Source organism: Paenibacillus cisolokensis (assembly GCF_018403665.1).
GTDB classification, from domain to species: Bacteria; Bacillota; Bacilli; order Paenibacillales; family Paenibacillaceae; genus Paenibacillus_AH; species Paenibacillus_AH cisolokensis.
The window spans coordinates 1-53476 of the sequence record NZ_BOVJ01000024.1; the positions used below are offsets into that span (position 1 = coordinate 1).

Sequence of the window (53476 nt, forward strand, 5' to 3'; positions counted from 1 at the left end):
TTGCAGATCAAAGTGTCCGGTAAGCGGCATACGGCCTGCAGTTGCAGATCAAAGTGTCTGGAAAGCGGCATACAGTCTGCAGTTGCAGATTGGTGTTTCTGGAAAGCAGTATACAGCCTACAGTTACATATCGCCGATTCATTCTTGAGAAAGCCGACATTCTTTCTGCAGTAACATATAGGTGTTTCCGGTAGGTAGATTCTTTTTAGCTAGCGGAACGTCCCTCGAATCGAATTGCCGCAAGGCTGTTCGTCTCCGAATGGCGGCCCCAACGATTACGCTCCCTCGATCTTGTTGGCGGAAACGCCTGGGCTGAACGATACGGCTTGACTAATCCTGCAAAAGTGCAGGAATTTGGCCCAGAATTCGTTCATTTTCGGTAAAATCCTGCGATTCTACAGTATTTCAAAGCTTCCGCACACTCGAATGCGGGATTTGGCCATGAAAAGATGTATTTTGCAGGAATTTTACTCCAATGGTTGAAAATGGTTCGAAAAAACTGCACAATTGCAGTTTTGCCTACTCCCCCTGCTATTCTAGGTACGCCGTTTCTGCTAGCAGCGGGTCGTTTTGCCTGCTGTGGAACCTCCCCCATATATGTTAAATGATTAACCTGAAAATGAACAGAAGCATCTCCCAGACGGCCATCGGGCATGAAACGTTCCGCTTGGCATAACCGGACCGCTTTCTACAAATAATGAAACGGAAAATATTTGTACTTGAGGAGGTTGTTGGTTTGTCAAGCAAAAGCGCTGAACGCGGCCGTTTCTTGAAAATGCGGATGTCGCCGAAGGAATACCAGTCATTCGCCAAAATGAGGGAGCCCTCGCGCTCGATATTCGGCAACTGCCTCCGGGCTTTTCTTGTCGGCGGCGCGATCTGCGTCGTTGGCCAGGCTTTGACGGAAATGTTCGTACATCTGATGCATATGAAGCGCGAAGACGCGTCCAATCCGACAGTCGCCGTGCTCATTCTGCTGTCGGTCGTATTAACGAGTATGGGCGTCTATGACAAATTGGCGCAGTGGGCGGGAGCCGGATCGGCCGTTCCGGTTACCGGCTTCGCCAACTCGATGTGCTCCGCGGCTTTGGAGCACCGCAGCGAGGGGCTGGTGCTCGGCGTCGGCGGCAATATGTTCAAGCTGGCCGGTTCGGTCATCGTATTCGGCACGGTGGCCGCTTTCTTCGTCGGCATAGCGCATTGGCTGCTCGGGACGGGGGGACAGTCCTGATGCTGCGCGGCAAGCAAACGTGGTGGTTCGCCAACCGCCCCGTCATAATCGGCACGGCCACGGTTGTCGGACCGGACGAAGGAGACGGGCCGCTGGCGGCCGATTACGATTTGATCCATCCGGAGCTCGATATGCAGCAGAAAAGCTGGGAGAAAGCGGAGCGGCTGCTGCTGGAGCAGGCGTCCGATCTGGCGATGCAGCATGCGGGCATTGACAAAACAAGCTGCAGGTCTTTGTCGGCGGCGATCTGATGAATCAGCTTATGAGCAGCAGTTTCTCCGCCCGTTCCATCGGCGTTCCGTATCTCGGCGTTTTCGGCGCTTGTTCGACGTCGATGGAATCGCTCGCGGTCGCCGCGCTCATCGTCAATTCCCGTTCGGCGCAATACGCGCTTGCCGGAACCTGCAGCCACAATTGCACGGCCGAGAAGCAGTTTCGCTATCCGACCGAATACGGGGCGCAGAAACCGCCGACGGCGCAGTATACGGTTACCGGGGCCGGGGCTGCGGTCATTGCCGAGACCGGCGACGGCGTGGCCGTCGTCGAATGCGCGACGATCGGCAAGATCGTCGATCTCGGAATTAAGGACCCGTTCAACATGGGGGCGGCGATGGCGCCAGCGGCCGTCGATACGATCCAGACCCATCTGAACGACACCGGCCGTACGCCTGGCGACTACGATATGATCGTGACGGGCGATCTCGCCTCCGTCGGCCATCGGATCGCGTCCGATCTGCTGCGGCGCGACGGCGTGCCGATTGAGGAAACGGTTTTTACGGATTGCGGGCTACTGGTTTACGATGTCGAGAAGCAGAAAGTGCAGGCAGGGGGCAGCGGCTGCGCCTGTTCCGCCGTCGTGACGTACGGCCACCTGCTGAAGCGGATGGCCAAAGGCGAATTGTCGCGCATCCTCGTCGTGGCGACCGGGGCGCTGCTGTCGCCGCTCTCTTATCAGCAGGGTGAAAGCATTCCGTGCATCGCGCACGCGGTATCCATCGAACGAAAGGAGCGAGGCCGTTGATCTTTTTGTGGGCTTTCATCGTCGGGGGCGCGATATGCGTCGTCGGCCAGCTGCTGTTCGACGTGGCCAAGCTGACGCCTGCCCATACGATGGCGCTGTTTGTCGTCGCGGGCGCCGTGCTGGACGGCTTCGGCCTGTACGAGCCGCTGATCGATTTCGCGGGCGCCGGGGCTACCGTGCCGATTACCAGTTTCGGCAACGCGCTGGTGCACGGGGCGTTGACGGAGCTGCACCGGGTCGGATGGATCGGCGTGCTGACCGGCATATTCAAAGTAACGAGCGCCGGCGTATCGGCGGCGATCATTTTCTCGTTTCTCGCGTCGCTTGTGGTGCGCCCGAAGGGCTAAACGGGGGGCGCGACGGCAGTACCGATGGAGAACCTGCACGCTGCTCCAGCTGTGGGATTCTCCAATTTTTTTGACGGAACGGTGTATACGCGAATGTCTGTTTCTTGTAGAATAGAACTAGAATTGGCGTCATCCAGCTATCATCTTCGTCCCGGGAGGTTAGTCTATGGAATTATCTCGTTCCGACCTGCAGTTGTGCTCCGACATTAGACGCAACTTGGCGTCCTGTATTTTAGGAAAGGAAATGGAGATCGAACGGTTGCTGACGGTTGTGCTCGCGGCCGGCCACGTGCTGCTTGAAGATGTGCCCGGCACCGGCAAAACCCAACTGGTCAAAGCGCTGGCCCGCTCGATCGGCGGCCAGTTCCGCCGCATTCAATGCAACCCCGACCTTCTCCCAACCGATATCACCGGCGTTTCGATTTATCATCCGAAAGAAGAAACTTTTATATTTCGTCCCGGCCCGATCATGACAAACCTGCTGCTCGCCGACGAAATCAACCGGGCGACGACGAAGACGCAATCCGCCCTGCTCGAAGCGATGGAGGAAGGACGCGTCACCGTCGACGGCGAGACGTATGAACTGCCTCAGCCGTTCGTGCTGCTTGCGACCCAGAATCCGATTGAATTTGAAGGGACTTATGTCCTGCCCGAGGCGCAGCTCGACCGTTTCATGATGAAGCTGTCACTCGGTTACCCGGACGAAGCGGACGAATATCGGATGGTTCTGAACCGGGAAATCGACCAGCCGTCCGAACGCCTTCCCCAAATTGCCGATATCGAAGATGTGCTCCGCCTGCAGCAGATAGCGTTCGCGGTACATATGGACGATGCGGTCGGCGAATATCTGGTTCGCATCGTGCGCGGCACGCGCGAGCATCCGAGCGTGCTGCTCGGCGCAAGTCCCCGCGCGGCCGTCGCACTGATGCGCGCCGCCAAGGCGGCCGCACTGCTGGAGGAGCGGGACTATGTGATTCCCGACGACGTGAAAAAGCTCGCCCAGCCGGTCCTCGCCCACCGCTTGCTGCTGCAGCCCGAAGCGCGCATGAACGGCGTGCGTCCCGAAGATATCGTCGAAGAGACGGTCCGCCAGACGCGGGTGCCGGTCCGGCTTGAACGATGAGAGGTTCTCCCATGTTCAGAACCAGATGGAAACGATGGCAAACGGTAGCCGCTCTGTATGCCGTTTGCACGTTGTATCTGCTGTTTCAGGGGGGCAAGACGGCCTTCATGTTGTTCTGCATCCTCAACGTGCTGCTCGTTTATTTGATTCTGGGCCGCTTCAGCGGGATCGGCCGCGTGGAAGGCTCGCGCAAGCTTATCCATCCCGGCAAGCACGCCCATGACTACCGCTTCTCGGCCGGCACGCCGCTGGAGGTCAGGCTGACGGTCCGCATACCCGGCTTCTACCCGATTCCCTATGTACTGGTCCGCGACCGTCTTATTCGCCATGACGGACAGATGATCCCTTTCGAATCGTCATTCGTCCCGAATTGGAGAAGAATCGGCGAAGCGTCGTATCTCACTCCGCCGCTCCGCCGCGGGCTTTACCGCTTCGAAGAAACGGAATGCTCGACGCGCGACATTTTCGGCCTCTTCGAGCATAAGGGGCGCATCGATACAAGCCTGTCGTTCTCGGTATTGCCGCAGACGATTCCGCTGCGCGGCTGGCAGCAGCTGCAGCGGGGGATGCGCGGACCGTATTCGCACGCTTCCGCCCCCCGTTCGGCGAAGGAGACGACGCAAATCAACGGCGTGCGGGAATATTTGTACGGCGACCGTCTGTCGCGGATACATTGGAACGCGACCGCGAAGACGGGAGAATGGAAATCGAAGGCGTTCGAGCGGGAAGCGTTGCCGCGCACGGTCATCGTGCTCGACCGCGACGAGTCGCTGTACGCCGGAGGCAACGCCGAGCGGTTCGAGCTTGCCGTATCGGTAGCGGCCTCGCTCGTCGAGTTCGGCCTGCGCAGCGAGACTGCGATGGGACTGCTGTCCGTCGGCAAGCGGACGGTGTCGTTTCCTCCGCGGTCGGGAGCGGACAACCGGAATTTGATGATGAAGCATTTGACATCGGTCGATCCGGACTGTCCGGTCGCGCTGTCCGAAGCGCTGAAGCTCGGCGACGCAAGGCTTGAGCCTGGTTCGCTTGCGGTGCTCGTTACGGCGAAAGAAGGGGAGGAGGCGCTGCTCGCCATGCAGCTGCTCTCCCGTCAAGGGCTGTCGCCGTGCCTGATCGCGCTGCGTTCCGACAGCCGCGGCGCGGGACAATCGGAATGGCTGCGCGTCATTCGGGGCAAAGGCTGGCCCGTATTTTCCGTCCGCCAGCTGCAGGATCTGCCTTCTTCCCTGGAAGGGGGCGTCGCCTGATGATCCGGTTATCGGAATGGCTGCGCGGCTGGCGCAAAGATTGGTTCGGCAAGCTGAGCCTGCTGCTCGTTGCCGTGCTGATCTGGAAGTATGTCAGCGTAATGGAAGGCTACTGGTGGCCCGAGACGTTTCAAGCCGTGTACTTCACGATCGTATTCGCCGCGGCGACGGAACTGCTTCTCCCGCTTTCCCGGCTGTTCCGTTTGCCGCTGCAGCTGGCGGGAACGATTTTTATCGCTTGGCGCATTTCCGGGTATGAAGGTGCGGGATTTCGGCCGACATCGGCGGACGAACTGGTCCTTTGGGGCCAATCGGTGCTGTCTGGCCTTTACCCGTTTATCTGGATCGGACTGGCGATATGGCTGCTTCTGCTGTTGTTCGGAAGCTGGGCCGTTACCCGGATACGCATTTTCGGTACGGTCGGCGTTTGCTTGCTGTCGCTGACCATCGCCGATTCGTTTACGCCGATCTATCTGTGGGACGAGGTCGCCTGGACGGTGTTTGTCGGCTTGTGCTGGCTGGTGGCCGAGCATTTTGCCCGATTCGAACGGGAGCATCCCCGAAGCTGGAAGGAGCTTCTCGAATATCCGGCCGCTTTCTTCCTGCCGATCGTGCTCGTGCTGACGATCGTTATGACCTCGGGCGTGTTCGTGCCCGAAGTGGCGCCGGTCATCAAAGATCCGTACACGATATGGGTCGAATCGCGGGGCCAGACGGTGAACGGTTTTCTCGGCGACAAAGGAATCCCGCTCGAAGGCGGCCGAAACGCCGATACCCGTTCCGGTTATAGCCGCAACGATACGAAGCTGGGGGAAGGATTCCAGTTCGATTATTCGCCGGTCATGACGGTCGAGACGTCCCACAGAAGTTATTGGCGGGGGGAGACGAAATCGCTGTACACCGGGGAAGGCTGGCTTGACAGCCGCAACGAGCGGAACGAGCAATTGCTTCGCGATATCGGTCCGGGCGAATCGCTGCCGCTCGCGGACGACAGGGGCAGGGCGAAGACGGTGAAAGTGACGCAGACGGTCACGATGGACCGCGAGGATCGTTATCCGGTCCTGTTCGCGGCCGGCCCGATATCGTCCGTCCAGTGGATCGGTTCGGAGGACGAGCCGATTCCGGAGCGTCTCGGATGGGGAGCGGAATCGTGGGAACTGCAATGGCCGGCGCGCAATGCCGGCCGCTTCCCGAAGTCGTATGCGGTCGTCTCCGAGCTGATCGAACTGGATGAAACCGAACTGCGCAAAGCGAAGGCGGAGATGTCGGACGAGGCGGGCAGACGCCAATACTTGCAATTGCCGGATTCGCTTCCGGACCGGGTGCGCGACCTGGCGGCGCAACTGACGGAAAAGGCGGCCAGCGACTATGACAAGGCCAAGGCGATCGAAACTTATTTGCGGATGAATTATTCGTACACCAATACACCCGACCTGTCCAAAAACGGAGCGACGATTTCGTCGATTCGTTCCTGTTCGAGATCCGGGAAGGGTATTGCGATTACTATTCGTCCGCGATGGTGGTGCTGGCCCGTGCGGCGGACTTGCCGGCCAGATGGGTCAAAGGCTACGCCCCCGGCGTAACGACGGACAATCTGGATATGTTGCAGTATTGGGGATCGGGAGTGCCGGGGATGCCGGAGATCGACCCGAACGGCGCAGGCACTTACACGGTGCGGAATGCGGACGCCCACTCGTGGGTGGAAATCTATTTCGAAGGCTTCGGATGGATTCCGTTCGAGCCGACGGCAGGCTTCGCCTTCCCTTATGCGGTCGGGGAAGAAGAAGCCGCATCGCTTCCGGAAACGGAAGCGGAACCCGAGCCGGCGCAAGATCCGGCCGAGCCGGTACGGGAGCCGGCGCGCTTCCCGGTAGCGCCGGTTGCATACGGCCTGCTGGCCGCTGCCGCCGGGTTCGCGTTTATCCGCCGCAAGGCGATTGCCGAGGCGTGGCGGAGCTTCAGGCTGCGGTCGTATACGCCCGCCGAGCGGATCGTTTATGAGACGGAGAAACTGCTCAGATTTTGCCGCAAGCGCGGCCTGGAACGGGGCGAGCATGAAACGCTGCGGGAGGCGGTCGTTCGCTGGTCGGATCAGCGGCGCACGCTCAGCAAAGATTTTCGCGAAATTCTCGATCATTTCGAACGAGTCAAATACGGCGGCGGCGAACCGACATCCGAGGAAGCGGAACGCTTCGCGCTGAAGGCCAAGGCGATCGCCGAGCGGCTGTAAACTGGTTGCCATAAATGAGGTTGAAAAGAGGTTATAAGCGGCTGCGGCGGGACAATCGGGCAGGTGTTTGCCGCTTTGGCCGGCGCCGAAGGACGATCGGCCGTCCGCTTTTTAGCGAACGGCCTTCGTCGATTTTGCAACAAATTCCTCTTCTATGGTATAGTTTCGTAAGATAGCAGGTGAGAAGAGGAGTCAAAATGATGTTTGAACGACTGCTGCCCAATATGCGCGTCAATACGATATATGACATCGATCTTGAGGAGCTCTGGGCGAGGGGCATTCGCGGCATAATTACCGATCTGGACAATACGCTGGTCGGCGCGAAGGTGGCGCTCGCCACGCCGGATCTGATCCGGTGGCTCGAATGCGTCAGGGACCGCGGCTTCAAGGTCGTTATCGTCTCCAACAATAACGAGACCCGTGTTGCGAAATTCGCGGAGCCGCTCGGCATTCCGTTTATTCATGCGGCCCGCAAACCGGCCGTCCGCTCGTTTCGGAAAGCGCTCCAGGTGCTGGAGCTGCCGTGCGACCGCGCGGTCGTAATCGGCGACCAAATGCTGACCGACGTTTTCGGCGGCAAGCGCGCCGGGCTTTACACGATACTGGTTACCCCGATCGCCCCGCTCGAAGAGGGCTTTATGACGCGTTTCAACCGGAAGGTGGAGCGGTACGCCTTGTCTCGCTTGCGCAAGAAAGGGTTATGGCATGAGGAGGATGCGAAGTGACGGAACGACCTAACCGGCATGCGGACATTTGTACCGGTTGCGGCGCCAGGCTGCAGACGGAGAGTGCGGACAAGCCCGGCTATGTTCCGGCTGCGGCGCTTGACCGCGAGCCGGTCATATGCCAGCGCTGCTTCCGCATCCGGCACTACAACGAGGCGGCTTCGGTCGCCGTCGATCAGGACGACTTTTTGCGGCTGCTCGCGGGGATCGCCCAGACGGACAGCCTGGTCGTCCATATTGTCGACCTGTTCGATTTTGAAGGAAGCCTTATATCGGGCTTGCAGCGTTTTGTCGGTGCGAATCCGGTGCTGCTCGTCGTCAACAAAGTCGATCTCCTGCCGAAAGGGACGAATCTGAACCGGCTCCGGAACTGGGTGCAGCAGCAGGCGAAGCAGCAGGGGCTGCGCATCGTCGACGTCATCATGTGCAGCGCGATGCGGGGCATCGGCTTCGAGCGGGTAGTCCAGGCGCTGGAGCAGCATCGCCGGCATCGGGACGTATATGTGGTCGGCGCGACGAATGTCGGCAAGTCGACGCTTATTAACCGCTTGATCCGGGATTACAGCGATCTCGACAGCGAGCTGACGGTGTCCCGTTACCCCGGCACGACGCTGGATGCGATCCGGATTCCGCTCGATGACGGAAAAGCGGTGATCGATACGCCGGGCATCGTCTATCCGAACCGGCTCACCGAGCTCGTGCCGCGCCGCGTGCTGCAGGCGCTGCTGCCGGAGAAGCCGATCAAACCGCTTGTCTATCAGTTGAACGAGCGGCAGACGCTGTTTATCGGCGCGCTGGCGAGGTTCGATTTCGTCCAGGGAGAGCGTCAGTCGTTTACGCTGTACTTGTCGAACGCGCTCAAGGTCCACCGAACGAAGCTGGAGCGTGCGGACGAGCTTTATGCGGAGCATGCCGGCGAGATGCTTGCGCCGCCGTCAAAGGCGGAGCTGGAGGAGATGCCTGCCTGGACGCGGCACTCGCTGCAGGCGCCGAAAGGGAAGAAGAGCGACGTCTTCATTTCGGGACTCGGCTGGATTCAGGTGAACGGCACAAGCGGCGCGAAGCTGGACGTATATGCGCCCAAAGGCGTCAAAGTGCTCATTCGGGACGCGTTGATCTGAATGGCCGAGGCAGGCCGGGCCGCGCGGGAGCGGGTAAGGCCCTGCAAGTACGCAAAGCAGTGGGGGCCGGCCCGCGCGGGCAACTTGGAACGTTAAGCAAAGGAGTAGAACGGATGGCAACGAAACGGGATGACGTTAAAATGGGGGAAGAGCGCGAACCGGCCGGCATCGACAGCCATACGTCGCTGTACGGGGTAATCGGCGATCCGGTGCGCCATTCCAAATCGCCGGTCATGCTGAACCGCGCATTCCGCGAAGCCGGCGTCAACGGCGTTTACGTCGCCTGGCACATCCGCCAGGAGTCGCTGGGCGATTTCGTGGCCGGCGTCCGGGCGATGGGCATTCGCGGCGTCAACGTGACAATTCCGCACAAGCTGAACATTATGCGCCATCTGGACCGGATCGACGACGGCGCGCTCGCCATCGGTGCGGTCAATACGATCGTGAACGAGGAAGGCGCGCTGACCGGCTACAATACGGACGGGATCGGCTATGTCCGTTCGCTCAAGGAAGAGGCCGAACCTGAGCTCGAAGGCAAGCGGATTGTCGTATTAGGCGCCGGCGGCGCGGCGCGCGGCATCGTGTACGCGTTGTCCGGCGAAGGTCCCGACTCGCTCGTGATCGTGAACCGAACCGCCGAGAAGGCGGAAGAGCTCGCCGATCTGTTCCGGAGCCGGGCGGACGTTCGTGCGGCCGGCATCGACCGGCTGCGCGAGCTGTGCGGCGAGGCGGATATCGTGATCAATACGACCTCGATCGGCATGTACCCGAACGTCGAGGAGGTACCGCTGGACGCCGGGTGGCTGAAGGAAGGAGCGGTAGCGAGCGATCTGATCTACAATCCGCTCAAGACGCGGTTCCTTCGCGAGGCGGAGGAACGCGGCTGCCGGATTCACGGCGGCCTCGGCATGTTCGTCTACCAAGGGGCCTATGCGTTCGAATACTGGACGGGCCTACCCGCGCCGATCGAGGCGATGCGGGAAGCCGTCCTGCAGACGATGGAGCCGGAAACGGGCGGCGCATCCGGCAAGCAGTAGGCATCCGGCAAGCGGTAGAGACGGGCTCGCGGCGGAAACCGGCAGTCGGATAACCGGAAAGCCGCAGCCGCGGCTTCGCGATTATTTTCCAAAGAAAGAAGGCTCAAGCATTCCTATGCTGACAGGCAAGCAAAAACGTTATCTGCGATCGCAGGCGCATCATTTGCAGCCGATCTTTCAGATCGGCAAGGGCGGAATCAACGATCATCTGGTCCGCCATATCGAGGAAGCGCTGGAGGCGCGGGAACTTATTAAAGTATCCGTTTTGAACAATTGCGACGTCGAGCCGAAGGAGCTTGCCCCGGAACTGGCGGACAGAGCCGGCGCGGAGCTTGTGCAAGTGATCGGCAAGACGATCGTGCTGTACAAAGAATCGCGGGAGCACAAGACGATCGTGCTTCCTTGATCCGGGCGAAAGCCCGTTTGTGAATGCGAAGGAGGTAGCCGATGTTCAAGGTCGGCATTATGGGCGGCACGTTCGATCCGATCCATTACGGCCATCTGCTGGCGGCCGAATCGGCGCGCGACGCATGCGAACTGGACGAAGTCTGGTTTATCCCTTCGAACTGTCCGCCGCTCAAAGGCGGCAAGCCGGGTGCGGACGGCGCCGTCCGGCTGGAGATGGTTCGCCTCGCGATTGGCGGCAATCCCTGCTTCCGCGCGATGGATACCGAGCTTCGGCGAGGCGGCGTCAGCTATTCCGTCGATACGGCGGCGACACTGCAGCAGGAATACCCGGATCGCGAGTTTTATTACATCGTCGGCTCCGACCGGATCAACGATTTGCCGTCGTGGCATCGGATTGAAGAACTGGCTGCGATCGTGCGGTTTATCGGTCTGGAGAGACCGGGCGCCAAGCCGGAGCCGGACGGACTGCCCGAATATTTGCGTCAGCGGATTTCCTTCGTGGAAATGCCGCAGATCGACATCTCGTCGACAGACATCCGGAGAAGACGTTCGGAAGGACGCTCGATTCGTTATTTGGTTCCGGATGCGGTTTATCATTTTATGATAAGGAACGGTTTATATGAAGCGTGAAGATCTGATCGCGTCAGTGCGCGCGGCGATGCCGGAGAAACGTTGGAAACATACGGAGGGCGTAATGGAGACGGCCGTGCTGCTGGCGAACCGGTTCGGCGGCGACCCTGAACGGGCGGAGCTTGCCGCAATCCTTCACGATGTCGCCAAGTATTGGCCGACCGAGCGGATGGCCGAGACGATCCGGGAAGACGGCCGCTCGACCGACGTGCTGGATTACGACAAGGAATTGTGGCATGCCCCGGCGGGAGCCGTTGCGGCGGAACGCGACTACGGGGTGACGGATGCCGAAGTGCTGGATGCGATTCGGTATCATACGTCCGGCCGGGAAGGGATGACGCTGCTCGAGAAAATCGTCTGGCTGGCCGACTACATCGAGCCGGGCCGCGATTTTCCAGGCGTGCATAAAATAAGGGAATTAGCTGAGCATAGTCTTGAACGGGCGCTGATCGCCGCCATGAGCGGGACGATTGCTTTTCTGCTGGAAAAAGGGAAACGCGTTTATCCGCTTACGGTGATGGCGCGCAACGATTTAATTACTCGGGAGGTTGGGCTATGACGGTAAAGGCTGACGAACTTCTGCAACTTGCGGTGGCGGCAGCGGAGGACAAAAAAGCGCATCGGATTGTGGCGCTGGATCTGCAAGGCATTTCGATGGTGGCCGACTATTTTGTAATCTGCCATGGCAATTCGGACACGCAAGTCCAGGCGATTGCGACGGAGATAAGGGATCGGGCCCATCAGCGCGGCGCTGTCGTGCGCGGCATCGAAGGAATGGACACGGCCCGCTGGGTGCTGATCGATCTCGGCGATGTCGTCGTTCATGTCTTCCATCGCGAGGAACGGGATTATTACAACATTGAGCGGCTTTGGTCCGACGCGAAAGTTGTGGAGTTCGCATGAGCCTGACCGCCGGTGAGGTCCGAAAACTGAAGGTGGCGCGGGAAGTGCCGCCTTACGGTTATTTTTTGAGCGACGGCATGTCGGACGTGCTGCTGCACTATAGTGAAATTGTCGGGGACAGGCCGAAGCCGGGAGACGAGGTTTCGGTCTTTATCTACCACGATACGGAAGACCGTTTGGCGGCGACGATGAAAACGCCGCTTATTCGTCTCGGCGAACTGGCGCGGCTGCGGGTCGCGGACGTGCACCCGAGACTGGGCTGCTTCCTCGAGATGGGACTTGGCCGCCAACTGCTGCTGCCGCAATCCGAGCTGCCGGAGCGGCGGGAATACCGGCCGCAGCCGGGGGACGAGCTGTTTGTCATGCTGACGCATGACAAAGCGGGAAGGCTTCTGGCCAAGCTGGCCAGGGAAGAAGATCTTGCGCCGAAGACGTTCGCCGTGCCCGCGGCATGGCGGGGGCGCTGGATCGAAGGCTGGGTTACGAAAACGCTGCAAATCGGTTCGTTCGTGCTGATCGACGGCGATGTTGTCGGCTTCGGCGCTTACGGCATGATCCCCGATGCGGAACGCTCGCGCACGCTGCGGCTAGGGGAGCGGGTTCAAGCACGCATTACATATATCCGTCCCGACGGGCGCGCGAATCTGGCGATGGCGCCGCGCAAAGAAGTGGCCCGCGTGGAGGATGCCGACCGGATTCTCGCCTTTCTAAGGGAACGGCCGAGCGGATCGATGCCTTATTCCGACGAGACGCCCGCGGATATTATCAAACAGAAATTCGGCATTTCCAAATCCGCTTTCAAGCGTGCGCTCGGCAAGCTGATGCGCGAGGGGCGCGTGACGCAGAAGGGCAGCTGGACCTATCTGAGCGATGATGGCGCCGCAGACGGAGACGGCAAAGACAAGCCGGATGGAGGGCACGGCCGGGAAGCTGCGGCCAATCCGTCCAATCCGCCCCAACCGGCAAATCCGCTGAAGGAATAAATCGACAGGAGGTGGCGCATGAACGCCTATCGGCAATTTGCTACGGTATATGACCGGCTGATGGCGGACATGCCGTATCCGGAGTGGCTGCGGTTTGCCAGGGAATGCTGGGAACGGTACGGCATGCCCGCGACCGTGGCCGATCTCGGCTGCGGCACGGGCAGCATCGCGATTCCGCTGGCCCGGTCGGGTTTTACGGTTTACGGCATCGACTTGTCCGCCGATATGCTTACCGCTGCCCGCGGCAAATGGGAAGAGACGCCGCAGCAGGCGATCCGCCCGCACGCCGGTTCGATCCGCTGGCTTCAACAGGATATGAGAAACTGGGAACTGCCGGAACCGGTCGACTCGGTTATCTCGTTTTGCGATTGCCTGAACTATTTGCTGGAGGAAGAAGACATCGAAGCGACCTTTGCGTCGACGTTCGCCGGATTGCGAAATGGCGGCGTGTTTCTGTTTGACGTTCTGCCTCCGTCTCTGCTCGTCCGATATGCCGAGGAGCAGCCGTTCGTGCTGGACGAACGGGACATCGCCTACATCTGGACAAGCGAGCTGGACCGCGATCGGATGGAAATCGAGCACCGGCTGACGATCTTTTCCCGGGAAGGACCGGAACGGGATGCGCGGTTCGTCCGTTTTGAAGAAACGCATGTGCAGCGGGCGTACGATCCGGACTGGATTGCCGGCGCTTTGCGGAGAGCCGGTTTTCGCGGGTCGACCGCTATGCCGATTTTCAGCTGAAGCCGCCCGGACCGCATGCGGAGCGGTTGTTTTATGCCGCAGTGAAATAGCGGGGCAAAGCCGATAATGCTGCTGCCGAATTTGTGGCTGATGTGTACCAAAGGCCAGAGGGTATATGATGCATATCAAGCCTTACTGTACCGGCCGGGCACAATCGCGCACATTGATGTATAGCCGCCGTATTGCTCGCTGACCAAGCTTTGCCGTAGACTGTCGAATACCCGCTATGATAAAGTGATGGCGACGACAAAGTGTTAAAGCCATCGAAGCCGCAACGGAGGGGCTGCCGCCATGACGCGCATGCATTGCAACGGGCATATCGTGCCGTTCGAGGGCGACCGGGAGATTCGCTACGATTTGCCGTTCGAGCATTTGCTGGACAATTTGGGGTATATCGGCATCGTCGCCCGCCAGACGTGGAAAGTAGATCCGCACAGTCATCCGCATTATGAGCTCTGTCTGGTCGACGAAGGGGAGGGCTGGTTTGCGATCGGCTCCAGTCTGTACAAGGTTGCCCGGGGCGATCTGTTTCTGACCAAGCCGGGCGAAGTTCACCAGGGGGCCGCGTCGGGCGATCAGCCGTTCAGTCTGTATTATCTCGGATTCCGGCTCGGAGAGCTGCGCAATCTCGAGGTGGACTTCTTCCGCATCGGCGCCGCTCGGGTCAGGCCGGATATCGACTCCGGGACGCGCGCGTTGTTCGACGCGCTGTTCCGCGAAATCCGCGTAGACGAGCCATACGGCCATCTGCTGTCGCAAGGTCTCTTGCTGCAGCTGCTCGTCCACGTCTACCGGCTGTACCGCGGCGGCGAGACCGATCGTGAAGCGGTCGCGCCGCCCGCGCGCGTGCCGGCCGGATATATCCCCGCGCTGCTGATGGATTTGCACGGCGACGCGGGGGCGGCGTTGACGATCGACGAGCTATGCGCCCGCTACCATGTGAGCAGGCCGCATCTGACGCGGGAGTTTCGCCGTGTGGTCGGCATGCCGATCGGTGAATACCGGCGAAGGCTGTGCGTGGACCAGGCCAAGCACAGCCTTCGGGAGACGGACCAGACGGTGTCGTCCATCGCGGAATCGCTCGGTTTTTCCTCCATTCATGCGTTCAGCGTCTTTTTCAAGCGGTGCACCGGCATGTCGCCCCTGCAATACCGCCAGATGTCGGCGGAGGGCAGCCGTTAGCGGACGCTTGGCGGATACAGCACCGGGAACGGCTCGCCCTCGAAAAGGTCGCCGTCGCGCCCGTTCAGCAGCTTCACGTTCATATGGCCTTCGGCCGGCGTGCCGCTCCGGTACCTCGTGTCGCCGGTCATGAGATGGACGGCCATCGAGCGGCGCGGGCTGTCCGTCGTGTTCGGACCGCTGCCGTGAATCGTCAAGGCATGGTGAAAGCTGACCTGGCCGGCCTTCATGACGAGAGGCACGGGCCGGAACGCCTGCCCGTCCGGCAGTTCCATCTGCTCTTGCTGCTTCTCCAGATTTTGCTCGAAAAAGTCGTTTACTTTGACGAGTCCCCACTTATGGCTTCCCGGCACGACCTGCATGCAGCCGTTCGACAGATCGACATCGGTAAACGCGACCCAGGCCGTCACAAGCGACGGTTCGGCGCAGCATTGCCAGTAGACGTAGTCCTGATGCCAGCCGACGTTCGCCGTATGCCGGCGGTCGGCTCTGCCCGGCTTGTAAAGCAGCTGGTCGTGCCATAACGCGATTTTGTCCGCATTCATGAGGCGTGCGGCGATTTCGCCGATAACCGGATGCGTCGCCACCCGCCGCAGCACCGGATCGGACCAGTGGGCGTTATCCGTTTTGCGCAAGGAGCGGGGATTGTCTCCGGCCTTCCAGGTGCTCCACGGCTCGCGGCCGAGCTCGTATTCCGCGCGGTATATTTTTCCTGGTGCTCGATCATTTCCTCCAGTTCGCTTTCCGAGAACAGCTTGGGCGATACCCAGTATCCGTTTTCGCGAAAGAAAAGGACATCCTCCTGTGTGACGTAGGACGATTGCGCCAATTTCCATTCCTCCCGAATTTGTGATGAAATCGCGGCAAATCTCGCCTTCTCTTTTCATTTTAAGCTTGAAAAACCGCATGTCTTTACCGGGACGGATCGAACATTTAACGTTTTGGATCATGCGAAGGGCCTCCCCGCATTCAGACAACGAAGCCGCTTTATGGTAAAATTGGGGAAATGCTTGTTGTTTTATAAAAAGAATGCGTTTCCATAAGGAGGAGAGCCTCTCGTGCAATCGAATATGGCCGACATTCAGGAATTGGCCGACCGGCTGCGGGCCAACATTGGCCGTGTCGTCGTCGGCAAGGAGGATGTCGTCGACAAGCTGCTCATCGCCCTGATCGTATCGGGTCACGTTCTGCTGGAAGACGTTCCGGGCACCGGCAAAACGCTGCTCGCCAAGTCGCTGGCGAAGTCGCTTCGCTGCGAATTCAAGCGCATCCAGTTTACGCCCGACCTGCTGCCGTCAGACTTGAGCGGAATCCAGTTTTTTAACCAGAAGCTCGCGGAGTTCGAGTTTCGTCCCGGTCCGCTGTTCGCCCATATCGTGCTTGCCGACGAGATTAACCGGGCGACTCCGCGGACGCAATCCAGCCTGCTGGAATGTATGGAGGAGCGGCAGGTGAGCGCGGACGGGGTAACGCGAAAGCTGGAGCGGCCGTTTCTCGTCATCGCGACGCAAAATCCGATCGAGCAGCAGGGGACGTTTCCGCTGCCGGAGGCTCAGCTTGACCGTTTTCTGTTCAAGATTCGGATGGGATATCCTTCGACAGAAGAAGGGCTTCACATTTTGAAACGGTTCAGGGAGGACAATCCGCTCGATCGGCTGGAACCGGTCGCGGACCGGGAAGATGTCGTGCGTGCGCAGGATCGGTATGCCCGGACGGAAGCGGGGGACGACGTGCTCCGCTATATTCTGGCGATTGCCGAGCGGACGAGAACCCGCGACAATGTGGCGATCGGCGTCAGCCCGCGCGGCAGCCAGGCGCTGCTGAAAGCGGCGCAGGCGCATGCCGCGATCCGGGGCCGGGATTACGTGACGCCGGACGATGTCAAGGCGATGGCGGTGCCGGTTCTGGCTCACCGTCTTCAACTGCGGAGCGTGTCCAGGGCCAGGCCGTATGAAGCCGAAGAGACGATCGAAGAGGTGCTGCGCGAAGTTCCGGTTCCAGCGGAAGACACGCTGCTTTCCCATCGAAGCTCGAGCTAGGAGACGAATGCCCGGCCAGGGCTTGCCGGTACAGAAAGGATCGGAGTAGAATGGCCTTTTATTTGCTGGTGCCGCTCGTCGCGATCGTCCTTTTCGTTCAGGGAAGGCTGTTCCGCTATGCCGCGATGAGAAGGCTTACGTATGCGCGGTCGTTTCCTGTGCGCGCCTGCTTCGAGGGCGACCGGATCGAAATGATTGAGGAAATTGAAAACCGCAAGTCGATTCCCGTTCCGTGGCTCCGGGTCGAATCGCTGCTGCCGACGGGTCTGAAATTCAGAAGCCAGACGAATCTGGACATCAGCAGCGGGATGCTGTTCCAGAACCACAAAAGTCTGTTCGCGCTGATGCCGCATACGAAAATTACCCGCAGGCACGATGTCCGCGCCGTTCGTCGCGGCTGCTACCGACTTGGCTCCGTGACGCTGACAAGCGGCGATCTGTTCGGCTCGCCCGCACGATGCGGCAGCAGGATGTCGGAGCCGAGCTGCTCGTCTATCCGAAGCCGGTGCCGCTCGACGACATGCCGGACGCTTTCCGGAGCTGGCAAGGGGAGATGGTCGTCCGCCGCTGGATCGTCGACGATCCGTTCGTCGTCGCAGGTGTGCGGGATTACCGTCCGGGCGATCCGCTGCGGGGCATCAATTGGAAAGCGACCGCCCGCACCGGCGATCTGCAGGTGCAGGTCCGGGATTTTACGGCCGACGGGCGGCTCATGGTATATTTGAACATCGAAGACCATGAGCTGATGTGGAATACGGTCAACGAGGTCGAACGGGCGGAACGGGGCATCGCGCTCGTCGCCGGCATCGCGGAATACGCGGCGCGCCAGGGACTCGCCTTCGGCTTCGGCGTCAATGCCCACGATATTGACGGACCGAGAATCTCGATCCGGATGTCGCCGGCATCGGGGGCCGGGCGGGTGATGGAAGTGTACGAAGCGCTGGCGCGTCTTGTGCTGGCGCGCACCGAATCGTTCGCGGAGCTGCTGGAGGCGGAAACGGGCCGGCTCGAGGACCGGACAGATATTTTGCTGCTGACCGCCTATCGCAGCGACAAGCTGGATCGTGCCGCCGAGCTGCTCCGTTCCAAGGGGCATGCGGTTACGTTTCTGATGCTCGATGAGGTGCTGCCAAAGGCAAATGACCGGAAAGCGGGTGAGGGCGAATGAAGGACCGGTTTGCGGCCACAGGCGCCGCTGTCCTGAAAGGAGCGGTCGAAACGCTTCTCTTCCTGCCGCTCCTCACGATTATTGCGGCTTATGCGATGGAGGCTGGCACCGCAGTCTGGTGGCTGGCGGTACTGCCGCTCGCTTACGCGGCCGGATGCGCCGGCAAGCTGTGGTTGCCGCTTCGGCGGCTGTACCGGTCGGTGCTGTTCGCCATCGCCGTCAGCGCCGTCTGGAGCTTCGCTTTCTTCGGGCTTTCCTTGCCGTTTGCCTTTTCCGCCGTCATCGTCTTCATCGCCGTCATGCGCGGCGGCAGGATGGCGGAGGAAGACTGGATGGCCCAATTTTCTCTTGCATGGTACGGCGCCGGATTGCTGACATACTTCCTGCTATCCGTTTTCGCGCCGCTGCTGCCGAAGACCGCGCCTTACGGCGGAGCGCTGAATGCGTTCGGGCTGCTCGCGATCGTCGTTTCGCTCTTCCGGATCAATCTGTTCAATATGCGCGCCGAGACGCTGTCCGGTTCCGCAGACGCGCTGCCGGCCGCGGTCCGGCGGCATAACCGGCTGCTCGTGACGCTGGCGCTAGTCGTCATCGCCGCGCTCATGTTTTTCAGTCATATCCGCGAAGGCTGGGAATGGCTGCGGGAGCGGCTGATCGCCTTGCTGCAAGCGTTGTTCAGCCGATCGGTTCCGTCCGAGACTCCGCCGCTTCAGCAGCCGGAGCAGGGGATGACGCCGCTGCTGCCGCAGGATGACGGACAGCGGTCCGTTCTGCTGGAATGGCTGGAGCAGATCGTCGTCTTTTTGCTTTATGCGGCAGCCATTGTCGGCCTCATCTATTTGCTGTACAAGCTTGGCCGGAAACTTCCGTCCGCGCTGCGGAAATGGACGGCGTGGCTGCTCCGCCTGCTCCGGAGGGAGCGAGCCGTGACGGCCGATCCGGGTTACGAGGATGAGGTGGAAAGCCTCGAGCGCGAGCGTTCGGGCGGCGGCTTGTTCCGGTTCGGAAAGCGGGCGGAGGGGACGGCCGACAAATGGCCGGAAGCGGGGACGAATGCGGACAAGGTACGTTTCCTGTACCGCGAATGGCTGCGCCGGGCGATGCGGAAAGGCTACCCGATTCGGCCGCATTTGACGCCGGGCGAAACGGCGGAGGATATAGCCGCGTGGCAGCGGATTGCGGAACGCGAAGCCGCCGGCGGCAATGCCGGTGCAGCGCCGCTGGTCACCGCGTATGAAGCGGTCCGCTACGGCGACAAGACGGTGTCCGACGCCGAGGTCGAGGCGATCCGGGAAAAGCTGGAACCGGACGTTAAGTAATGAGTCAGCAAGTAGGCTTTTGAAGTCCCGTATTTTAATTGGGCAGTGTATCGCCATGCAGGTAAATTTTGCTTGCATTTCAGGGAGTAAAGGAATATACTTACAGTAACTGAATGAACCACAATAGCGGGAAGCACCTGCTTGCATGAACGATGCGAGAGGTGCTTTTTTTGCGTTTTACAGGCATTTGTTACAACATTTCAACAAAAATAGGACTATGTTCCCAATCGCCAGGGTGGTAAAATGTGTTAAATAAGGCGGTGTTTTTACTGCGTTTATACCAAACTTCGGTCAGAGAAATCATTTTTCATAGTGGAGGTATTGGACATGTTGAAGGAAGTGAAGAAATGGATGTTGGGACTGGCGGCGGTTGCTTTTGTCTTCGGGGGTTCGGGGAGCGCTGTGGCGGCAACCAATACAAAAAAAGCGGATTTGTCCTTGGAAGTGCTGGTAGATGCCCGTCGGGTCATCTTTGACGTTAAGCCCAAAGCGGACGACGGAACGGTCATGGTTCCGCTGCGTTTTGTCACCGACAAACTGAACGGCAAACTGTATCTGAAGGGTAACACAATAACTGCGAGTAAAGGGAAAAAACGGTCACGCTGACGATCGGTTCGAAGCGAGCGACGATCAACGGCAAGGCTGTGACGCTGACGAAGGCGCCGATTGCCGAAAAGTCGCGGACGCTCGTACCGTTGCGGGTTATTAGCGAAGGACTCGGCGTACCGGTGGAATGGGATGCAGTGAACCGCTACGTATGGATCGGCAGCAAAGACATCCCGAAGGTCGAGGATATCGTCGAGGCCGTAGATATCAAGCCTTACAAACATTATTTCAAGGGGAAGCTTGGGGAGTCGGTACTTGAAAATAGCAAAAACAATTTTAAACCTCATACTAAAGTGAGGATTCTAAAAGAACAAGACTTTCCCGTCATAATTTCAGATGATATATATTATCGAATGGACATCGCTAAGGATAAAGATGGAAATGAATTTATTCGTACATCTTCCACTCAAAAGGATTTATGGGGGTATCGTATTACTTGCTACAAACAGGACAGCCGACTAAGCTTCGCCAAGAACTGTCCGGTAGCCGTGAACGTTTCGAAGACACCATAATACATTATAACCGAGTCGTAAGCGGTAAAGACGAATTTCATTTTGGAATCAAAGACTATGATAAATTAAGATTAAAAGATATCGAATATATAGGTATTTATGTAGGATCTGATACTGCTATTATGGTTCAAAATTACTTGGCGAATTAAGAAAAGTAAGGGAGTACGAGTTGTCAAACGCAACTCAATTAAGACTATGAATAGAAAAAATACTATTGCCCTGTTACTTATTGTTTCGATTACCGTCCCATTGATTGCACCACTTCTAATGCCAATGCCTGCTTTTGCCGAGCAGGTACCGTATTTCAGTAACTCGCATATTACGCCGTACCGAGATCCGGATGGTGTTCCCACGAAAAGATACGCGGTAGGTTTTATGTCGTATGAGATTTGGTCCAATTCATCTGGGGAATGGACAGGTAAACAACCCGGAGATGAAGTTCAGATTAACTACACATACAACTTTTCATTCCCCGGTCGAACAGTACGTGATATTAATGTTATTAAATTTTTAGACACAAATAATAAGCATATCGAATACTTTATCCAATCAAGACAAGGTGGGCAAGATTATGAATTCTATAAGGATTATTTCGCAAATGTATTGAATAATCCAGACATTAAGATTGAGTCTGGAATAGGTACCAGTAGTGTTAGTTTTACTGCTTCAATAGATGGAAAGCTGAGTTCAAAAGAGTTTTTAGATCTCAGAGAGGACCCAGATACTGACCCCTGTCCAAGCTGCGGTCCGAAGGTCAAAGCCTACCGCTACTACTTCCCGGTCCTCTTCGAATTCGATCTCGAAGGCCAACATACGACGCGCCATTATACAACGGACGGGAAAAGCTTGTCCTCGATCTTTCCGGACAAAATAACAGCTATGCAAAAAGGAGGGCAGTATGCTGCGACTCCCCCGTCCCATCCGGACTATGAATACGTCGGATACAAGTTTCAGAAGGACGGCAGCCAGACGGGGGAGCTGACGCCGGGGTTGCCGCCGGCCATTACATATGACGGTTCGTATGATACCTACACGCTTTATCTGTACTACAAAAAAAGCGAAGCGATAGCGATCGTCAAGCATTTTACCGAGGACGGGCAGAGCTTGTCATCCGTCTTTCCGGACCGGGAGGTGCAAATGAAAGAAGGCCAGAGCTTGATGTTTTCACCCCCCGAGCACGCAGGCTTCTCCTATCTCGGATACAAAAAGACGACGACGGGAAATCCGCCCGGTATGAACAAACCGTACAGCAGCGGAGGCTTCGGTCCCTTTACATACGACGGTTCGTTCAAAACGCTGTATATCTACTTTATTTATGCCGCCAAAGATGTTCCGGGCAGCATTCATATCCGGCATATGGTGCGTGCAGGACCGAACGGCCATTTCGAAAACAAGGGCGAGACGGTCATACCGGTTGCCAGTCTGCCCGCCAAAGAAACAGTGCACCCGGACGGCTCGTACGGTTCGGTGATCGGTCGGAGCTTGCATTATTCCCACTATTCGGATGAAATAAGTGGAGGTATGTCGGTAGCCGTCACCTTGCAGCAAAGTCAGCCCAAAGCCTATGTGACGTTCTTTTATCAAACGAAAGCCGATTTTACCGGAGATTTCGAGGTCCTCCCGGATACGATCAACTACCGGGATACGTTCCGCCTCGTACCGAAAGATTTCCGGCTGAACGGCTGCGCCTATCAATACCATTACTATAAAATCGAACGAAACGGCACGTTTACGACGCCGCGGGTGATGGGCCAGACGGCGGAAACGGTCTATTCCATCGGCAACTATCCATGGATTATCGGGGTCGGGCAACATCTGGTCTATATGAAAATCAAAACGACGTGCGGAGAAAGCGACTGGATCGGACCTAAGCCGCTTGTTGTGAAAGGGCCTGCCACCAACAGTCCGCCGCAGTTTAAAATCGGTTTCGTGCATCCCGACCGGCCGACCCAGCCGGTTTATGAAGTGGTGGAAGGAACGGTACTGGACCTGATGGTCATCTTTGACGATTCCGTGCCGACGCCGTACGATCCGGACGGCGACACGTTGTATTTTAACGGTTTCGATCTGGAGAGAGGCACGCCTTTCATCCAATCCTTGCGATCGAAAGGGGTTCATTCCGATGTCGGCATCCACCAGATTACGATGGACAGCGTCGGCTACCATTCCGTATCGGGGACGATGCGCGACGAGTTCGGACTGACGTCCTCGGCTTCGACCTATATCCGGGTCGTCCCGAAAATCCGGTTCCGCTCGCCACATGTCCGGCCGAAGTCGTCGAGAACAGGCAGGTGCCGCCGTCGGCTTTCGATAGCGGCAGAAGCTACAGCCCTGTGGGGCGGACCATCGACCATAGCCGCGATGAGTGGACGAACCGCCGTACGGTATATTCCAACGGGACAAGCAAAGATATCGTCGTGCAAGTGTCGCTGCACGTTTACGATTCCTTCGGTTTGAAATCGCTTGAACCGGCGACTTGCGACATCGTCGTGAAGCCGGACATGCCGCCGGTCGCCAGGCTTGACGTTCCGCCGGTCGCGGTGCGCCAGACCGCCTACGATATCGTCAACAAATCGTATTCACCCGACGGCGATCCGATCGTCCAGGCCGAATACCGCTACAAGTACGACCGCAACAACAACGGTTTCGGGGACGACGAGTGGGTCAGCCTTCCCGGCAGTCTGCAAAAGGCTGTTTTCCGGCCGGCAAAGGTCGGGAAATATTTGTTCCATCTGAAAGTGACGGAAGCTTACGGCAAATGGGGGGACACTTCCGAAATTGCCGAAACCGAGCTTACGATGGACGTCGTGAACAATGCGCCGGAAGTTTCTTTCGATATGGAAGGGAAATATCCGCAACCGAATCTGAACCTGTACACGACTGTAACGCCTCAAACGATGATGGGGTGGCCTGTCTATGTGACCAACGAAGCGCGGCAAGTCTATAACAAAAACAATTTATGGGAAGTGAAAAACGGTTGGCTCGCAAGCGGCGAGGGGCGGAACTTCGGGCAGCAGGAAAATAACATTTACCATGTAGAGGATCCGAACCGAACTGCCGGTGAATATTGGACCTCGCTCGGGGTAACGAACAACGGTTTCGGCACCAACCGGCTGTCGCCCTGGCGCAGCGCTTCGTCCTTTGATTTGCGCTTAAACCATCCGGTTGTGGGTCCGAACGGGTATTTGATGGAGTTCGAACCTTACGACTACAGAAATGATTTGCCTAAAATCCGATCGAACAAAAAATACATTTTCTTTGATCATAAGGATTCCATTGACTTTAGTATCAAAAAGACGACGATTTACGCATTGGATCCGAAAAAGCTGTCGCCCGCCGAGATGTATGTGGAAGATTTTCGCGTCAAGTACCGCTATCAAAACGGGTCTCCGTTTGTTTATACGATCGCGATACCGGAAGGATTACATACGCAATGGGAAATGGCCGGGCAATATCTGTACACCTTTAATTTTAAAGACAGCAAGTACGAGGCAGTCGTATATGATATTTTCACCGGCAATGAAATCCGAAGAAAAACGTTCCCGGACGACTTGGGGAGATCTTTCCAATGGGGGGTTTGGAAAATCAGTCATGCCAGCGGTCCGAATGTTTACTTAAGGCGCAACATCGGAACCAACGTGGCCGGAGAAGCCCATGCGGAATGGATTTTGATGACGCCCGAGTTGGAGTTGATCGATAAACCGTCCTGGAAAGTGCCGGCCATCCGATCCTACAATTGGGTCGTAGAAGGCAATCCTTACGTATCCATCCAGCCGTTCTTTACCGATCCGACAGGAGCGATTTACGCTTATGAGGGGGTAAGAATTCCGAATGGCAGCTACTACTACTGGGATCTGAATGTGACCAAATACAATCCCGATTTAAGTCTGGCATGGAGAACGTATCTCACGGCTCCTGCCGAAGCGGGATATCCGAACAGGGCGTCGGCAGGCGGGTTTTCTTCGATGTTTCAGCTCGACCAGTTTAACAGTCTTATGATCAATCCGTTGAAGGGCGAGTTGCTGGCCAAACAATACCGCACCTATTGGGACGGATGGATTCCGCTTTCTTCCGAAGTGATCAATGTGATCGACCTTTCCAACGGAACGATCAAAGGGCGGCTTAGCGAATCGGCTGGCGACGATATGGAGAAGTATCACTACAGCACGCCGGACCGGACGAAAATGACGGTCGACTGGCAAGGGGAAATTTCGAAGGCGGACAGAAGCTTTACGACGACAATTGACGGATATCGAACCGGATTTTTAAACGACTACAACTGCGGCAGATACAATAATGTGCTCGATACGGCCGGGCAACTTGTCGCCTCGTTCGTCAGCAGCAACTGCTACAATTACGACGAACAAATTTTCGGGGAATATTTCGGCGACGGTGTTTATGTTTACATGACAGAACCCAGGAACCAGAACGATTCGAAATATTATTTGAATGTGGCGGTCGGAACGCCGACAACGACGCAGCCGCTGTTTCGTTCCTTTACGAACGGCCAGTTTTATTCCCCTTCATCGATTAATGGCGACGTCGAAATGCTCTTTTCCTTCCGAATGGAAAATGCCGATTACGATTCGGAGTGGCTCGGTCTTTCGTTCCGGATGCAGGATTCGCGCAACCGTTACGCGGCAGAAACGGACGGAAAGAACATTCGGATTGCCAAGTATGTGAATGGGACCCGAACTGTGCTCAAGACGATGAGCTATCCTTTGCAGAGCAAGCGGGACTATACGTTCAAGCTCCGCATCATCGGCGCGGAAATGCAGCTTTTTCTTGACGGGGCGCCGTTGTTTACGGTTAGCGACAGCGCTTTTTCCGGAGGGCGGTACGGGTATTTTGCGGACAAATCTTTCGTTTCGTTCGGCCCGCTGGCGTACCGGGCGCTGCAGCTGAAGGACGAATGGTCGCACAGTTACGCGATCTGGGACCCTGTGACGGCCAAGGCGGAAGTGCGCTACGGCAACATCCGCTTCGAAGATCCCGAGAACGATCCGATGTCCGGCGCATACGAGTGGACGATACAGCATACGGTCCGGTTCATCAACAATCAGGGAGTGTCCGCCCTGCACAACCGGTCGTTCGCTTCCGAGCAGCTTGTTTTCGATAAAGTGGGCGACTATGTCGTTCGGCTGCAGGCGCGGGACGATCCGCATCCGGACTACCGGCATCCGTCGAACGTATTCGGGCAATACCGGAAGTTGTCCGATCCGTTTACCCGCAAGGTGACCGTACACCGGAGACCGGTATCCTTATTTAGCGTCGAGCAAAATTCGTCCGGCAAACTGGTATGGCACGACAGCAGCTACGATCCGGACCGGTATGAAAGTCCGAGCCGCTATTCGAATGAAAATACCGGCATCGACTATTTGCATACGCGCGGGATTATGGAGAGGAAGTATTATTACCGGACGCCGGGCGGGAATTATGTAACCGGCAAACTCATGTCCCCGCAGGAGATCGGACGCTATGAAATCGGGATGGCGGTCAAGGACGAGTACGGCGCCTGGTCGGATTACACGGTCGTCTATCTGGACGTCGGCCGGCTCTCGCCGCCGAATACGCCGCCGGTCCCCGGATTTACGGCCAGCGCCGTCAATACGTACAGGGGAGTGCCGGTAACGTTCAATTCGACCGCTTATGATCTGGAGGATGGCGGAAGAGAAAATTTGCCGCATGAATATTACATCCGCGCCGCGGGAAGCGGCGGCGGAGCAGACATGCTGCACAGCACGTCGCGCACGTCATGGACGAAAACGTTCGGCAGCGTCGGAAGCTTCGTTGTCCGGCAAATTGTCGAAGATTCGGCCGGCGCATCGGCGCAGTACGAAATGCAGATTCAAATCCATAACCGGAAGCCTGCCGCCACCGTCGTTCAGCCGTCCAGCTCCGATCCGTCCAAACCGACGCGCTTCGATACGCTGAGGCCGACGTTCCGCTGGACATTCGTCGATCTGGACGGAGACGAGCAGCAAAAATATCAGCTGCGCATTTATCGGCTCGGCGGCGAGCTGGTGGCGGATACGTACACGAGGGGCGGCAGCGCGCTGCAATTCGTCCCGACGCAAAATTTGCCCGAGGGCGCGACGCTCTATGTAAATGTGCGGGCGCATGACGGATACGAATGGAGCGATTGGAGCGGGCCGAAATATTTCTATATTGAAACGAACCGCCCGCCGGTCGCCGATTTCGACTGGATGCCGAAGCCGGTCTGGGAGGGCGACACGCTCACCCTGATCGATCTTTCGTCCGATCCGGACGGGGACGAGCTGACATATAACTGGAACATCCGCGATCCGGGAGGCACCGTATCGACGTTTACGGCCGTACCGGTCATTCCGAACGCCAAGCCCGGCAGCTATCTCGTTACGCTGACCGTGTCCGACGGACAACTGCAGCATAGCGTATCCAAGACGGTGACCGTTCTGCCGCTGACGCTTGTCGGGGATGTCCGGCATACCGCGGAATGGGAGGCGATTCACCGGAAAGCGGGGCATGAAGTGGCCAATCATCCGAAAGACTTTTATGCCGGCGAAATTTTGCTCGTCAGCGCGGTCACTTCCGCGGCTCCGGTCGCCCGCGTCGATGCCGAGCTGAAGGCCAAAGGGCTGGACGGCAAACTGCTGGAGACGGCGGCGCGGCTCCAATCGTCCGGCGATCCGACTGTCTATAACGGCGAGCTGTACAATGTCAAATGGAGCTCGCTAACGGAGGGACTGGACAAAGGGACATACAACGTCGTCTTTACTGTCCGTTACCAGAACGGCGTCGTCAAGACGGCGACCGTGCCGATTCGCATTATCGGCAGCGTATACAGCGAGGTCGGCGTTCACCGCCGGCAGTAGGCCGGAAGGCGCGGCGGATTTCAGGAGATGCAGCGCCCCCTCCAGGAACGGCAGCGGCAATGGCATACGGCTGGTATGCCTTGACAGCGCTATGGCGCTTCTTTATAATCGTAGTATCTGTTTGCATAGCTTCATAGTTGGCGCAGAAGAGGAGCAGTAGTATCGTTGCAGCGCGGCTCAGAGAGCCGGCGGTAGGTGCAAGCCGGACCCGCGGACGACGCGAACTCGCCTTGGAGCCGCATGCGAAGCCGGTTATGCCGTCCGATGAGATGGAGTATGTCCGGTCCAAGCATGCCGTGACCCGCGTTAAGGGCGAAGAGTGAGCCGGGGCGAAGCATGTCCCCGCGCTAACTAGGGTGGTACCACGGAAGCCAAGCCTTCCGTCCCTAGCGACGAACGCTACGGACGGAAGGCTTTTTGCTTGTTTTGAACGATTAGAAGGAGGAACCCGTTTCATGAGCCAACAGCAGCATCAAGGCTATAACCCGCTCGTCATCGAACCGAAGTGGCAGCGGTATTGGGAAGAGAACAAGACGTTCCGTACCGGCGAAGACAAGTCCAAGCCGAAATTTTACGCGCTCGACATGTTCCCGTATCCGTCGGGGGCCGGACTGCATGTCGGGCATCCGGAAGGCTATACGGCTACTGACATCGTCGCCCGCTACAAGCGGATGCGGGGCTACAACGTGCTTCATCCGATGGGCTGGGACGCCTTCGGCCTGCCGGCGGAGCAGCATGCGCTCGATACCGGGCAGCATCCCCGCGACATCACGGTGAAAAATATTAACAACTTCCGCCGCCAGATCAAATCGCTCGGCTTCTCGTACGATTGGGACCGCGAATTCAGCACGACCGATCCGGATTATTACAAGTGGACGCAGTGGATTTTATCCAGTTGTACAAAAAAGGGCTCGCCTATGTAGCGGAAGTTCCCGTCAACTGGTGCGAAGCGCTCGGAACCGTGCTGGCCAACGAGGAAGTGATCGACGGTCGAAGCGAGCGGGGCAACCATCCGGTCGTGCGCAAGCCGATGCGTCAATGGATGCTCAAAATTACCGAATACGCCGAACGTCTGCTGGAAGACCTGGAAGAGCTCGACTGGCCCGAAAGCATCAAAGATATGCAGCGCAACTGGATCGGCAAATCCGTCGGCGCGGAAGCGGTTTTCGCCATCGACGGGCATGACGCTTCGCTCGTCGTCTTCACGACCCGCCCGGATACGCTGTTCGGGGCGACCTACTGCGTAGTGGCGCCGGAGCACGAGCTGGTGGACGTCATCGTCACCGACGAGCAGCGCGACGCGGTAAACGCCTATCGTGAAGCGGCCGCCCGCAAGAGCGATCTCGAGCGGACCGATCTGGCCAAGGACAAGACGGGCGTCTTCACCGGCGCTTACGCGATTAACCCGGTGAGCGGCGCGAAAGTGCCGATCTGGGTCGCCGACTACGTCCTTGCCGGTTACGGGACGGGCGCCATCATGGCGGTGCCGGGCCACGACCAGCGGGACTGGGAGTTTGCGCGCAAGTTCGGCCTGCCGATCGTGGAAGTCGTGCAAGGCGGGGACATCGAGAAGGAAGCGTTCGTCGGGGACGGTCCTCATGTCAACTCCGATTTCCTGAACGGACTAAACAACGCGGAAGCGATCGACGCCATGATCAAGCATCTGGAGGAAACCGGCAAAGGCAGCCGCAAAGTGTCGTACCGGCTGCGCGACTGGCTGTTCAGCCGCCAGCGCTATTGGGGCGAGCCGATTCCGATCCTTCATCTGGAAGACGGCACGATGAAGACCGTTCCGGAGGATCAACTGCCGCTGCTGCTGCCGGACGTCGACCAAATCCGGCCGTCCGGCACGGGCGAATCGCCGCTTGCGGTCGTTACCGACTGGGTGGAAACGGTCGATCCGGAAACCGGCATGAAGGCGCGCCGCGAAACGAATACGATGCCGCAATGGGCAGGCAGCTGCTGGTATTACTTGCGGTTTATCGATCCGCATAACGACAAGGAAATTTGCTCGAAGGAGAAGCAGCGGGAATGGCTGCCGGTCGACCTGTACATCGGCGGCGCCGAGCATGCGGTGCTCCATCTGCTGTACGCCCGCTTCTGGCATAAAGTGCTGTACGATCTCGGCGTCGTCGAGACGAAGGAGCCGTTCCGGAAGCTGGTCAATCAGGGCATGATTCTCGGCACGAACAACGAGAAGATGAGCAAGTCGCGCGGCAATGTCATCAATCCCGACGACATTGTCAATGAATACGGCGCAGACACGCTGCGGATGTATGAAATGTTCATGGGGCCGCTGGAAGCGACGAAGCCGTGGAGCACCAATGGCGTGGAAGGCACGTTCCGTTTCCTGAGCAGGGTATGGCGCCTGTTCGTGGACGAGAACGGCGAGCTGAACGGCAAAATCGCCGATGTGGAAGGCAGCGACGCGTTCAAGCGGACGTGGCACCGGACAATTAAAAAAGTGACCGAAGATATCGAAAATCTTCGCTTCAATACGGCGATCAGCCAGCTGATGATTTTTGTGAACGAAGCCTACAAGGCGGATGAGCTGCCCCGCAAGGCGATGGAAAACTTCGTACAGATGCTTTCGCCGTTCGCGCCGCATATTGCCGAAGAGCTGTGGGAGAAGCTTGGCCATAAGGAGACGATTACGTACGAGCCGTGGCCGACTTACGACGAAGCCTGGACGGTCGACCAGGAAGTGGAGATTGTCGTGCAGGTGAACGGCAAAATTGCCGAGCGGCTGTCGATACCCGCGGATACCGACACGTCCGAAATGGAGCGCATCGCGCTCGATCTGGACAAAATCAAGGAAATGATCCAAGGCAAAACGATCCGTAAAGTGATCGCGGTCAAAGGCAAGCTTGTCAATATTGTCGCCAATTAGGAAAGCATCCTAAAGAGGTGAGCGGTCAGAACGCCCGGCGTTCGTTACAGACCGTTCACCTCTTCGCCATAGAAGGAGAAGCCGACCTTTTCCAGATCTTCCCTGAACTTGGCGTGCGTCGTCCGGATCACCTGCCCGAAAACGCCGTCAAGCTCGCGTTCCATAAGCTGAAGCGCTTCTGCCGTAATGCCGCCGGGAACGGCGACCCGCTGCTGAATTTGCTCCGGCGTCATGCCGCCTGCGGTAAGCAGCTCGCCCGTGCCGCGCAGCATGGCGGTGGCGACGGAGAGCGCCTGCCCGCGGTCGATGCCGGTCTCTTCGACGGCGGCGTCTACGAAGCATTGCAGCACGTAGGAGATGAAAGCCGGGCCGCAGCTTGACAGATCGGACACGATGCGCGTATAGCGTTCGTCGATGCGCAGCGGCACGCTAATAAAGCCGAGCAGGTTCTCCAGCCGCGCACGGTCTTCGTCCGTCGTACGGGTGCCGTAGATGCACAGCGACGCTCCGCTTCGCACACGGTTCGTTATGCTTGGAATCACTTTGGCGATTTTGCTCGGCAGCTGGTCCTCCAGCACTTTTATCATGACGGGGCTTGTTATCGACACGAAGAGTTGTTCCGGGGCCGCGACGGAACGCAACTCGTCGATGACCGTTTTGAATTCATGCGGCTTTACGCACAAAAAAACGATGTCTCGTCCGATCGCCGCTTCGGCATTAGAGGTGACGGCTTTGAGGCCGGGGTAACAAGACGCAAGCCGTGCCGCTTTGGCATAGGTGCGGTTGCTGGCCGCGATTTGTCCGGGAGTCAGCGCGCCTGACGAAACGAAAGCTTCGATCAGCAGGCTGCCCATGCTCCCCGTCCCGATGAATCCGACATTCATGACGATCCCTCCTTGCGGCGCTAAGCGGCGCGACCGGCACCGGGGCCGTTTTCGCGCCTCTCATACTACTTTATGCATGCCGGCTCGTTCATCATGACGACGAATCCGCAATGTCTGACGAAATTGTTGCGAAGGAGCGTGTCGCTATGAATGCCATGAAATGGAATGATCGGAAAATCAGGTTTGCCGCCGCCGCAGCGCTGCTGCTCATTGCGGGTGCGCTGCTGATCGGAGCAATGACGAAGACCAAAGGGGAGGAGCCGGCCGGCTGGATCCGGCTTGACGCGCCGTTGGCGGCGGCGCTTGCGGAAGCGGAGAATGACGACGGCAAAGCGGGCGAACGATCTGCGGCTGCCGCCGGGGGCTTGTCGCCCGGGCAGCCGGACAGCGCCGCCGGCCAGCGGGAGACCGGTAACGACGGAGCGGCTGAGGAGACTGCGGCGGGAGGCAGTATGGAACCCGCGGCCGCAACGGCAACACCGAAAGCGGGCGTTCCGGAGCGAAACGACCGGCCGGCCGATCCGCCCGCTGCGGGGAATGCCGATCCGGGTGCCGCCGGCGCAACCGGCAGCGCCGGATCGGGAGCCGACAACGGCGAACCGGCAGGCGGTCGCGACGGCAGAATCGATATTAATCGGGCGACGGTGACGGAGCTTGACGCGCTTCCGGGAATCGGTCCGGCCAAGGCGCAAGCGATCGTGGCGGATCGGGAGGCTAACGGGCCGTTCCGTTCCGTGGACGATTTGTTGCGGGTAAAAGGAATTGGCCCGAAAATGCTCGAAAAGATGAAAGAAAGCGTTGTAGCGGGGAAATAAATATGAGAAAATAGATAGGAGTTCTATGCCATTTTACTGCAAATAAGCCAAAAACCAGAAGGAATCAAGGAGGCGTTATACATGTCAGAAGAAAGAAAACTGTCCATCGAAACGTTGGCGGTTCATGCCGGTCAGGAGATCGATCCGACGACGATGGCGCGCGCGGTGCCGATTTACCAGACAACCTCGTACGGATTCCGGGATACGGACCATGCGGCCAATCTGTTCGGACTTAAGGAAACGGGCAATATTTATACCCGTATTATGAATCCGACCACCGACGTTTTCGAGAAGCGGATTGCGGCGCTCGAAGGCGGGGTCGGCGCTTTGGCGGTCTCCTCCGGACAAGCAGCCATCACATACTCGATTCTGAATATTGCCGGCTCCGGCGATGAAATCGTATCGGCCTCCAGCTTGTATGGCGGTACATACAATCTGTTTGCGATCACGCTTCCGAAGCTCGGCATCAAGGTCAAATTCGTCGATCCGTCGAATCCGGAAAACTTCCGGGCGGCGATTACCGATCGGACGAAAGCGGTATTTGCCGAGACGATCGGCAATCCGCGCGGCGACATTATCGATCTGGAAGCGGTGGCGGCGATCGCGCATGAGAACGGCATCCCGTTCATCGTGGACAATACGTTTCCGAGCCCGTATCTGTGCCGTCCGATCGAGCACGGCGTGGACATCGTCGTCCATTCGGCAACGAAATTTATCGGCGGCCACGGCACGTCGATCGGCGGCGTTATCGTGGACGGCGGCAAGTTCGACTGGAAGGCGAGCGGGAAGTTCCCCGGCCTGACCGAACCGGACCCGAGCTATCACGGTGTCGTATATGCGGATGCCCTCGGACCGTTGGCTTACATTATTAAAGCCCGCGTGCAGTTGCTTCGCGACATGGGTGCGTCGCTGTCGCCGTTCAACTCCTTCCTGCTTCTTCAGGGCCTGGAGACGCTGCATCTGCGGATGGAACGGCACAGCTCGAACGCGCTGCGCGTAGCGCAGTATCTGGAAACGAACGAAGCGGTCGAATGGGTCAACTACCCCGGACTTCCCAGCCATCCTTCCTATGCGCTCGGCCAGAAGTATATGCCGAAAGGGCAGGGCGCCATTCTGACGTTCGGGATCAAAGGCGGCGTCGAAGCCGGCAAAAAGTGATCAACTCGGTCAAGCTGTTTTCGCATTTGGCGAACGTGGGCGATTCGAAGTCGCTCATCATTCATCCGGCCAGCACGACGCATCAGCAGCTTTCCGAGGAAGAACAACGGCTGACGGGCGTAGAGCCGGGCATGATCCGGCTGTCGGTCGGCACGGAAGGGATCGACGACATTTTGTACGACCTTGAACAAGCGATCAAGGCGAGCCAATAATACCGCGTTCCGCCGAAGGGACGCGGCGGCAGAAAGGATGGACAGCAGATGGCAACCGGTCTACAGGACGCGTCCCGCAAGGATTGGGACACTTATTTCATGGATATCGCCTATATGGTGTCGACCCGCTCGCGCTGCCCGCGCAGGCATGTCGGGGCGGTGCTCGTACAGGGCAAGAAGCTGCTCGGCACCGCCTACAACGGCGCGCCGATGGGCGTTCCGGACTGCTCGGAAGCCGGGTGCATGATCGCCGAATCGTATGAGCTGGCGATTGTCGACGGCAAGGAGGAGATGGTGAAGAAGCAGCGTTGCATCCGCACGATCCATGCGGAGCAAAATCTGCTGCTGTTCACCGACCGGATCGACAGGGAAGGCTCGACGGTTTATGTGACCGACGAGCCGTGCTGGACATGCGCGAACATGCTGGCCAACAGCGGGATTCGCGAGGTCGTGTTCCACCGCGCCTATCCGAAGGACAGCGCGAAGGTGAACGAGCTGATGAAGCAAAAGGGCATCGTGTTCCGCTGCCTGGAAACGTACGAGCCGCCCGGACAGGCGGGGATGAACGTCATTTCGTAAGCCGGTACGGCCGGCCGCCGGTTTCGGACCGGTGTCCTTCTGTTATTAGCCATATCCGTTATGAGGAAGAACCTCTTTTTCGCACGTTGCTGCGAAGAGAGGTTCTTTCTTTTTGGAAAGACCGGATAAGGGCGGTTCGTGCCGTTTTATTGCACGACGTGGGAACGAAATCGGAATCGCCGTTAAGGAGGGATGCAAATTGAATCGCCGTCCGCTCGTATGGTTTGCCGCTTGCTGGGTCGCGGGAAGCGCGTGCGCGGCTTCGCTGGAAGCCGCCGGGGTATGGCTGGCGTGCGGGGCGCTGCTGGCGCTGGCGGCTGCGCTTGCGCTGCTCGGGCGCGCGTCCCGTCCGCTTGCCGCCGTTTGCCTGGCGGCGTTCGTGCTGGCGGCGGTGCACCGGATGTGGGCGGACGAACGGAACGTTACCGCCCTGCCGGATTTGCTCGCCGCCGCCGAGGGCGCGTCCCCGTCCGCTTCGTTCGCGGTCGAAGCGGAGGGGACGATCGTGTCCGCGGTCGAGATCGACGGCGACCGCGTTCGTTTCCGCGTGATGGCGGACGCCATCCGCGAAAGCGACGCCGCGGCGCCGCGCCGTGTGCGCGAGCGCCTGCTCGTCCTCGTCCGGCTTGCTGCGCAGCCGGACCGTGACATCGCCGCGCGCTGGCAGCGCGGCGACCGCGTGCGCGTGGCCGGCGAGCTGGAGCTGCCGGCCGGCGCCACCAACAGCGGCGGGTTCGATTACCGCCGCTATCTCCGCAGCCAGCGCATTCACTGGCTGCTCAAGGCCGAGGGCATCGGCGCCGTCGACGCGGCGCCCGGCCCAAACTGGAGCGCCGCCGCGCTGCTCGGACGCGCGGACGCCGTCCGCGGCTGGCTCGGCGCTCGCATGGACGAGCTGTACCCGGACGATCAGGCCGGGTACATGAAAGGTCTCGTTCTCGGCATTCGCGAGAGCCTCGACCCCGAGCAGTTCCGGCAGTTTTCGGAACTGGGACTGACGCATGTGCTGGCCATATCCGGCCTGCATGTCGCCGTCTTTCTGTTCGCGCTCGGCGGCCTGCTCCGGCTGCTGCGGCTGACGCGCGAACGGACGTTCACGGCGCTGCTGGTCGCCGTTCCGCTTTACGTGCTGCTGACCGGCGCTTCTCCTTCGGTCGTGCGCGCCGGCATAATGGCCATGCTCGGACTTGTCGCCGCGCGCATGGGACGGCTCAAGGACGGCCTGCATGTGCTGGCGGCAGCCGCATTGGCGATGCTCATATGGGACCCGTTTTTGCTGGCGAACGTCAGCTTTCAGCTGTCGTTTCTCGTGACGGCGGGTCTGATTGTCGGCGTGCCTCCGCTGCGCCGCGCGCTGCCGCGCCGGACCAAGATCCAGCCGCTGATCGACCTGGCGTGCGTGACGATTGTCGCGCAGGCGGTATCGTTTCCGCTCAGCATCTATTATTTCAACCAGTTTCATCTGCTTTCGCTCTTTGCCAACCTGCTGCTCGTGCCGTTTATCAGCTCCATCGTCATGCCGCTCGGCGCGGTTTCGCTCATCGCGGCCGCAATCTGGCCGGCAGGCGCGGAGTGGTTCGCTTGGCCGGCCGTTTGGGGCAACCGGCTGACATTCGGAGTTGTCGGCCTGCTGGCCGAGGCACGCGCGCTGAAGACGATATGGGCGACTCCTCCGGTCATTTGGATCGCGGCATGGTACGGGGCGCTCGCCTTGCTGGGCGCTTATTTGAACGGCATAGCATCGCAGCGGCCCGAGCTGCACGCACAGCCCGCGCCCGCCGGCCGGCCCGCATGGCCCGAGCAGCGCGAACGGCCCGAGCCCGGCGGCCGGACCGTATGGCTCCAGCAGCACGCACGGCCCCGCGAATTCGATCGTTTCACGGCGCCCGGCCGATCCGGCGAACGCGAATGGCCGGCCTTCGCCGCCGGTCCGGCCACAGAACCGCTGCCCGGCATCTCGCCAAGGAACGCCCCCGGGCTTGCGGCAGTCCATTCGCCGAATGGCGCGGAGCCGGGCATTCCGCCAGCGACTGGCCAAGCGGCCGATCCGGTAACGGCACCGCTCGCGGCCTGGAGCGGGCCCGCGCCCGCGTCCTGGTCCGCCAGTCCGGCGGGAAGCGCCGGCGAACCTTTTGCCGCACGGCGGAGCGACGCGCCCGCCTGCTTCCGGAAGCGCCTTCGGCCGCTGTCCGGCGCCGGCATCGTCCTGCTGCTCGGCTTGCTGCTCGCCTATGCGTATTGGCCGGATTGGCTTGACCGGACGGCACGCCTGCAAGTGCTCGATGTCGGACAGGGAGATGCGCTGCTCGTGCGGACGCCTTCGGGCAAGCATTTGCTCATCGATGGCGGCGGCACCGTCTCGTTCCGTAAGCCCGGCGAGGAGTGGCGGACAAGGAACGACCCGTTTGAGGTGGGCCGCGACGTCGTCGTGCCGCTGCTGATGAAGCGCGGGGTGAAGGAAATCGACCTGCTTGTGCTGTCGCATCTGGACCACGACCATATCGGCGGCCTTAAGGCCGTCGTCGAATCGATACCGGTCAAAGGGCTGCTCTGGAACGGCACCGTGAAGCCGACTCCGGAAGCGCTCGCGCTGTTTCGTCTGGCGCTGGACCGCGGCATCCCCGTATACGGGGCGGCGAGCGGGCAGACGTGGCAGCCGGACGGGCATAGCCGGGTGACCGTTCTGTGGCCGGCATCCGCCGTTCCGGCGGGCGGAACGGTTCCGGTGAAGGAGGACCAGAATTCGAGCAGCGTCGTGCTGCTGCTCGAATTGTACGAACGGACGTTTCTGCTGACGGGAGACATCGACGCCACGGTAGAGCGGCTGCTTGCGGCGGCCGGCGGCGAGACGGTCCGGCGGCCTGCCGCTAATATCGACGTCATGAAAATCGCCCACCACGGGAGCCGGTATTCGACGTCCGGGCAGTGGCTTTCGTACTGGCGGCCGCTCGCCGCCGTCATTTCGGCGGGCCGGAACAACATGTACGGCCATCCCCACCCGGACGTGCTGGCCCGCTTGCGGGCGGCTTCGGTTCCTCACATCTTCCGGACCGACCGCGACGGCGAGGTGCAGTTTGCGGTCACCCGCTCAGGCTTGTATGCCCGTACGGTTATTCCGGACGGCCGGGCTCCGTAAAAAAGGGAAATATGGTCCGTTATGGCAAACGAACAGGGTATACGGCACCCTGTTTTTTTGTTATTCTTTAATGTGGTGTATTGGCTTTTTTACTTCAATTTCGCATGTCACTGGAATAAATAAATCGACTGCAACATATGAAGCAGCCTTTTCGTCTATAAGGTTGCAAGAGAGGGGGAGCCTTCGTTGGTGGAGCCGGATCTGATAAGAGCCGCTCAGAAGGGCGATCGCGACGCTTTAATCACCCTATTGCGCGAAATCGAAACGCATGTTTACCGGACAGCCTTCTACATTTTGAACAACGAGCAGGACGCGATGGACGCGGCGCAAGAGGCGCTTATCCGCATTTATACCAAGATTGGATCCTATGAAGAGAAGGCGCAGTTTAAAACGTGGATTCAACGCATCGTGACCAATATCTGCATCGACAAGTTCAGACGGAGCAAACCGACCGTTTCGATTGACGAGCACGAACTGGTGTTCCGGGAAAACATACCGTCGAAGAAGAAGTGCTTGCGGCTTATGCGGCCAAGGATATCCGGGACGCAATCGACAGGCTGCCTGAGCATCACCGGGCAGTCGTCGTCCTGAGATACTTGCAGGATTTTTCGTATAACGAAATTGCCGACTCTCTCGATTTGCCGCTGAACACGGTAAAATCCTACTTGTTCCGGGCGCGACAGCAGCTTCAGGCGTTGCTTCAAGATTATCAGAAAGGTGGTGTCCGAGGATGAATTGTCAAGAGGTGATGGAATATATGCAACGTCAGCTTGACGGCGATCTCGATGAGCGCGAAACCGAAATCTTGATGACTCATACCAGACATTGCCCTGAATGTGCCGATATGCTCGAACGGTTGAAACGATTGTCAAACGATTTGGAAAGCTTGCCGAAAGTTACGCCTCCTTACAGTCTGGTCGACGCCATCCTGCCGAAGCTGGAGATGCTCGATCGGGAGCAGCAACCGTCGGAACGGCCGGCCGCTGGCGAGCCGGAACCGCGGCAGGAACCGCTCGCTCCGCGCCGTGCGGACCAGAAACGCGGCTGGACGGACCGGATTTCCTTCAAGATGCTGTCCGGATTCGCAGCCGTCGGAATCGCCGCAGCATTGTTTGTCGTCATGTACGATCCGCCATCGCTTCACGATTCGGCCAGCAAGTCGTCGTCGGAATCGGCAGACGCGTCGGAATCGGCAGGCGCGTCGGAATCGGCAGGCGCGTCGGAATCGGCAGGCGCGTCGGAATCGGCGGACAGGCCGCTGGCCGCGGATGCCGGGAATACGGCCCGGACCTTCAGCGGCGAAGCCGCAACCAAGTCCGCGCCGGAAGCTGCGCCTCAAGCTGCGCCTCAAGCTGCGCCCGATACGACGCCGGGATATATGAGCAATCAGGAAGACGAAACGATAAAGAAACAGACCCAAGCCGTGCCGCCTTCCGACCGCAACACCAGCGAAGTGCTGCCCGAACCGGACGCCAAACCGGAGGAACCCGAGATGGGCTCCATGGAACCCGACATCGAGGCTCCTATCGTGACGGACGAAAATAAAATGGGCATTGCCAGTTTCGGCGAAGCGCAGGAAAGCGACGACGACGCGGTCGTTTCGAACGACGGGGCGTACAAAGCTTATGTCGTCGACAACACGGTCAAAATTTACGCCACCGACGGCGGCGCGCTGCTGTTCGCCAGCGAAACCAAAGACGGCGTTGTCGGGGAACTGAAATGGTCGGAAGACAGCGCCACGCTGTACTACGAGGTGCGGCCGGATAAGGGAGAGCCTTCGCGCTATGCCGTCGATCCGGTCAAGCAAACCGAGACGCCGGTTGAGCCGGAATAACCGGATGTTCGCACACTTCGGGGCGGATTTGCGTATACTGCAGTATATGAAAGTCAGCGACGAAGCCTTGACGTCGTATGACCATTTGCAATGACGGTACCATGGGCCGCGTTGCAAATGTTTATATAGATGTTCAAGGACAGGGGGATGGGGGCTTATGACGCTCTCATCCCTCTGTTGACTTGACGGGTGCCGTCCCGGAGAGCGGGGTTTGTCGAGAGGAGAGCGAAATGGAAGCGAGAGAAGCGATGAAAGAAATACGGAGCGGCGCCGTCAGACCGGTCTACGTTGCTTATGGCAAGGACCGCTACCGGATGATGAGGTTCGCGGCGTTTATGGAAGAAACGCTGCTTAAGCCGGACGAGCGGGAGCTAGGCGTCGTCAAGATGGATACCGCCGAAACGCCGCTCGAAGAGGTTGTAGCCGAAGCGGAGACGCCGCCGTTTTTTGTTTCGAGAAAATCATTTTCGTCAAAGACCAGACGGTGTTCGCCGCAGGCGGCAAAGAAAACGGAAAGGTAACGCACCGGACCGATGCGCTGCTCGAATATTTGAAGCGCCCGGCGGAAACGAGCGTAATCGTCTTTCTTGTGCAGGCGGACAAGCTGGACGAGCGGCGCAAACTGGTCAAATCGCTCAAGAGCGGCCGCGTCCTCATTCCGTTCGAGGAGCTTGGCGAGCATGAGTTGAAGCAGTGGATCGTTCGCCGCGCCGCCGAGCAAAACCGGGAAATATCGGAGGAGGCCGCCGAATTGCTGCTGTCCCGCACGGGCAACCATATGCAGCAGCTCGCAAGCGAAGTGGACAAGCTGTGCCTGTATGCCGGCAGCGGGGGCCGGATCGGACGCGGCGATGTGGAGCTGTTGACAGCTTCCACCGTCGAAGAAGACGTCTTTGCGCTGATCGATCATATTGCGGGGATGGAGACGGACAAGGCGCTCGGGCTTTACCGGCGGCTGCTCGGCCGGCGGGAGGAGCCGATCAAGCTGCTCGCGCTCATTGCCCGGCAATACCGGATTATGCTGCAGGTGAAGGAGCTGGAGCGGCATTCGTATTCGCCGCAGCAGATGGCCGGGCAGCTCGGCCTGCATCCGTATGCGGTCAAGCTGGCGGCGGACAAGGCCCGCCGCTACAACGCCGAACGTCTCGGCGAACTCTTGTCGGCTCTGGCCGATCTCGATTACCGGATGAAGACGGGACGGATCGACAAGGAGCTCGGTCTTGAGCTGTTTCTGCTGTCGGCCGGCTGCTTTCATAACCGATAAAAAACAAACGGCTTCTGCACGGGAGGGCAGAAGCCGTTTGTTTGGCATATGCCGAAACGAGCTTCCCCGCCCAAAACGGTGAAGCCGTTTGCGTTAGCGTATGTGTCGCCGCCGGGCGGCAATCCGATCGCAGCTCGCTTCGCTATTATTCTCTTAGGCTTGAGCCGTAAGAGCGTTCAGCTTTTTCGCCAGACGGGATTTTTTGCGGGCTGCGGCATTTTTGTGAACGAGCCCTTTCGTTACCGCTTTGTCGAGCTTCTTCGTAGCGACGATCAGAGCCGCTTTGGCCGCTTCCGGATCGTTGCTTGCGAGAGCCTGATCGGCCGCTTTAATCGCCGTACGGAGAGCGGATTTTGCGACGCGTTCAGCGCGCGGCGTTTCTCGTTCGTTTTTACGCGTTTGATAGCGGATTTGATGTTTGGCATGTCATTCACCTCCTGTACCGAAAACACGTCGGGACCATCCCAACACAACTTGAAACAGTTTACCATGCGTACGGGCAAATTGCAATAGCCGGAAGAGGCGCCGGAAGAGGCGGCGGAAGAGGCGGCGGAAGGTTGCGCCAGGCGCCGGCGCCGCGAATAAAACGGTTCGCGCGGCAGCACAATAATGGCAAAACCGGAAGGAGCGCGCAACCCTGATGAGTAAACTCGATTTGCAGCAATATTCGGTCCGCACCGATTTGGCGCTGGAAGCCAAGGAGATCGCCGAAGCCGGAGGCGGAAAGCCGATACCCGGCGTCCAGGCGCAAACGGACGAAGAAGACGGCATTATCGTCACCAAATTGCAGGTGGAAAACGAGCAGGGAGCCCGTGCCATCGGCAAAATGATCGGCAACTATGTCACGATCGAAGTGCCCGGCCTGCGTTCCGGCGATACGGAATTGCAGAACCGCGTCGCCACGAAAGTATCCCAGGAATTCGAAGCGTTCCTGGAGCGGATCGGGGTCGGACGTACGGCCAAAATTTTGATCGTCGGCTTGGGCAACTGGAATGTGACGCCGGATGCGCTCGGACCGCTTGTCGTCGAAAATGTAATGGTGACGCGGCACTACTTCGAGCTGATGCCCGATCAGGTCGCGCCCGGCTACCGTTCGGTCAGCGCGGTCGCGCCCGGCGTCATGGGCACGACCGGCATCGAGTCGAGCGAAATCGTGCAGGGCATCGTGGAGCGGACGAAGCCCGACGTCGTCATTGCGATCGACGCGCTGGCCTCGAAGGCGCTGGAGCGCGTCAACACGACGATCCAGATTGCCGACACGGGCATCCATCCCGGATCGGGCATCGGCAACAAACGGCGAGGGTTGACGAAGGAAATTCTCGGCATTCCGATTATCGCGATCGGCGTTCCGACCGTCGTCTACGCTTCGACGATCGTGAACAATACGATGGAAATGATGCAGCGGCATATTCAATCCCATAACGGCGACACCGACAAAATATTCGGCATGATGAACCAGATGGAGGACAACGAACGGCTCCGTTTCGTCAAGGAAGTGCTCGCTCCGCTCGGGCACGATCTGCTCGTAACGCCGAAAGAGATCGACCAGTTTATCGAAGACATCGCCAACATTATCGCCAGCGGACTCAATGCGTCGCTGCACGAGGCGATCGACAGCAATAACGTCGCCGCCTATACCCACTGACCGCCCGCCGCCGGAAGCGGCTTCCTGCCGCCCGATGTCCGGGCGGTTTTTTCGCATGCGGCTTCGTCGCGACTCTATCTACTTCCGAAACTTTTACTAGAAAAAAGGTTCTAGCGATTCTCTCATTCTCATAAAGTAGTACTAGCCTGTAGATAGGCAACACGAAAGCGGGGATGAGTCGATGAAACGAACCTTTTTTACATTTAATGTGGGCCGGGGAAGCGAGCGGCTCCGCTCGTTGCTCGTTACGGGCAAAACGTTCGCGGTGCTGTCTCTTTGCTCGATGCTGTTTTTCGTGCTGATCGGCATAGCCGGCACCGTTCACCGGCAGTCGTCCGCATCGCCCATATCGTCGATGAAAGGATTGGCTGCGGCCGTATCAAGCGCTTTTTTTGCGGATATGCTGGGAATGGAACTGCCCGCATTCGAAGGCGGCGGTTCGGACGAATCGCTGTCCAAGCAGCAAATCGGCGCTTTTCTGGTCCGCATGCTGACCGATATTAACCCGAACGATCCGAAAAGCTTGCTTGCCGGCGCCATGCCGGGCATGAACGGCAACGATTCGATTCTGCTTCGGGGCGGCAAAGGAACCGACGCTGCGGTCGGACCGGAGGATCACGAGCCGATTGAAGGTTCGGGCGGCGATCATCATAACGGCGGCGATACGGGAGACGCAAGCGAAGGACCGGACGGGGAACCGCCGGACGAAGTCGAACCGGATGAACCGGATAAGAACGGGGCCGGACCGGAACAGCCGGATAAGCAGTCGACAGGCGGACGCAAGGTCGTCTTTATCTACCATACCCATAACCGGGAATCGTGGTATCCGGAGCTGGGCGGCAACACGAAAGATCCGAATTCCAGCACGAAAAATATTACGCTCGTCGGCAAACGGCTGGCCAAAAAGCTCGAGGAATACGGCATCGGCGCCCTCCATTCGGATACCGATTATCCGACGACGATACCGGATTACCGGTGGGAGCTGCTGTACAAGTATTCGATGAAAACGGTCAAGGAAGCGATGGCGGCCAACAGCGATTTGACGTTTTTCTTCGATATTCACCGCGATGCGAACCGCCGCAAGCATACGACTGTGACGATTAACGGCAAAGATTACGCCCAGGTCTATTTCATCATCGGGCACCGGAATCCGCACTGGCGGGAGAACGAAAAATTTGCCGCCCGGATTCACGACGCGATCGAACAGAAGTATCCCGGCATTTCGCGCGGGATATGGGGCAAGACGGCGGCATCCGGCAACGCCGAATACAACCAGTCGCTGTCGTCGAACAGCGTGCTGATCGAAATCGGCGGCGTCGACAATACGCTTGAGGAATCGTACCGGACGGCGGACGCGCTGGCGCAAGTGATTGCGGATCTGTATTGGGATGCGGAGAAGGTCGACGCGGCTGCCCGCAACTGAGGCGGAGCTCTTCATTCGCAGCCCGAATCTTGACGAAGCTCGATAAGGAGGATGAGATCATGAGGCGGAAAGAAGCGTGGAAATGGGCGGTGATCGGCGGCGCGATCGCGTTTCTGGTGCTGTACGGCATCGAGGCGGCGTCGACGGGCATCGAGCGCATTTACGGGCCGGTGGAGAACGGCAGCCCCCTCTATGTGGCGGACCGGCCGGATGCGGATGAGAACGCGGCGAACGGTCCGGGCGCGGAGCGGTCCGGGCCGGCGGCGGATGAGCAGACTGCCGGGGAACCGAGCGGGACGGTGGAGCGGACGGACTACCGCGAAGAGCGGCTGCCCGGCATCCCCCGCACGACTTACGAGCCTTCGGTCAACCGGGTCGCCGACGGCGCGGCCGGCTTTCTGCAGTCGGTTACGAGCGGCGGCATCCGGTTCATCGTGGCGCTGTTCGATTCCGTTACGCGCTGACGTCCGCCGGCCGCGATGCCGTCCCGGCGGCCGTATGCGCCGGGATACGGTCCGTTCCCGACCGCCGGTCTTCTCATTGCTGGTGCCCCCTCGAACTGCTATAATAATGGAATGATTGGCATTTATGGATTTAGTGGGGGTAAGGCATGACGGACGTTCGTGACCGGCAGAACAAAATACGCAACTTTTCAATTATCGCCCATATCGACCACGGCAAATCGACATTGGCGGACCGGATCCTGGAATATACGGGCGCGCTCACGTCACGCGAGATGCAGGAGCAGGTGCTCGATTCGATGGATCTGGAGCGGGAGCGCGGCATTACGATCAAGCTGCAGGCGGTGCGTCTGAATTACCGTGCCGACGATGGCGAGGAATATATTTTGCATTTGATCGACACGCCCGGACACGTCGATTTTACTTATGAAGTATCCCGCAGTTTGGCTGCCTGCGAAGGCGCGCTGCTCGTTGTGGATGCTGCGCAGGGCATCGAGGCCCAGACGCTGGCGAACGTCTATCTGGCGCTCGACAACAATCTGGAAATTTTGCCTGTGATCAACAAGATCGATCTGCCAAGCGCGGAGCCGGAGCGGGTCAAGCAGGAGATCGAGGACGTTATCGGCCTCGACGCGAGCGAGGCGGTGCTGGCATCGGCCAAAGCCGGCATCGGCATCAAGGAAATTTTGGAGCAGGTCGTGGCCAAGGTGCCCGCGCCGAGCGGCGATCCCGATGCGCCGCTCAAGGCGCTTATTTTCGATTCCCATTACGATCCGTACAAGGGCGTCATCGTCTATGTGCGCGTCGTCGACGGCAGCATCCGGTCGGGCAAGCGGATCCGCTTCATGGCGACGGGCGCCGAATTCGAAGTGATCGAGGTCGGGACGTTCAAGCCCCGCATGACGATCGTCGACGAGCTGTCGGTCGGCGATGTCGGCTTTATCGTAGCCGGCATCAAAAATGTGAAGGATACGCGGGTCGGGGATACGGTCACCGACGCGAAGCGGCCGGCGCCGGAGCCGCTGCCCGGCTACCGCCGCAGCAATCCGATGGTATTCTGCGGCCTGTATCCGATCGAATCGAAGGATTACAACGGATTGCGCGAGGCGCTCGAGAAGCTGGAGCTGAACGACGCCTCCCTCCGCTTCGAGCCGGAGACGTCGACGGCGCTCGGCTTCGGGTTCCGCTGCGGATTTCTCGGTCTTCTCCATATGGAGATCATTCAGGAACGGATCGAGCGCGAGTTCAACATTCCGCTCATTACGACGGCGCCGAGCGTCATCTACAAGGTGCAGCTGACGAACGGAGATGTCATCGAGATCGACAATCCGTCGAACTATCCGGAGACGGGCAAAATCGATCATGTCGAGGAGCCGTACGTCAAGGCGTCGATCATCGTGCCGAACGACTACGTCGGAGCCATTATGGAACTGTGCCAGAGCCGGCGCGGAGAGTTTGTCAACATGGAGTATCTGGACACGAACCGGGTGACGATTACGTACGAACTGCCGCTGTCGGAAATCGTCTACGATTTCTTCGACCAGCTGAAGTCGAGCACGAAAGGCTACGCTTCGTTCGACTACGAGATGTCGGGTTACCGCAAGTCCAATCTGGTGAAAATGGACATTTTGCTGAACGGCGAGCAGGTCGATGCGCTTTCCGTCATCGTTCACCGCGACCGCGCCTATCAGCGCGGAAGGGCGGTATGCGAGAAGCTGAAGGAGCTCATCCCGCGCCAAATGTTCGAGGTGCCGGTGCAGGCGTCGATCGGCTCGAAGGTTATCGCGCGCGAAACCGTCAAGGCGATGCGCAAAAACGTGCTCGCCAAATGCTACGGCGGCGACATCAGCCGGAAGCGGAAGCTGCTGGAGAAGCAGAAGGAAGGCAAGAAGCGGATGAAACAGGTCGGAAGCGTGGAAGTGCCGCAGGAAGCGTTCATGGCGGTGCTGAAGATCGACGAGGATTGACCGATGCGGTACTCATCTCCCCGTGCGCTGTACATTCACATTCCGTTCTGCACGAACAAGTGCCACTACTGCGATTTTACGTCCTATGTGCTGAACGGCCAGCCGGTTGACGATTATCTGGACGCCCTGGAGCGGGAAATGGCGGAAACGGTCAGACGGATTCCGCCCGAAACGATCGACACCGTTTTCGTCGGCGGCGGAACGCCGACCGTGCTTGCGCCCGCACAGATGGAACGGTTCCTTGCCTCCGTCCGCCGCCACTTTCCGCTTGCCCGGGATGCGGAATTTTCAATGGAGGCGAATCCGGGAACGACCGACAAGGACAAGCTGGAGGCGATGAGGGCCGGCGGCGTCAACCGGATCAGCTTCGGGGTCCAGTCGTTCGACAACGGCTTGCTTGAGCGGATCGGCCGCATCCATAACGTGGAGGACGTATACCGGAGCATCGAGCTGGCGCGGGAAACGGGCTTTGCGAACCTGTCGATCGACCTGATGTTCGGGCTGCCGGGGCAGACGGTCGGGCTGCTCGAGGACAGCGTCGAGCGGGCGCTTGCGCTTCGCCTTCCTCATTACTCGCTCTACAGCCTGAAGGTGGAGGAAAATACGCTGTTCCACAAGCTGTACGAGCGCAACGAGCTGCCGCTGCCGACCGAGGACGAGGAGCTGGCGATGTATTTGCTCCTGATCGACCGGCTGAAGGCGGCCGGCTACGGCCACTACGAGATCAGCAATTTCGCCTTGCCCGGCAAGGAATGCCGCCACAATATAACGTATTGGCGCAACGAACCGTACTACGGGCTCGGGGCGGGCGCGCACGGTTATGCTAATGGCGTGCGTCACGTCAACCTGAAGGGCATCACCCCCTACATCGAGGCGACAAAGTCCGGGCTGCCGCTGCTTGAAACGCATACGGTGCCGGAGGACGAGGCGATGGAAGATTTTATGATGGTCGGTCTGCGCATGCTGTCCGGCGTTCGTTCCGCCGATTTTGCCGCCCAGTTCCCGGGCAAGACGATCGAGGAAACATTCGGGACGACAATCGAAAAGCTGCTGCAAGACGGGCTGATCGAGAGGACGGAAGACGGCGGGTTCCGGTTGACCGACCGCGGCGTACTGTTCGGCAACGAGGTGTTCGGCGCATTTCTCGACTAGCGCCGGACATTTTACTCTTGAGGATTCATTCGGTGTAGTGTATATTTATTCATATTCACAAAGCAGACACCGGATGAAGGAGACGATCGGAATGCAGGCGCAGGCGGTGTGCCGGAAGGCGACAGCGGAAGATGTCGACACGTTATATGAATTAATCAAAGGTTATGCGGAGAAAGGAATTATGCTGCCGCGATCGAAAGAAACGCTGCAGCGGCAGATCGGCACGTTCGTCGTGGCGGAGATCGACGGCGAGGTCGTCGGCTGCGGGTCGCTGTGCAAGCTCGGAGACGATCTTGTCGAAATTCGCTCGCTCGGCATATCGGAAGGATACAAGGGACAAGGAATCGGCAGCAAGCTGGTAGACCGCCTGATCGAGCAAGCGAAAGAACAGAACATCGGCAAAGTGATGGCGCTCACGTACGAAGTGCGATTTTTTGAGCGAAACGGCTTCCAGGTCGTCGACAAGGAAATTTTCCGGAAAAGTATGGACCGATTGCGTCAACTGCCCGAAACAGCATTGCTGCGACGAAATCGCCGTTCTAAAACGCTGAACTGACTTGACAATCGGCAAGTCAGTTTGGTATTTTTGTAGTAATGATTAGCACTCACCAACCAAGAGTGCTAACGACGATTCAGGAAATCGGTCGCCTACGAATGTGACGACTGTCGGGCACAGGAGGGATACGGATGCTGACGGAACGGCAGCGCATGATTTTGAATGCTATCGTGGACGATTACATCCGCTCCGCCGAGCCGGTCGGTTCGCGGAGCATTTCGAAGCGCGGCGATGTCGGTTACAGCGCGGCAACGATTCGCAATGAAATGGCCGATCTGGAGGAACTCGGCTTTTTGGAGCAGCCGCATACGTCAGCGGGACGAGTACCTTCCATTAAAGGCTATCGCTACTATGTCGATCACCTCGTGAAGCTTGGCGACGTGAACGAACACGAATTGAAGCTGCTCCGCTCATACATTGCGGAGAAGATGAGAGGGATGGAGCAGGTCACCCAGCATGCGGCCATGATTCTGTCCAATTTGACGAACTACACCTCGATTTTTCTCGGCCCGGAAACGTTCAACACGACGTTGAAGCATTTTCAGCTGGTGCCGCTCAACGAGGATACGGCTGTGGCGATCATCGTGACCAGCACCGGCCATGTCGAGAACACGACGGTTTCGATTCCGTCCGATATGAGCATGTCGGATATGGAGAGAATCGTCAACATCCTGAACGCCAAGCTGGCGGGAGTTCCTCTCGTGCAGCTGCGCTCGAAGCTGTTCTCGGAGGTCGGTGAAGAGTTGAGCCGTTATGCCGCTCACTGCGAGCGGATGATCGACGTGCTGACGGGGGTGCTCAAGGAGGGCGAGGGCAATCGGGTCTTCCTGAGCGGTACGACGAATATTTTGACGCAGCCGGAATTTAAAGATGTGGACAAAGTGAAGACGCTGCTCGACCTGCTGGAAGAAACGCCGACCATCATGAAGCTGTTCGCCGATCTTCCCGCAGGCATTCAAGTGCGGATCGGGACGGAGAACGAGCACGAGGCGATCAACAACTGCAGCCTCATTACGGCGACGTTCTCCATCGACGGGCAATCGCTCGGCACGATCGGCATTTTGGGACCGACGCGCATGGAATACGGCAAGGTGATCAGCCTGCTGGATGTGCTGTCCAAAGACTTGGCCGTATTGATGGCAAGATGGTACAAATAACGGTCTTCCGCGAAGCGCCGGATAATGGCAAGGAGGTGAAGCATTCGTGAATACGAAAGAAAATATAACCGAGGAACAGCAAGCAGATATGAACAACGAGCATTCACCGGAACAGGCGGAAGAAGCTGCGGAAGAACGCGCGGAAGCTGCATCCGAGGCGGCGAATGCCGGCGGTGAGAGCGAAGCAGCGAATGCCGGCGGTGACGGCGAAGCCGATGCGGACCGGGCGGCGGAGGATGAAGATCCCCGTCTGGCCGAACTGGAGAAGCAGCTGGAAGACTCCCGTCAGCGTTTGCTGCGGGCGCAGGCGGATTTTGACAATTTCCGCCGCCGGACGATGAAGGAGAAGGAAGAGTTGGCCCAATACGCGACGATGAAGCTGGTGGGAGAGCTTCTTCCTGTCGTGGACAATTTCGAACGGGCGATTACGGCCGCCAAGGAAAACAGCGATTTCGATTCGCTCGCCAAAGGTGTCGACATGATTTTCCGGCAGTTGGACAAGGTGCTGGCCGAGCAGGGGCTGAAGCCGATCCCGGCTGTCGGCGAACCGTTCAACCCCGAATTTCATCAGGCGGTTATGCAGGTGGAATCGGAGGAGCATGAGGAAGGCATTATAGTGGAAGAACTGCAAAAAGGATACATGCTGAAAGACAAAGTGCTGCGGCCTTCGATGGTCAAGGTGAGCAGCTGATAGAGAATTTGCCGCACCTTGCGCTGCGGCTTTCATGTTCAAAGGAGGAATACAGGAATGGGCAAAGTGATTGGCATCGACCTTGGCACGACCAACTCCTGCGTGGCGGTCATGGAAGGCGGCGAAGCGGTCGTCATTCCGAACCCGGAGGGGGGACGGACGACGCCGTCGGTCGTCGGCTTCAAGAAGGACGGAGAGCGGATCGTAGGCGAAACTGCCAAGCGTCAGGCGATTACGAATCCGGACCGCACCATCATTTCCATCAAGCGCCACATGGGGACGAACCATAAAGTATCGATCGACGGCAAAGAATATACGCCGCAGGAAATTTCGGCGATTATTTTGCAGAAGTTGAAATCCGATGCGGAAGCGTACCTGGGACAGCCCGTAACCCAGGCGGTCATTACGGTTCCGGCCTATTTCAACGACAGCCAGCGTCAGGCAACGAAAGATGCCGGCAAAATCGCCGGTCTTGAAGTGCTGCGTATCGTCAACGAACCGACGGCGGCGGCGCTCGCTTACGGTCTGGACAAAGCCGAGGATCAGACGATTCTCGTCTACGACCTTGGCGGCGGCACGTTCGACGTTTCGATTCTCGAGCTCGGCGACGGCTTTTTCGAAGTGAAGGCAACGAGCGGCGACAACCATCTCGGCGGGGATGACTTCGACCAGGTCATCATCGATTACCTCGTGAGCGAGTTCAAGAAGGAGCACGGCGTCGACCTGTCCAAGGACAAGGCTGCCGTACAGCGTCTGAAGGATGCCGCGGAGAAAGCGAAAAAAGAACTGTCCGGCGTGCTGACGACGACGATTTCGCTGCCGTTCATTACGATGGTGGACGGTGTGCCGCAGCACCTGGAAATGAACCTGAGCCGCGCGAAATTCGAGGAGCTGTCCGCCCATCTGGTGGAACGTACGCTCGGACCGACTCGTCAGGCGCTCAGCGATGCGGGCTTGTCGCCCAGCGACATTGACAAAGTTGTCCTCGTCGGCGGTTCGACGCGCATCCCGGCGGTTCAGGAAGCGATCAAGAAGCTGATCGGCAAGGAGCCGCACAAGGGCGTCAACCCGGACGAGGTCGTGGCGCTTGGCGCTGCCGTGCAAGCGGGCGTGCTGACCGGCGACGTCAAAGACGTCGTATTGCTTGACGTAACGCCGCTGTCGCTCGGCATCGAGACGGCCGGGGGCGTATTTACGAAGATGATCGAACGGAACACGACGATTCCGACGAGCAAATCGCAAATTTTCTCGACGTACGCCGACAATCAGACGAGCGTCGAAATTCACGTCCTGCAGGGCGAACGTTCGATGGCGCGCGACAATAAAACGCTCGGACGGTTCATTCTTGGCGATATTCCGCCGGCTCCGCGCGGCGTTCCGCAAATCGAGGTTACATTCGATATCGACGCCAACGGTATCGTCAACGTGTCGGCGCTCGATAAAGGAACCGGCAAGAGCCAGAAAATTACGATTACGTCCTCCAGCGGCCTGACCGAAGAGGAAATCGAAAGAATGATGAAAGATGCGGAGCTTCACGCCGAAGAAGACAAGAAGCGCCGTGAACTGGTAGAAGCCAAAAACAACGGCGACCAGCTCGTGTATACGGTCGACAAGACGCTGAAGGACCTTGGCGACAAAGTCGACGCCGCCGAGAAGCAAAAGGCCGAAGACGCGAAAGAGAAATTGAAAAAAGCGCTCGAAACCGACAATCTGGACGAAATCAAAAAAGCCAGCGAAGAGCTGACCGATGTCGTTCAGCAGTTGTCCGTCAAGCTGTATGAGCAGGCAGCGCAGCAGGCTCAGGCTAACGGCGGCGCAGGCGCTCAGGACGGGCAGGAAGGATCTGCCAAAGGCAAAGACAACGTAGTTGACGCCGACTACGAAGTAGTCGACGACAAGAAATAAGACTGATCGGGCGGGAGGTCAAAGACAGGCGTGGCCTGGCTTTGACCTCTGTCGCGCTTGCGGCGCATGAACGGCATTAGCAGTGGGGGTGAGAGAAGGTTGGCAGATAAGCGGGATTATTACGAGGTGCTTGGCGTCAGCAAGGACGCGAGCGCCGACGAGATCAAGAAAGCGTACCGGAAGCTGGCCCGCCAATACCATCCGGACGTGAACAAGGCGCCGGATGCCGAGGCGAAGTTCAAGGAAATCAAGGAAGCGTACGACGTACTCTCCGACGATCAGAAACGCGCGACGTACGACAGGTACGGACATATCGATCCGAATCAGGGATTCGGCGGCGGAGGCGGCTTCTCCGGCGCGGATTTCGGCGGTTTCGGCGATATTTTCGACATGTTTTTCGGCGGCGGGGGAAGGCGCGATCCGAATGCCCCGCAGCGCGGCAACGACCTTCAATATACGATGACCATTGAATTCAAAGAAGCGGTGTTCGGCAAAGAGGCCGAAATCACGATTCCGCGGACCGAATCTTGCGATACGTGTCACGGTTCCGGAGCCAAGCCGGGCACGAGACCGGAAACGTGCTCGGTATGCCGCGGCACCGGACAGCAGGAAGTGGTGCAAAATACGCCGTTCGGCCGCATGGTGAACCGCCGTTCCTGTTCGAACTGCGGCGGCACCGGGCGGGTCATCAAGGAGCGCTGCGGAACCTGTCACGGCTCAGGCAGGGTGAAGAAGCAGCGCCGGATTCATGTGCGCATTCCGGCAGGCGTCGACGACGGAGCTCAAATTCGGCTTAGCGGCGAAGGGGAAGGCGGTCTGCGCGGCGGCCCGGCCGGCGATCTGTATATCGTCATCCGGGTGAAGCCTCACGAGTTCTTCGAGCGCGAAGGCGACGATATCTATTGCGAAGTGCCGCTGACATTCACGCAGGCCGCGCTCGGCGACGAGATCGAAATTCCGACGCTGACGGGGAAGGTGAAGCTGAAAATTCCGGCCGGTACGCAGACGGGCACCTACTTCCGGCTGAAGGGCAAGGGCGTCCCCCGGCTGCGCGGATACGGTCAGGGCGATCAGCACGTCAAGGTGACGGTGGTGACGCCGACGTCCTTGACCGAAGAGCAGAAGGAGCTGCTTCGGCAGTTTGCCGGGCTGGCCGGCGAAAAACGAACGAGCAGCATGAGACGCTGCTCGATAAAATGAGAAGAGCGTTTCGAGGCGACTGAACCGTCTTCGAACGGAAGGGCTGCCTTGCAAGCGGAATCGATCCGCTTGCAAGGCAGCCCTGTTTTGCGTTTCCGGCCGCGGATCGTCGGAAACCGCCGCATGCGAGCCGGTTGAATAAGGATGAGCGGTCAAGTTCATCCTAAGCCTGATTGGGCTTAATGGTCGTCAGGAAGGGAGGGTTTGCAGATGGCTGACGGAAAAGCAAGCGGCGGCAAACGGCCGAACAAGCGGGAGCGCGCAGCGTCCGAGCGGCTGCCGGTCGGGAAGTACGAAGATGTCGAATTCGCGGAGGAACGGGCGGATACCGACGATCTGGAAGCGCGGCGCCGGGCGGAAGAGGCCGATGCGCGCGCTGAACGATTGTGAGCGTCCGGGTTATCCGGACAATGCCATTTACGCTGCAGGGGACAATCCGTACGGAACGAGCGCGACGGTCAACAATGACGGCACGTTCGCCGGGAAAGTGCTGGATGCCGCGAAGCATCAGGCCCGCCGCACGATACAAATAGCGGAGTGGGTGAAGAAAGGCCGGAGCGAATCATTTTCGAAATACAACTCTTCACAAAATACAACCCTTCATAAGAAACGCCGAAACGCCTGAAATCCGAAGAAACGTCTGAAACGCTTGAAACCCGGCTGCCGCTGTGCCGGGTTTCTTTGAGTAAGTATAAAACTCACTTCCTCTTTGCCTCTGTTTAACCGTCCGCGCCTTCCGTCAATTCGTCGCCCGTCCGCCGGTGCCCCATCTTTTGTCTATCCGTCTCCGGTCCGCCAGTGCGCCCCGTCTTTCGCTATCCGTCTCCGTTCTGCCAGTGCGCTCCGTCTTTTGTCTATCCGTCTCCGGTCCGCCAGTGCGCCCCATCTTTTGTCTATCCGTCTCCGGTCCGCCGCTCAACCCGCCTTTAACCCCCAAGTCTTCCGGCAGATTGCTTTTGCGAAAAAGCTGCAAAAATACAGGAACTTTGGCCCGAATAGATGGCTAAGGAGCAAATTCCTGCGAAAATACAGTAATTTTTGGAATTTTTCGCTTATCTGGATTAAATAGACCAAAAAAACTGTATAATCGCAGGAATTTTGATGATGTACAATAGTTTGT

The 53476-nt window shown here is 58.6% G+C and carries 37 protein-coding genes, 10 pseudogenes and 1 other annotated feature; of the genes and pseudogenes, 43 read left to right on the forward strand and 4 right to left on the reverse strand.

Going from position 1 to position 53476, the window contains the following annotated elements; genetic code table 11:
- Nucleotides 1–736: 736 nt before the first annotated feature.
- The 17 genes and pseudogenes from spoVAC to PACILC2_RS03645 all read left to right on the forward strand — a co-directional run bounded on the left by spoVAC (nt 737) and on the right by PACILC2_RS03645 (nt 14929).
- Nucleotides 737–1231: a stage V sporulation protein AC gene (gene spoVAC, locus PACILC2_RS03565; protein ID WP_372447036.1), complete on the forward strand. Its 495-nt coding sequence runs from the start codon at nt 737–739 to the stop codon at nt 1229–1231.
- Nucleotides 1231–2252, forward strand: a pseudogene (gene spoVAD / locus PACILC2_RS03570) (stage V sporulation protein AD). Before spoVAC ends, spoVAD begins: the two are co-directional and overlap by 1 nt.
- Entirely contained in the window at nt 2249–2599 is a 351-nt protein-coding gene (gene spoVAE / locus PACILC2_RS03575) for a stage V sporulation protein AE (RefSeq protein ID WP_062492294.1), read from the forward strand. Before spoVAD ends, spoVAE begins: the two are co-directional and overlap by 4 nt.
- Before the next feature lie 166 nt (nt 2600–2765).
- Nucleotides 2766–3722 carry an AAA family ATPase gene (locus PACILC2_RS03580; protein ID WP_213527547.1) on the forward strand — a complete coding sequence of 319 codons (957 nt, stop codon included), beginning with the start codon at nt 2766–2768 and terminating at the stop codon, nt 3720–3722.
- An 11-nt stretch (nt 3723–3733) separates the two neighbouring features.
- Complete coding sequence (locus PACILC2_RS03585) at nt 3734–4969, forward strand: DUF58 domain-containing protein (protein WP_213527549.1); 1236 nt, start codon at nt 3734–3736, stop codon at nt 4967–4969.
- Nucleotides 4969–6552 (forward strand): transglutaminase-like domain-containing protein, encoded by a 1584-nt coding sequence (locus PACILC2_RS03590; RefSeq protein WP_213527551.1) that lies wholly within the window; start codon nt 4969–4971, stop codon nt 6550–6552. Before PACILC2_RS03585 ends, PACILC2_RS03590 begins: the two co-directional genes overlap by 1 nt.
- Nucleotides 6450–7199: a DUF4129 domain-containing transglutaminase family protein gene (locus tag PACILC2_RS03595; protein ID WP_244863210.1), complete on the forward strand. Its 750-nt coding sequence runs from the start codon at nt 6450–6452 to the stop codon at nt 7197–7199. Before PACILC2_RS03590 ends, PACILC2_RS03595 begins: the two co-directional genes overlap by 103 nt.
- 200 nt (nt 7200–7399) lie before the next feature.
- The gene (locus PACILC2_RS03600) at nt 7400–7924 is read left to right on the forward strand and encodes a YqeG family HAD IIIA-type phosphatase (protein WP_213527588.1); all 525 of its coding nucleotides are present in this window, start codon (nt 7400–7402) and stop codon (nt 7922–7924) included.
- Nucleotides 7921–9045, forward strand: a complete 1125-nt coding sequence (yqeH, locus tag PACILC2_RS03605) for a ribosome biogenesis GTPase YqeH (protein ID WP_062492298.1) — start codon at nt 7921–7923, stop codon at nt 9043–9045. The genes PACILC2_RS03600 and yqeH overlap by 4 nt, the downstream gene beginning before the upstream one ends.
- Before the next feature lie 113 nt (nt 9046–9158).
- Complete coding sequence (locus PACILC2_RS03610; protein ID WP_244863205.1) at nt 9159–10082, forward strand: shikimate dehydrogenase; 924 nt, start codon at nt 9159–9161, stop codon at nt 10080–10082.
- A 115-nt stretch (nt 10083–10197) separates the two neighbouring features.
- Complete coding sequence (gene yhbY, locus PACILC2_RS03615; RefSeq protein ID WP_062492299.1) at nt 10198–10488, forward strand: ribosome assembly RNA-binding protein YhbY; 291 nt, start codon at nt 10198–10200, stop codon at nt 10486–10488.
- 41 nt (nt 10489–10529) lie between these two features.
- Complete coding sequence (gene nadD / locus PACILC2_RS03620) at nt 10530–11120, forward strand: nicotinate-nucleotide adenylyltransferase (RefSeq protein ID WP_213527555.1); 591 nt, start codon at nt 10530–10532, stop codon at nt 11118–11120.
- On the forward strand, nt 11110–11679 hold the full coding sequence (yqeK, locus tag PACILC2_RS03625; RefSeq protein WP_062492301.1) for a bis(5'-nucleosyl)-tetraphosphatase (symmetrical) YqeK: 570 nt from the start codon (nt 11110–11112) through the stop codon (nt 11677–11679). Before nadD ends, yqeK begins: the two co-directional genes overlap by 11 nt.
- A complete protein-coding gene (gene rsfS, locus PACILC2_RS03630; protein ID WP_062492302.1) occupies nt 11676–12023 on the forward strand; it encodes a ribosome silencing factor in 348 nt (115 codons plus the stop codon). The genes yqeK and rsfS overlap by 4 nt, the downstream gene beginning before the upstream one ends.
- Entirely contained in the window at nt 12020–13006 is a 987-nt protein-coding gene (locus PACILC2_RS03635) for a CvfB family protein (RefSeq protein ID WP_213527557.1), read from the forward strand. The genes rsfS and PACILC2_RS03635 overlap by 4 nt, the downstream gene beginning before the upstream one ends.
- 18 nt (nt 13007–13024) lie before the next feature.
- Nucleotides 13025–13797: pseudogene (locus tag PACILC2_RS03640) on the forward strand (class I SAM-dependent DNA methyltransferase).
- Nucleotides 13798–14038: 241 nt separating this feature from the next.
- Nucleotides 14039–14929, forward strand: coding sequence for an AraC family transcriptional regulator (locus PACILC2_RS03645; RefSeq protein ID WP_062492305.1), 891 nt, complete (start codon nt 14039–14041; stop codon nt 14927–14929).
- Here PACILC2_RS03645 and PACILC2_RS03650 read toward each other — a convergent pair.
- Nucleotides 14926–15879, reverse strand: a complete 954-nt coding sequence (locus tag PACILC2_RS03650; protein WP_372447039.1) for a phytanoyl-CoA dioxygenase family protein — start codon at nt 15877–15879, stop codon at nt 14926–14928. The two genes, PACILC2_RS03645 and PACILC2_RS03650, sit on opposite strands and share 4 nt — an antisense overlap.
- 108 nt (nt 15880–15987) lie before the next feature.
- Between PACILC2_RS03650 and PACILC2_RS03655 the strand changes: the two genes are divergently transcribed.
- On the forward strand, nt 15988–16968 hold the full coding sequence (locus PACILC2_RS03655) for an AAA family ATPase (protein WP_145977182.1): 981 nt from the start codon (nt 15988–15990) through the stop codon (nt 16966–16968).
- Here the strand turns inward: PACILC2_RS03655 and PACILC2_RS03660 are convergent.
- The gene (locus PACILC2_RS03660) at nt 16965–17321 is read right to left on the reverse strand and encodes a hypothetical protein (RefSeq protein ID WP_213527561.1); all 357 of its coding nucleotides are present in this window, start codon (nt 17319–17321) and stop codon (nt 16965–16967) included. The genes PACILC2_RS03655 and PACILC2_RS03660 overlap by 4 nt on opposite strands.
- A gap of 104 nt (nt 17322–17425) precedes the next feature.
- Between PACILC2_RS03660 and PACILC2_RS03665 the strand changes: the two genes are divergently transcribed.
- The 6 genes and pseudogenes from PACILC2_RS03665 to leuS all read left to right on the forward strand — a co-directional run bounded on the left by PACILC2_RS03665 (nt 17426) and on the right by leuS (nt 30317).
- Complete coding sequence (locus PACILC2_RS03665; protein WP_213527563.1) at nt 17426–18136, forward strand: DUF58 domain-containing protein; 711 nt, start codon at nt 17426–17428, stop codon at nt 18134–18136.
- Entirely contained in the window at nt 18133–19455 is a 1323-nt protein-coding gene (locus tag PACILC2_RS03670) for a DUF4129 domain-containing protein (protein ID WP_213527565.1), read from the forward strand. Before PACILC2_RS03665 ends, PACILC2_RS03670 begins: the two co-directional genes overlap by 4 nt.
- Nucleotides 19456–19962: 507 nt before the next feature.
- Nucleotides 19963–20573: pseudogene (locus tag PACILC2_RS03680) on the forward strand (copper amine oxidase N-terminal domain-containing protein).
- 879 nt (nt 20574–21452) lie between these two features.
- On the forward strand, nt 21453–23030 hold the full coding sequence (locus PACILC2_RS26290) for a hypothetical protein (RefSeq protein WP_244863207.1): 1578 nt from the start codon (nt 21453–21455) through the stop codon (nt 23028–23030).
- 3383 nt (nt 23031–26413) lie between these two features.
- Nucleotides 26414–27427: a PKD domain-containing protein gene (locus tag PACILC2_RS27810; RefSeq protein ID WP_280515266.1), complete on the forward strand. Its 1014-nt coding sequence runs from the start codon at nt 26414–26416 to the stop codon at nt 27425–27427.
- A 134-nt stretch (nt 27428–27561) separates the two neighbouring features.
- Nucleotides 27562–27818, forward strand: a binding site (T-box leader).
- 64 nt (nt 27819–27882) lie between these two features.
- Nucleotides 27883–30317, forward strand: a pseudogene (gene leuS, locus PACILC2_RS03690) (leucine--tRNA ligase).
- 44 nt (nt 30318–30361) lie between these two features.
- Here leuS and comER read toward each other — a convergent pair.
- The gene (gene comER / locus PACILC2_RS03695; RefSeq protein WP_213527571.1) at nt 30362–31201 is read right to left on the reverse strand and encodes a late competence protein ComER; all 840 of its coding nucleotides are present in this window, start codon (nt 31199–31201) and stop codon (nt 30362–30364) included.
- A 146-nt stretch (nt 31202–31347) separates the two neighbouring features.
- Here comER and PACILC2_RS03700 point away from each other — a divergent pair, with 146 nt between their 5' ends.
- The 7 genes and pseudogenes from PACILC2_RS03700 to holA all read left to right on the forward strand — a co-directional run bounded on the left by PACILC2_RS03700 (nt 31348) and on the right by holA (nt 40199).
- Nucleotides 31348–32016: a ComEA family DNA-binding protein gene (locus PACILC2_RS03700; RefSeq protein ID WP_244863208.1), complete on the forward strand. Its 669-nt coding sequence runs from the start codon at nt 31348–31350 to the stop codon at nt 32014–32016.
- 81 nt (nt 32017–32097) lie between these two features.
- Nucleotides 32098–33386: pseudogene (locus PACILC2_RS03705) on the forward strand (homocysteine synthase).
- Between the two features lie 48 nt (nt 33387–33434).
- Nucleotides 33435–33965 (forward strand): deoxycytidylate deaminase, encoded by a 531-nt coding sequence (locus PACILC2_RS03710; protein WP_062492316.1) that lies wholly within the window; start codon nt 33435–33437, stop codon nt 33963–33965.
- Between the two features lie 199 nt (nt 33966–34164).
- The gene (locus PACILC2_RS03715; RefSeq protein WP_213527573.1) at nt 34165–37101 is read left to right on the forward strand and encodes a ComEC/Rec2 family competence protein; all 2937 of its coding nucleotides are present in this window, start codon (nt 34165–34167) and stop codon (nt 37099–37101) included.
- A 186-nt stretch (nt 37102–37287) separates the two neighbouring features.
- Nucleotides 37288–37835: pseudogene (locus PACILC2_RS03720) on the forward strand (RNA polymerase sigma factor).
- Nucleotides 37832–38935 carry an anti-sigma factor family protein gene (locus PACILC2_RS03725; protein WP_213527575.1) on the forward strand — a complete coding sequence of 368 codons (1104 nt, stop codon included), beginning with the start codon at nt 37832–37834 and terminating at the stop codon, nt 38933–38935. Before PACILC2_RS03720 ends, PACILC2_RS03725 begins: the two are co-directional and overlap by 4 nt.
- 335 nt (nt 38936–39270) lie before the next feature.
- Nucleotides 39271–40199 (forward strand): annotated as a pseudogene (gene holA / locus PACILC2_RS03730) (DNA polymerase III subunit delta).
- A gap of 153 nt (nt 40200–40352) precedes the next feature.
- Here holA and rpsT read toward each other — a convergent pair.
- Nucleotides 40353–40624 (reverse strand): annotated as a pseudogene (gene rpsT / locus PACILC2_RS03735) (30S ribosomal protein S20).
- A gap of 215 nt (nt 40625–40839) precedes the next feature.
- Here rpsT and gpr point away from each other — a divergent pair.
- From gpr to PACILC2_RS03795, 12 genes and pseudogenes are all read left to right on the forward strand, one after another.
- Complete coding sequence (gpr, locus tag PACILC2_RS03740) at nt 40840–41844, forward strand: GPR endopeptidase (protein ID WP_062492322.1); 1005 nt, start codon at nt 40840–40842, stop codon at nt 41842–41844.
- Between the two features lie 181 nt (nt 41845–42025).
- The gene (spoIIP, locus tag PACILC2_RS03745; protein ID WP_213527577.1) at nt 42026–43267 is read left to right on the forward strand and encodes a stage II sporulation protein P; all 1242 of its coding nucleotides are present in this window, start codon (nt 42026–42028) and stop codon (nt 43265–43267) included.
- A gap of 59 nt (nt 43268–43326) precedes the next feature.
- Nucleotides 43327–43731 (forward strand): hypothetical protein, encoded by a 405-nt coding sequence (locus tag PACILC2_RS03750; protein WP_213527580.1) that lies wholly within the window; start codon nt 43327–43329, stop codon nt 43729–43731.
- Nucleotides 43732–43877: 146 nt separating this feature from the next.
- Nucleotides 43878–45695: a translation elongation factor 4 gene (gene lepA, locus PACILC2_RS03755; RefSeq protein ID WP_062492325.1), complete on the forward strand. Its 1818-nt coding sequence runs from the start codon at nt 43878–43880 to the stop codon at nt 45693–45695.
- 3 nt (nt 45696–45698) lie between these two features.
- Nucleotides 45699–46847, forward strand: a complete 1149-nt coding sequence (gene hemW / locus PACILC2_RS03760; protein WP_213527582.1) for a radical SAM family heme chaperone HemW — start codon at nt 45699–45701, stop codon at nt 46845–46847.
- A gap of 91 nt (nt 46848–46938) precedes the next feature.
- Nucleotides 46939–47398 (forward strand): annotated as a pseudogene (locus tag PACILC2_RS03765) (N-acetyltransferase).
- Nucleotides 47399–47534: 136 nt separating this feature from the next.
- Nucleotides 47535–48560, forward strand: a complete 1026-nt coding sequence (gene hrcA, locus PACILC2_RS03770; RefSeq protein WP_062492327.1) for a heat-inducible transcriptional repressor HrcA — start codon at nt 47535–47537, stop codon at nt 48558–48560.
- An 88-nt stretch (nt 48561–48648) separates the two neighbouring features.
- A complete protein-coding gene (grpE, locus tag PACILC2_RS03775; RefSeq protein ID WP_213527596.1) occupies nt 48649–49251 on the forward strand; it encodes a nucleotide exchange factor GrpE in 603 nt (200 codons plus the stop codon).
- 57 nt (nt 49252–49308) lie between these two features.
- Nucleotides 49309–51156: a molecular chaperone DnaK gene (gene dnaK, locus PACILC2_RS03780; RefSeq protein ID WP_062492328.1), complete on the forward strand. Its 1848-nt coding sequence runs from the start codon at nt 49309–49311 to the stop codon at nt 51154–51156.
- A gap of 99 nt (nt 51157–51255) precedes the next feature.
- A pseudogene (gene dnaJ, locus PACILC2_RS03785) lies at nt 51256–52379 on the forward strand (molecular chaperone DnaJ).
- Nucleotides 52380–52566: 187 nt separating this feature from the next.
- Nucleotides 52567–52746: a YfhD family protein gene (locus tag PACILC2_RS03790; RefSeq protein WP_213527584.1), complete on the forward strand. Its 180-nt coding sequence runs from the start codon at nt 52567–52569 to the stop codon at nt 52744–52746.
- Nucleotides 52724–52981, forward strand: coding sequence for a hypothetical protein (locus PACILC2_RS03795; RefSeq protein ID WP_213527586.1), 258 nt, complete (start codon nt 52724–52726; stop codon nt 52979–52981). The genes PACILC2_RS03790 and PACILC2_RS03795 overlap by 23 nt, the downstream gene beginning before the upstream one ends.
- The last annotated feature ends 495 nt before the right edge of the window (nt 52982–53476 follow it).

Coding starts and splice junctions, on each gene's coding strand:
- PACILC2_RS03580 (WP_213527547.1), top strand. CDS start 2,766: ATGGAATTATCTCGTTCCGACCTGCAGTTGTGCTCCGACATTAGACGC.
- PACILC2_RS03585 (WP_213527549.1), top strand. CDS start 3,734: ATGTTCAGAACCAGATGGAAACGATGGCAAACGGTAGCCGCTCTGTAT.
- PACILC2_RS03590 (WP_213527551.1), top strand. CDS start 4,969: ATGATCCGGTTATCGGAATGGCTGCGCGGCTGGCGCAAAGATTGGTTC.
- PACILC2_RS03600 (WP_213527588.1), top strand. CDS start 7,400: ATGTTTGAACGACTGCTGCCCAATATGCGCGTCAATACGATATATGAC.
- PACILC2_RS03610 (WP_244863205.1), top strand. CDS start 9,159: ATGGCAACGAAACGGGATGACGTTAAAATGGGGGAAGAGCGCGAACCG.
- yhbY (WP_062492299.1), top strand. CDS start 10,198: ATGCTGACAGGCAAGCAAAAACGTTATCTGCGATCGCAGGCGCATCAT.
- nadD (WP_213527555.1), top strand. CDS start 10,530: ATGTTCAAGGTCGGCATTATGGGCGGCACGTTCGATCCGATCCATTAC.
- yqeK (WP_062492301.1), top strand. CDS start 11,110: ATGAAGCGTGAAGATCTGATCGCGTCAGTGCGCGCGGCGATGCCGGAG.
- rsfS (WP_062492302.1), top strand. CDS start 11,676: ATGACGGTAAAGGCTGACGAACTTCTGCAACTTGCGGTGGCGGCAGCG.
- PACILC2_RS03635 (WP_213527557.1), top strand. CDS start 12,020: ATGAGCCTGACCGCCGGTGAGGTCCGAAAACTGAAGGTGGCGCGGGAA.
- PACILC2_RS03645 (WP_062492305.1), top strand. CDS start 14,039: ATGACGCGCATGCATTGCAACGGGCATATCGTGCCGTTCGAGGGCGAC.
- PACILC2_RS03650 (WP_372447039.1), bottom strand. CDS start 15,879: ATGATCCAAAACGTTAAATGTTCGATCCGTCCCGGTAAAGACATGCGG.
- PACILC2_RS03660 (WP_213527561.1), bottom strand. CDS start 17,321: ATGCGGCATCAGCGCGAACAGACTTTTGTGGTTCTGGAACAGCATCCC.
- PACILC2_RS03665 (WP_213527563.1), top strand. CDS start 17,426: ATGCGGCAGCAGGATGTCGGAGCCGAGCTGCTCGTCTATCCGAAGCCG.
- PACILC2_RS03670 (WP_213527565.1), top strand. CDS start 18,133: ATGAAGGACCGGTTTGCGGCCACAGGCGCCGCTGTCCTGAAAGGAGCG.
- PACILC2_RS26290 (WP_244863207.1), top strand. CDS start 21,453: ATGCAAAAAGGAGGGCAGTATGCTGCGACTCCCCCGTCCCATCCGGAC.
- PACILC2_RS27810 (WP_280515266.1), top strand. CDS start 26,414: ATGCAGATTCAAATCCATAACCGGAAGCCTGCCGCCACCGTCGTTCAG.
- comER (WP_213527571.1), bottom strand. CDS start 31,201: ATGAATGTCGGATTCATCGGGACGGGGAGCATGGGCAGCCTGCTGATC.
- PACILC2_RS03700 (WP_244863208.1), top strand. CDS start 31,348: ATGAATGCCATGAAATGGAATGATCGGAAAATCAGGTTTGCCGCCGCC.
- PACILC2_RS03710 (WP_062492316.1), top strand. CDS start 33,435: ATGGCAACCGGTCTACAGGACGCGTCCCGCAAGGATTGGGACACTTAT.
- PACILC2_RS03725 (WP_213527575.1), top strand. CDS start 37,832: ATGAATTGTCAAGAGGTGATGGAATATATGCAACGTCAGCTTGACGGC.
- gpr (WP_062492322.1), top strand. CDS start 40,840: ATGAGTAAACTCGATTTGCAGCAATATTCGGTCCGCACCGATTTGGCG.
- spoIIP (WP_213527577.1), top strand. CDS start 42,026: ATGAAACGAACCTTTTTTACATTTAATGTGGGCCGGGGAAGCGAGCGG.
- PACILC2_RS03750 (WP_213527580.1), top strand. CDS start 43,327: ATGAGGCGGAAAGAAGCGTGGAAATGGGCGGTGATCGGCGGCGCGATC.
- lepA (WP_062492325.1), top strand. CDS start 43,878: ATGACGGACGTTCGTGACCGGCAGAACAAAATACGCAACTTTTCAATT.
- hemW (WP_213527582.1), top strand. CDS start 45,699: ATGCGGTACTCATCTCCCCGTGCGCTGTACATTCACATTCCGTTCTGC.
- hrcA (WP_062492327.1), top strand. CDS start 47,535: ATGCTGACGGAACGGCAGCGCATGATTTTGAATGCTATCGTGGACGAT.
- grpE (WP_213527596.1), top strand. CDS start 48,649: ATGAACAACGAGCATTCACCGGAACAGGCGGAAGAAGCTGCGGAAGAA.
- dnaK (WP_062492328.1), top strand. CDS start 49,309: ATGGGCAAAGTGATTGGCATCGACCTTGGCACGACCAACTCCTGCGTG.
- PACILC2_RS03790 (WP_213527584.1), top strand. CDS start 52,567: ATGGCTGACGGAAAAGCAAGCGGCGGCAAACGGCCGAACAAGCGGGAG.
- PACILC2_RS03795 (WP_213527586.1), top strand. CDS start 52,724: ATGCGCGCGCTGAACGATTGTGAGCGTCCGGGTTATCCGGACAATGCC.